This is a genomic window from Bradyrhizobium sp. DOA9 (assembly GCF_000617845.2).
Lineage (GTDB): Bacteria > Pseudomonadota > Alphaproteobacteria > Rhizobiales > Xanthobacteraceae > Bradyrhizobium.
Genome location: NZ_DF820425.1, coordinates 1301240 through 1357086, shown reverse-complemented (window position 1 = coordinate 1357086; position 55847 = coordinate 1301240). Strand labels below are relative to the sequence as shown.

General features: G+C 64.5%; 54 protein-coding genes and 1 tRNA gene (1 of these 55 cut by a window edge). 28 read left to right on the top strand and 27 right to left on the bottom strand.

Annotated elements, in window-relative coordinates; translation table 11 throughout:
• Positions 1 to 209: 209 nt before the first annotated feature.
• The gene (locus tag BDOA9_RS06290; RefSeq protein WP_025033094.1) at positions 210 to 1196 is read right to left on the bottom strand and encodes an NAD-dependent epimerase/dehydratase family protein; all 987 of its coding nucleotides are present in this window, start codon (positions 1194 to 1196) and stop codon (positions 210 to 212) included.
• Between the two features lie 73 nt (positions 1197 to 1269).
• Positions 1270 to 1344 (bottom strand) — tRNA-Gly (locus tag BDOA9_RS06285).
• 272 nt (positions 1345 to 1616) lie between these two features.
• On the opposite strand from BDOA9_RS06285, the gene trxA reads away from it, so the two are divergent.
• Together trxA and BDOA9_RS06275 are read left to right on the top strand one after the other, a co-directional pair.
• Positions 1617 to 2540 (top strand): thioredoxin, encoded by a 924-nt coding sequence (gene trxA, locus BDOA9_RS06280; protein ID WP_025033093.1) that lies wholly within the window; start codon positions 1617 to 1619, stop codon positions 2538 to 2540.
• Between the two features lie 34 nt (positions 2541 to 2574).
• A complete protein-coding gene (locus BDOA9_RS06275) occupies positions 2575 to 3252 on the top strand; it encodes an LON peptidase substrate-binding domain-containing protein (protein WP_025033092.1) in 678 nt (225 codons plus the stop codon).
• Between the two features lie 14 nt (positions 3253 to 3266).
• Here BDOA9_RS06275 and BDOA9_RS06270 read toward each other — a convergent pair whose 3' ends face one another.
• The 4 genes from BDOA9_RS06270 to BDOA9_RS06255 form a co-directional block, all read right to left on the bottom strand.
• Positions 3267 to 5768: an EAL domain-containing protein gene (locus tag BDOA9_RS06270; RefSeq protein WP_025033091.1), complete on the bottom strand. Its 2502-nt coding sequence runs from the start codon at positions 5766 to 5768 to the stop codon at positions 3267 to 3269.
• A 203-nt stretch (positions 5769 to 5971) separates the two neighbouring features.
• The gene (locus BDOA9_RS06265) at positions 5972 to 6571 is read right to left on the bottom strand and encodes a cytochrome b/b6 domain-containing protein (RefSeq protein WP_042335550.1); all 600 of its coding nucleotides are present in this window, start codon (positions 6569 to 6571) and stop codon (positions 5972 to 5974) included.
• A gap of 51 nt (positions 6572 to 6622) precedes the next feature.
• Positions 6623 to 6901 carry a PepSY domain-containing protein gene (locus BDOA9_RS06260; protein ID WP_025033089.1) on the bottom strand — a complete coding sequence of 93 codons (279 nt, stop codon included), beginning with the start codon at positions 6899 to 6901 and terminating at the stop codon, positions 6623 to 6625.
• Between the two features lie 205 nt (positions 6902 to 7106).
• Positions 7107 to 7457 (bottom strand): hypothetical protein, encoded by a 351-nt coding sequence (locus BDOA9_RS06255; RefSeq protein WP_025033088.1) that lies wholly within the window; start codon positions 7455 to 7457, stop codon positions 7107 to 7109.
• 90 nt (positions 7458 to 7547) lie between these two features.
• On the opposite strand from BDOA9_RS06255, the gene BDOA9_RS06250 reads away from it, so the two are divergent.
• Positions 7548 to 8099, top strand: a complete 552-nt coding sequence (locus BDOA9_RS06250) for a TetR/AcrR family transcriptional regulator (protein WP_025033087.1) — start codon at positions 7548 to 7550, stop codon at positions 8097 to 8099.
• A gap of 136 nt (positions 8100 to 8235) precedes the next feature.
• The gene (locus BDOA9_RS06245; RefSeq protein WP_025033086.1) at positions 8236 to 8433 is read left to right on the top strand and encodes a Trm112 family protein; all 198 of its coding nucleotides are present in this window, start codon (positions 8236 to 8238) and stop codon (positions 8431 to 8433) included.
• A gap of 61 nt (positions 8434 to 8494) precedes the next feature.
• Here BDOA9_RS06245 and BDOA9_RS06240 read toward each other — a convergent pair whose 3' ends face one another.
• Positions 8495 to 9715: a ubiquinone biosynthesis hydroxylase gene (locus BDOA9_RS06240; protein ID WP_025033085.1), complete on the bottom strand. Its 1221-nt coding sequence runs from the start codon at positions 9713 to 9715 to the stop codon at positions 8495 to 8497.
• Positions 9716 to 9826: 111 nt separating this feature from the next.
• Here BDOA9_RS06240 and tesB point away from each other — a divergent pair, with 111 nt between their 5' ends.
• Positions 9827 to 10690 (top strand): acyl-CoA thioesterase II, encoded by an 864-nt coding sequence (tesB, locus tag BDOA9_RS06235; protein WP_025033084.1) that lies wholly within the window; start codon positions 9827 to 9829, stop codon positions 10688 to 10690.
• A gap of 66 nt (positions 10691 to 10756) precedes the next feature.
• Here tesB and BDOA9_RS06230 read toward each other — a convergent pair whose 3' ends face one another.
• Entirely contained in the window at positions 10757 to 11662 is a 906-nt protein-coding gene (locus BDOA9_RS06230) for a DUF4339 domain-containing protein (protein ID WP_025033083.1), read from the bottom strand.
• A gap of 259 nt (positions 11663 to 11921) precedes the next feature.
• Between BDOA9_RS06230 and BDOA9_RS06225 the strand changes: the two genes are divergently transcribed.
• The 5 genes from BDOA9_RS06225 to BDOA9_RS06205 all read left to right on the top strand — a co-directional run bounded on the left by BDOA9_RS06225 (position 11922) and on the right by BDOA9_RS06205 (position 16398).
• Complete coding sequence (locus BDOA9_RS06225; RefSeq protein WP_008142802.1) at positions 11922 to 12260, top strand: P-II family nitrogen regulator; 339 nt, start codon at positions 11922 to 11924, stop codon at positions 12258 to 12260.
• Positions 12261 to 12351: 91 nt separating this feature from the next.
• Positions 12352 to 13653: an ammonium transporter gene (locus BDOA9_RS06220; protein ID WP_025033082.1), complete on the top strand. Its 1302-nt coding sequence runs from the start codon at positions 12352 to 12354 to the stop codon at positions 13651 to 13653.
• A 310-nt stretch (positions 13654 to 13963) separates the two neighbouring features.
• A complete protein-coding gene (locus BDOA9_RS06215; protein WP_008142813.1) occupies positions 13964 to 14302 on the top strand; it encodes a P-II family nitrogen regulator in 339 nt (112 codons plus the stop codon).
• 37 nt (positions 14303 to 14339) lie between these two features.
• The gene (locus tag BDOA9_RS06210; RefSeq protein ID WP_025033081.1) at positions 14340 to 15788 is read left to right on the top strand and encodes an ammonium transporter; all 1449 of its coding nucleotides are present in this window, start codon (positions 14340 to 14342) and stop codon (positions 15786 to 15788) included.
• 205 nt (positions 15789 to 15993) lie between these two features.
• Positions 15994 to 16398, top strand: a complete 405-nt coding sequence (locus BDOA9_RS06205; protein WP_025033080.1) for a GFA family protein — start codon at positions 15994 to 15996, stop codon at positions 16396 to 16398.
• Between the two features lie 361 nt (positions 16399 to 16759).
• Here BDOA9_RS06205 and BDOA9_RS06200 read toward each other — a convergent pair whose 3' ends face one another.
• Together BDOA9_RS06200 and BDOA9_RS37705 are read right to left on the bottom strand one after the other, a co-directional pair.
• Positions 16760 to 17488, bottom strand: a complete 729-nt coding sequence (locus tag BDOA9_RS06200) for a DUF3800 domain-containing protein (protein ID WP_025033079.1) — start codon at positions 17486 to 17488, stop codon at positions 16760 to 16762.
• 184 nt (positions 17489 to 17672) lie between these two features.
• Positions 17673 to 17855, bottom strand: coding sequence for a hypothetical protein (locus BDOA9_RS37705; protein ID WP_152033152.1), 183 nt, complete (start codon positions 17853 to 17855; stop codon positions 17673 to 17675).
• A 780-nt stretch (positions 17856 to 18635) separates the two neighbouring features.
• On the opposite strand from BDOA9_RS37705, the gene BDOA9_RS06195 reads away from it, so the two are divergent.
• The 4 genes from BDOA9_RS06195 (at position 18636) to xth (ending at position 24200) form a co-directional block, all read left to right on the top strand.
• Positions 18636 to 19850 carry an aminotransferase class I/II-fold pyridoxal phosphate-dependent enzyme gene (locus tag BDOA9_RS06195; protein ID WP_025033078.1) on the top strand — a complete coding sequence of 405 codons (1215 nt, stop codon included), beginning with the start codon at positions 18636 to 18638 and terminating at the stop codon, positions 19848 to 19850.
• Between the two features lie 10 nt (positions 19851 to 19860).
• A complete protein-coding gene (locus BDOA9_RS06190) occupies positions 19861 to 22341 on the top strand; it encodes a DNA translocase FtsK (protein WP_025033077.1) in 2481 nt (826 codons plus the stop codon).
• Between the two features lie 151 nt (positions 22342 to 22492).
• The gene (locus tag BDOA9_RS06185; protein ID WP_025033076.1) at positions 22493 to 23251 is read left to right on the top strand and encodes an outer membrane lipoprotein carrier protein LolA; all 759 of its coding nucleotides are present in this window, start codon (positions 22493 to 22495) and stop codon (positions 23249 to 23251) included.
• 133 nt (positions 23252 to 23384) lie between these two features.
• Positions 23385 to 24200 (top strand): exodeoxyribonuclease III, encoded by an 816-nt coding sequence (gene xth, locus BDOA9_RS06180; RefSeq protein ID WP_025033075.1) that lies wholly within the window; start codon positions 23385 to 23387, stop codon positions 24198 to 24200.
• A gap of 6 nt (positions 24201 to 24206) precedes the next feature.
• Here xth and BDOA9_RS06175 read toward each other — a convergent pair whose 3' ends face one another.
• Positions 24207 to 24650 carry a Crp/Fnr family transcriptional regulator gene (locus tag BDOA9_RS06175; protein ID WP_025033074.1) on the bottom strand — a complete coding sequence of 148 codons (444 nt, stop codon included), beginning with the start codon at positions 24648 to 24650 and terminating at the stop codon, positions 24207 to 24209.
• Between the two features lie 58 nt (positions 24651 to 24708).
• Positions 24709 to 25395, bottom strand: coding sequence for a response regulator transcription factor (locus BDOA9_RS06170; RefSeq protein ID WP_008142830.1), 687 nt, complete (start codon positions 25393 to 25395; stop codon positions 24709 to 24711).
• A 201-nt stretch (positions 25396 to 25596) separates the two neighbouring features.
• On the opposite strand from BDOA9_RS06170, the gene BDOA9_RS06165 reads away from it, so the two are divergent.
• Together BDOA9_RS06165 and BDOA9_RS06160 are read left to right on the top strand one after the other, a co-directional pair.
• On the top strand, positions 25597 to 26166 hold the full coding sequence (locus BDOA9_RS06165) for a L,D-transpeptidase family protein (RefSeq protein ID WP_025033073.1): 570 nt from the start codon (positions 25597 to 25599) through the stop codon (positions 26164 to 26166).
• A gap of 5 nt (positions 26167 to 26171) precedes the next feature.
• The gene (locus tag BDOA9_RS06160) at positions 26172 to 26957 is read left to right on the top strand and encodes a 2-keto-4-pentenoate hydratase (RefSeq protein ID WP_025033072.1); all 786 of its coding nucleotides are present in this window, start codon (positions 26172 to 26174) and stop codon (positions 26955 to 26957) included.
• A 162-nt stretch (positions 26958 to 27119) separates the two neighbouring features.
• On the opposite strand, the gene BDOA9_RS06155 is transcribed toward BDOA9_RS06160, so the two are convergent.
• Complete coding sequence (locus BDOA9_RS06155) at positions 27120 to 27809, bottom strand: YggS family pyridoxal phosphate-dependent enzyme (protein ID WP_025033071.1); 690 nt, start codon at positions 27807 to 27809, stop codon at positions 27120 to 27122.
• A gap of 109 nt (positions 27810 to 27918) precedes the next feature.
• Between BDOA9_RS06155 and BDOA9_RS06150 the strand changes: the two genes are divergently transcribed.
• On the top strand, positions 27919 to 29622 hold the full coding sequence (locus BDOA9_RS06150; protein WP_025033070.1) for a diguanylate cyclase domain-containing protein: 1704 nt from the start codon (positions 27919 to 27921) through the stop codon (positions 29620 to 29622).
• On the opposite strand, the gene BDOA9_RS06145 is transcribed toward BDOA9_RS06150, so the two are convergent.
• A complete protein-coding gene (locus BDOA9_RS06145) occupies positions 29619 to 30665 on the bottom strand; it encodes a GGDEF domain-containing protein (protein WP_192859543.1) in 1047 nt (348 codons plus the stop codon). The genes BDOA9_RS06150 and BDOA9_RS06145 overlap by 4 nt on opposite strands.
• A gap of 190 nt (positions 30666 to 30855) precedes the next feature.
• On the opposite strand from BDOA9_RS06145, the gene leuS reads away from it, so the two are divergent.
• The 3 genes from leuS (at position 30856) to holA (ending at position 35164) form a co-directional block, all read left to right on the top strand.
• Positions 30856 to 33492 carry a leucine--tRNA ligase gene (leuS, locus tag BDOA9_RS06140; protein ID WP_025033068.1) on the top strand — a complete coding sequence of 879 codons (2637 nt, stop codon included), beginning with the start codon at positions 30856 to 30858 and terminating at the stop codon, positions 33490 to 33492.
• Positions 33479 to 34030 carry an LPS assembly lipoprotein LptE gene (gene lptE, locus BDOA9_RS06135; RefSeq protein ID WP_025033067.1) on the top strand — a complete coding sequence of 184 codons (552 nt, stop codon included), beginning with the start codon at positions 33479 to 33481 and terminating at the stop codon, positions 34028 to 34030. Before leuS ends, lptE begins: the two co-directional genes overlap by 14 nt.
• Before the next feature lie 105 nt (positions 34031 to 34135).
• Positions 34136 to 35164: a DNA polymerase III subunit delta gene (gene holA, locus BDOA9_RS06130; protein ID WP_025033066.1), complete on the top strand. Its 1029-nt coding sequence runs from the start codon at positions 34136 to 34138 to the stop codon at positions 35162 to 35164.
• Positions 35165 to 35279: 115 nt separating this feature from the next.
• Here holA and BDOA9_RS06125 read toward each other — a convergent pair whose 3' ends face one another.
• From BDOA9_RS06125 to hemJ, 7 genes are all read right to left on the bottom strand, one after another.
• Positions 35280 to 36167 (bottom strand): ParB/RepB/Spo0J family partition protein, encoded by an 888-nt coding sequence (locus tag BDOA9_RS06125; RefSeq protein ID WP_025033065.1) that lies wholly within the window; start codon positions 36165 to 36167, stop codon positions 35280 to 35282.
• Positions 36168 to 36326: 159 nt separating this feature from the next.
• On the bottom strand, positions 36327 to 37193 hold the full coding sequence (locus BDOA9_RS06120) for a ParA family protein (RefSeq protein ID WP_025033064.1): 867 nt from the start codon (positions 37191 to 37193) through the stop codon (positions 36327 to 36329).
• Positions 37194 to 37221: 28 nt separating this feature from the next.
• The gene (rsmG, locus tag BDOA9_RS06115; protein WP_192859646.1) at positions 37222 to 37899 is read right to left on the bottom strand and encodes a 16S rRNA (guanine(527)-N(7))-methyltransferase RsmG; all 678 of its coding nucleotides are present in this window, start codon (positions 37897 to 37899) and stop codon (positions 37222 to 37224) included.
• Positions 37900 to 38018: 119 nt separating this feature from the next.
• Positions 38019 to 39899 carry a tRNA uridine-5-carboxymethylaminomethyl(34) synthesis enzyme MnmG gene (gene mnmG, locus BDOA9_RS06110; protein WP_025033062.1) on the bottom strand — a complete coding sequence of 627 codons (1881 nt, stop codon included), beginning with the start codon at positions 39897 to 39899 and terminating at the stop codon, positions 38019 to 38021.
• A gap of 415 nt (positions 39900 to 40314) precedes the next feature.
• Positions 40315 to 41673: a tRNA uridine-5-carboxymethylaminomethyl(34) synthesis GTPase MnmE gene (gene mnmE / locus BDOA9_RS06105; RefSeq protein WP_025033061.1), complete on the bottom strand. Its 1359-nt coding sequence runs from the start codon at positions 41671 to 41673 to the stop codon at positions 40315 to 40317.
• Positions 41674 to 41985: 312 nt separating this feature from the next.
• Positions 41986 to 43251: a transcription termination factor Rho gene (gene rho / locus BDOA9_RS06100; protein WP_011083462.1), complete on the bottom strand. Its 1266-nt coding sequence runs from the start codon at positions 43249 to 43251 to the stop codon at positions 41986 to 41988.
• Positions 43252 to 43507: 256 nt separating this feature from the next.
• The gene (gene hemJ, locus BDOA9_RS06095; protein WP_025033060.1) at positions 43508 to 43942 is read right to left on the bottom strand and encodes a protoporphyrinogen oxidase HemJ; all 435 of its coding nucleotides are present in this window, start codon (positions 43940 to 43942) and stop codon (positions 43508 to 43510) included.
• A 460-nt stretch (positions 43943 to 44402) separates the two neighbouring features.
• On the opposite strand from hemJ, the gene BDOA9_RS06090 reads away from it, so the two are divergent.
• From BDOA9_RS06090 to dnaQ, 4 genes are read left to right on the top strand one after another with little or no spacing between them, the layout of a single operon-like run.
• A complete protein-coding gene (locus tag BDOA9_RS06090; protein WP_025033059.1) occupies positions 44403 to 45248 on the top strand; it encodes a pyruvate, water dikinase regulatory protein in 846 nt (281 codons plus the stop codon).
• 9 nt (positions 45249 to 45257) lie between these two features.
• Positions 45258 to 45866: a Maf family protein gene (locus tag BDOA9_RS06085; RefSeq protein ID WP_025033058.1), complete on the top strand. Its 609-nt coding sequence runs from the start codon at positions 45258 to 45260 to the stop codon at positions 45864 to 45866.
• 24 nt (positions 45867 to 45890) lie between these two features.
• The gene (gene coaE / locus BDOA9_RS06080; RefSeq protein WP_025033057.1) at positions 45891 to 46484 is read left to right on the top strand and encodes a dephospho-CoA kinase; all 594 of its coding nucleotides are present in this window, start codon (positions 45891 to 45893) and stop codon (positions 46482 to 46484) included.
• Between the two features lie 29 nt (positions 46485 to 46513).
• Positions 46514 to 47236, top strand: coding sequence for a DNA polymerase III subunit epsilon (gene dnaQ / locus BDOA9_RS06075; protein ID WP_025033056.1), 723 nt, complete (start codon positions 46514 to 46516; stop codon positions 47234 to 47236).
• On the opposite strand, the gene secB is transcribed toward dnaQ, so the two are convergent.
• A complete protein-coding gene (secB, locus tag BDOA9_RS06070; protein ID WP_025033055.1) occupies positions 47227 to 47712 on the bottom strand; it encodes a protein-export chaperone SecB in 486 nt (161 codons plus the stop codon). The two genes, dnaQ and secB, sit on opposite strands and share 10 nt — an antisense overlap.
• A gap of 398 nt (positions 47713 to 48110) precedes the next feature.
• Here secB and BDOA9_RS06065 point away from each other — a divergent pair, with 398 nt between their 5' ends.
• The 3 genes from BDOA9_RS06065 to BDOA9_RS06055 are packed head-to-tail and all read left to right on the top strand — an operon-like array spanning position 48111 to position 50918.
• A complete protein-coding gene (locus BDOA9_RS06065) occupies positions 48111 to 48818 on the top strand; it encodes a Tim44/TimA family putative adaptor protein (protein WP_025033054.1) in 708 nt (235 codons plus the stop codon).
• Positions 48796 to 50331 (top strand): murein transglycosylase A, encoded by a 1536-nt coding sequence (gene mltA / locus BDOA9_RS06060; protein ID WP_025033053.1) that lies wholly within the window; start codon positions 48796 to 48798, stop codon positions 50329 to 50331. Before BDOA9_RS06065 ends, mltA begins: the two co-directional genes overlap by 23 nt.
• Positions 50328 to 50918, top strand: a complete 591-nt coding sequence (locus BDOA9_RS06055) for a Smr/MutS family protein (RefSeq protein ID WP_025033052.1) — start codon at positions 50328 to 50330, stop codon at positions 50916 to 50918. Before mltA ends, BDOA9_RS06055 begins: the two co-directional genes overlap by 4 nt.
• 25 nt (positions 50919 to 50943) lie before the next feature.
• On the opposite strand, the gene BDOA9_RS06050 is transcribed toward BDOA9_RS06055, so the two are convergent.
• The 5 genes from BDOA9_RS06050 to hslV are packed head-to-tail and all read right to left on the bottom strand — an operon-like array spanning position 50944 to position 55108.
• A complete protein-coding gene (locus tag BDOA9_RS06050) occupies positions 50944 to 52068 on the bottom strand; it encodes a hypothetical protein (RefSeq protein ID WP_025033051.1) in 1125 nt (374 codons plus the stop codon).
• A 28-nt stretch (positions 52069 to 52096) separates the two neighbouring features.
• The gene (hslU, locus tag BDOA9_RS06045) at positions 52097 to 53401 is read right to left on the bottom strand and encodes an ATP-dependent protease ATPase subunit HslU (RefSeq protein ID WP_025033050.1); all 1305 of its coding nucleotides are present in this window, start codon (positions 53399 to 53401) and stop codon (positions 52097 to 52099) included.
• 49 nt (positions 53402 to 53450) lie between these two features.
• Positions 53451 to 54065 (bottom strand): DUF2585 domain-containing protein, encoded by a 615-nt coding sequence (locus tag BDOA9_RS06040; RefSeq protein ID WP_025033049.1) that lies wholly within the window; start codon positions 54063 to 54065, stop codon positions 53451 to 53453.
• Entirely contained in the window at positions 54062 to 54544 is a 483-nt protein-coding gene (locus BDOA9_RS06035) for a GNAT family N-acetyltransferase (protein WP_025033048.1), read from the bottom strand. Before BDOA9_RS06035 ends, BDOA9_RS06040 begins: the two co-directional genes overlap by 4 nt.
• Positions 54545 to 54547: 3 nt before the next feature.
• A complete protein-coding gene (gene hslV / locus BDOA9_RS06030) occupies positions 54548 to 55108 on the bottom strand; it encodes an ATP-dependent protease subunit HslV (protein WP_025033047.1) in 561 nt (186 codons plus the stop codon).
• A gap of 204 nt (positions 55109 to 55312) precedes the next feature.
• Here hslV and hisB point away from each other — a divergent pair, with 204 nt between their 5' ends.
• Positions 55313 to 55847 carry the 5' portion of an imidazoleglycerol-phosphate dehydratase HisB gene (gene hisB / locus BDOA9_RS06025; RefSeq protein WP_025033046.1) on the top strand. The gene runs 59 nt beyond the window's last position, so the window shows 535 of its 594 coding nt (coding positions 1-535); it begins with the start codon at positions 55313 to 55315; its stop codon lies off the right edge, out of view.

Here is a 55847-nt window from a genome sequence, read left to right as displayed (position 1 = left end):
GTGAATGAACGGATGAACGCTGCGACGACCGCGCCTCGCGCTGCAACGCGGAATCAAGAGCAAAGGCGCCTCGGTGTCGAGGCCGCACGAGGGGTTGGACATACAAAAGTGCGAAAACAACCCCATGCACAGTAGACCGGCGCAAGTTGAGCCGCTCGCGGTGACGCCGGACAGTCAATTGAAGTATCGACTAAATCAGCGACAGCCGCTCACGGGGCGACGGGGTAGGGTCCGTCGTCGAACAGCGTGTCATGATAGCCTTTCGATCCGACCTCGCGCGCCAGCGTGCTGCGGAAATCGCGGCCATCGCGCAAGGAGCGCAGCACATGCGCGAAGTCGAATTCGGGCCGCCAGCCGAGCTCCCGCCGCGCGCGCTCGTTGACATAGACGCGATCGATCGCGGGGAAGAGCCGCCAACCGCGCGCCGCATAGAGCTGCGCGCACTCCGGATAGAGCTCGCGCACGACAGCGGCGGCATCGCGCGCCAACGCTCCGAGATGACGTTGCTCGAACGGGCTCGTCGCCGAGACGATGTAGCGCGCGAACCCGATGCCGGGCGCGCGCTCGACGGCGGCCAGATGCGCGCTCACCGCGTCCGCGATATCCAGCCGGCGATAGAGCAGCTCGTTGGCCTGCGCGTTCTCCAGCGTGTAGGCCGACCGCACAGCCGGATCGTCGTCGTCCTCCGGAAAGAAGCGCGAGGTCCGTAAGGCAACAATCGGCAGGGCGCGCTCGCGAAAGAACAGCTCGCAGAGGTTTTCAGCCATCAGCTTGGTCGTGCCGTAGATGTTCTTCGGCACCGACGGCAGCTCCTCGGTGACCCACACCGCCGCCTGTCCCGCCTCGGGCCGCAGCTGCGAGCCGAACGCGCTGGTGGTGCTGGTGAAGACAAAACTCTTCACGCCGGCGGCCGAGGCCGCCTCGAGCAGGTTGAGCGTGCCGGTGATGTTGGTGTCGACAAAATCCTGCTTGGAATGGGTCGCCACATGCGGCTTGTGCAGCGTCGCGGTGTGGATCACGGCGGAGACGCCGTCGATCTGGCGCCGCACGAAGCCGGGATCGACGATGGAGCCGACGGAATCGGTGAAGGGGGAGGGCTTGAGATCGAGCCCGCGGGCAGGCAAGCCGCGCCCGCGCAACGTCCGGAGAATGGCTTCACCGAGGTGGCCCGCGCTACCCGTAACCAGGATTGTCATGAGAGACTCCACCCAGCCAGCGGCGCGAAAAACCGCGGCCCGATCCGGTTTGGCTGGATGCTCTGGAGAAAACTGGAGCGGGCGAAGGGGCTCGAACCCTCGACCCCGACCTTGGCAAGGTCGTGCTCTACCACTGAGCTACACCCGCATCCTGTGTCGGTCGCGTGACGCGCCGGCAACGGCTGTCGTATGCCAAAAGCGGGAGGGGAATGCAACAGCTACGGGCGGCATCAATTCGCAATTCGGGCCCCATATGGAGCTCGAAGCTGGCCCAAATCGACCGGAAACGTCCCGGAACCGGCGAATCGGCGGGCCTGGATTGAAATTCGGCCCATTCGGCCCAATTTAGGAGCCGACCACAAGCATATGACGCGGCGGCGTGCTAAAGAGCCGCCATTCCAGACATGACGAGGGAATCCCGTGACGATCATCGACCAGGGTAACGGAGCGGCGGGTCCGGCTGCGGCCGACCTGATCAAGGACACCACCACCCAGACCTTCGTGAAGGACGTCATCGAGGAATCGAAGCGCCAGCCCGTGCTGATCGATTTCTGGGCGGAATGGTGCGGCCCCTGCAAGCAGCTCACCCCCGTGCTGGAGAAGGCGGTGAAGGCGGCCAAGGGCAAGGTCAAGCTGGTCAAGATGAACATCGACCATCATCCGGCGATCCCCGGCCAGATGGGCATCCAGTCGATCCCGGCCGTGATCGCCTTCGTCAACGGCCAGCCGGCCGACGGCTTCATGGGCGCGGTGCCGGAGAGCCAGGTCAACGCCTTCATCGAGCGGCTGACCAAGGGCGTCACCGCGCCGGGCGAGGTCAACGTCGCCGAGATCGTGCAGGAGGCCGATGCAGTGCTGGCCGAGGGCGACGCGGCGGCGGCCGCGCAGATCTATGCCGAGGCGCTGCAGCATGATTCGACCAACATCGCGGCGCTTGCGGGCCTCGCCAAGTGCTACGCCGTGTCCGGCGCGATGGAGCAGGCCAAGCAGACGCTGGCCATGGTGCCGGAATCCAAGCGCAACGACCCGGCCGTGAAGGCCGTGCAGACCGCGATCGATCTCGCCGAGCAGGCGAAATCGCTCGGGCCGGTTGCCGAGCTGGAACAGAAAGTCGCCGCAAACCCGCTCGATCATCAAGCTAGATTCGACCTCGCCACCGCGCTCAACGCCCAGGGCAATCGCGCGGCGGCGACCGAGCAGCTGCTCGAGATCATCAAGCGTGACCGCAAATGGAACGACGACGGCGCCCGCAAGCAGCTGGTGCAGTTCTTCGAGGCCTGGGGCGGCACGGATGATGCAACCGTCGAGGGACGCAAGCGTTTGTCGACGATCCTGTTTTCGTAGAGACGCGCTGGCGAGGCCAGGGGGGACCGGGCAGATGCCGATCAACATCGAATATCGCGGGCCCGCCGACCTCCCGGAGATCATCCCGGTGTTTCCGCTGCCGGGCGCGCTGCTGCTGCCCCGCGGCCAGATGCCGCTCAACATCTTCGAGCCGCGCTACCTTGCGATGGTCGACGATTCCTTCCGCGACGGGCATCGCCTGATCGGCATGATCCAGCCCGACGGCGCGCATTCACGGAAGGATTCCGACAAGCCGGCGCTGTTCCGCGTCGGCTGCGTCGGCCGCATCACACAGCTCGCCGAATCCGGCGACGGCCGCTACATCCTCGAGCTCACCGGCGTTTCGCGCTTCAAGGTGGTCGAGGAGCTCGAGGTGCTCACCGCCTATCGGCAGTGCAAGGTGGACTTCTTCGCCTACGCCAACGACTTCACCGCGCGCATGGGCGAGGAGGAGGTCGACCGCGAGGCGCTGCTGGCGGTGCTGGCGGACTTCCTGAAGGCCAACAATCTCAAGGTCGACTGGGAAGGCGTCGAGAGCGCGCCCAACGAGGCGCTGGTCAATGCGTTGGCGATGATGTCGCCCTATGGCCCTGCGGAGAAGCAGGCGATGCTGGAGGCGCCCGACCTGAAGACCCGCGCCGAGATCCTGATCGCCGTCACGGAGATGGACCTCGCCAAGAAGCGCACCAGCGGCGATCCGCCGCTGCAGTGATCGTCGCGCGCGAGCTATGCGGCATACTCGCCGGCCTCGGCCTTTCGGTCCACCAGCCGTGCGATCATCGAGGCCCGCATCGGCCGGCTGAGGTGGAAGCCCTGCGCCTCGACGCAGCCCTCCTGGCGCAGGATGTCCAGCTGCTCGGCGGTTTCGACGCCTTCGGCGGTGGACGTCTTGCCAAGGCTCGTTGCGAATTGAACCACGGCCCGCGCGATCCGACGGGACTCCTCCATCGGACTGGACAGCTCGCTGACGAAGCTGCGGTCGATCTTGACCTTGTCGAACGGAAACCTCTGCAAGAAGCTGAGCGACGAATAGCCAGTGCCGAAATCGTCGAGGGCAATCCGCACCCCGAGCTCGCGCAGCTGGCTGAGTGCCGCGAATACGGTCCCGCTGTCGTGCATGATGACGGTTTCGGTGACCTCGAGCTCGAGCCGGTCTGACGCAATCCCCGAAGCCGCCAATGCGCCCACGATCGTCGACACCAGCTCCCTGCTCCTGAATTGCGCCGGAGACAAGTTGACCGCGATCTTCAGGTCGGAACGCCATTTGGCCGCTTCGGCACAGGCGGTTCTCAAGACCCATTCCCCCAGCGGCAGGATCAAGCCGGTTTCCTCTGCGACCGGAATGAATTCGCCGGGCGAGACGAGACCCCGCTCGGGATGATGCCAGCGCAGCAACGCCTCGAGACCGCAGGTCTCGCCGCTCTTCAAGTCGACGAATGGCTGGTAGTGGAGCTCGAATTCGCTTCTCGCAAGCGCCTTTCGCAGATCCCGCTCCAGGTTGCGGCGCGACCGCAGGAGCTGGTCCAGCTCCGGCTCGAAGAAGCGGAATGCGCCGCGTCCGGCGCTCTTCGCCGAGTAGAGGGCAAGATCCGCGCTCCTGAGGATCGTGTCGGAATCGGCGCCGTCCTGGGGCGCAACGGCGATCCCGATGCTGGTGCCCACGATGATCTGATGATCGCCGAGATCGAACGGCTCGCTGAGCGCGGCATGGATCGCCTCGGCGAGAGAGGCCGCGTCCGCAACCGGATCGGTCACGTAATCGACGACGGCGAATTCGTCGCCGCCCAGCCGGGCGACGAACGTCGTCTCCCTGACGCAACCCAGCAGGCGCGCGGCGACCGAACGCAGCAGCAGGTCGCCCGCCGGATGTCCGAGCGTGTCGTTGACCTCCTTGAAGCGGTCGAGATCGAGCAGCAGAACCGCCAGATGGAGCTTTCCGCCGTGTGTATCGGCAAGAGCGGGCTCCAGCCGCGCTTTGAGCAGCACGCGGTTCGGCAGCTCCGTCAACGCATCGTGTTGCGCCATGTAGGTGATCTTGGCTTCGGACCGGCGTTGCTCGGTGACATCCAGGTGCGTGGCCACCCAGCCGCCGCCGGCCATCGGCTGCCGCGTCACGCAGATCAGCCGCCCATCGGCGAACGCGTCGATGCGGCTCGAAACGGCATGGATCGGCAGCGCCTCGAGCTTGGCGATCTGCCGTTCGGCGGCGAAATCGCTGGCCTCGCCTTCGAGTACGCCGCTCGTGACGCGATGTCTGATGATGTCGGCGTGCGGAGTTCCGGCGCGCAGCAGTTCCGGCGGCAGCCGGTACAACCGGGCGTAACGCTCGTTGCAGATGACGAGCCGCTTCTCGGCGTCGAACATGCAAAGGCCCTCGACCATGTGGTTGATGGCCGTGTCCAGCCTCAGCTTCTGTTCCTTGAGCTCGTTCTGCGACCCTTCGAGCTGCTGCCGGGCGACCGAAAGCTGGCTGATGATCTCTTCGAATTTGGCGGTTCTGGTTGCCAGACGACGATCGGCGAGCACGCCGATCAGGCTCATTCCCAGCACGGACAATGCCACACCGGCGATAACGAGCGCGAGGAAGGTCGAGGACAGCGAGAGGGTATCGGTGGCGAGCGTGGGATCTGGTGTGATCTGCACGGCACCCATGGCCGTGAAGTGATGCGACACGATGGCCAGCGTCAGCAGAACTGCCGCTGCGAGCGTGCCCCGATAGCCCTGATGGGTGAGCGCGACTGCCAGCGCGGCATAGCCGAGACACATGCCAAAGATGATCGAGACGATCACGAGGTCCATGGACCAGGAGACTCGCCCCGGCACTTCAAGCGCCCACATCCCCAGATAGTGCATGCTGGCAATGCCGCCGCCGATGATGATGCCCCCTGCCGCCGCGCGCCACCGTCCGGAGGTGGCGACCGCGACGCCGAAGCCGACCGAGGTCAGGAGCATTGCCGCGGCAAGAGAAGACGCCGTCAGCACGATGCCATAGCCCGTCGTAACGCCAGGCTCGTAGGCGAGCATCGCGACGAAATGTGTCGCCCAGATTCCGTATCCGATCGCCGCGCCGGCAATGGCGATCCAGATCCACCGCGTTCTCGCGCGCGTCGCGATCGCACGATGAAAGATGCTGACGGCAACAATGCTGGCAACGAGGCAGACCAGGCCAGCGAGCACCACGAGCCGCCAATCGTGCTCGACCGCAAGGCATGAGAAAACGCGGAACATCCAATATCGCTCCATCGTCAATACCGTCGATGGTGGATGGGCTAAACGTGCTTCGCGTTAATTTTGTGCAACGCCTGATTGCATGCTTACCAGCGGGTAAACGTCGGCCGCACATTCCGACCTGTCGCGCATTTTCGCGCCAAGCCGCGTGATCGCGTCCGACCTTGAGGAACACGCAAGGCGCGTCCCGACCGGCGACGAACTTAGAGGTGACCGCGGATGCGCTTGCGTCCGGTGATCATGGCGCGGATCAGGTTCTCGCGCTGCAGGATTCCCATCAGCACCACCCCAGCGACGTGGAGCACGACCAGGACGATGACGGCATCCGATGAATAATGGTGGGCGTCTTCGACCCACCACACGCCGAAGAACGTGACCGTGACCGACATCGCTCCGGTGATGGTCGAAACGGCGAGCGAGACCAGCAGTGCGACCAGCATCAGCGTGCCGGCGGGATTGAGCCCGATATAGCGGCCGCTGATGCCGCGGCGCAGGTTCCAGAGATAGCGGGGCGAGGCGCGCAGCCGGACGCCGACCATGCGGAAGCGCGAATAGCGGCTTCCCCGGAAGCCCCAGACCAGGCGAAACGCGAGAAGCCCCAGCACGGTATAGCCGAGCACGCGGTGAAGGCCGTCATAGACGCTCGGCGTGAACCACGCAGCCAGAACGCCGGCCGCGAGAGCCCAGTGCCAGAGGCGCAGCGGGAGGTCCCAGACCGCGATCGTTCGCGGGACAGTTCGCTCGGCGGGCGTCCGGTCGGGCGCCCCGCGCGCGTCTGGCGCTTGTTCGATCAACAAGACCATGCTTCAAGCCCTGCCTTGCGCAGATCGCGTCGCAGCCGACCTACTTGCGATCTACTTGGCGATCGTGTGCTTCAGGCTGAGGTCTTCGGGGCTGTAGAACAACTCGTAGAGCTTGCCTTCCTTGACGCCGTAGACTTCGTAGCAGGAGCCTTCGACCTTGGAGCGCCGCACCTCGTAGCCCAGCGCCTTGGCCTTGGCTTCGGCTTCGCTGGCCGGCTTCCACGACGCCTTGTCGAGCTTGGTGCAATTCTTGAAGCCGTCGGCCATAGCCGTCGATCCTGCGCCGATCCCGATCGTCAGTGCAATGGCAACAACACGAATGACCTTCACGAACTTCTCCTCATCTGGCGTATGCGCTGCGCGGGGCCGCGGAGCCCACCGAAGGAAGCAAACAGCGGGATGAAGTCAATCGGTGACGAGCTTGGTCCGCTTTAGATAAGTTCTATTGTTGAGTTTAGACTCGTTCTAATACGAGCGAGAACGCTAGCGCTCTCTGCCGAGAATGCAGATTTGCGCCTCACAGGCGGAAACGCAGCTAGTACCCGGCAACCGACATCACGACGACCGCACTGAGCGCCATCCAGCCGAAGTGCCGGCCGCGCGTCACCCATGCGTTGGCAAGCGCGGAGCAGCCGAACACGCAGGCCATGGTGGCGACGATCCAGTGGCGAGCCGGCTCCGACTGCATCCACGGCACCGCGATCAGCAGCACGCCACCGCCGATCCAGGCTACGGTTGAGGCCTGCCACACCAGCCGGATCAAGGAGCGGAGCCGTTCCGGCTCGATGCGCGCGCGGGCGAATACCTTGGCCTCGCCGAGGTAGCCGTGAGTGAGGGCGACGGCGATCGTCAGGATACCCGCACACTGGAGCAGCAGATCACGCATCAACACCTCCATACACTTATGTATGGTTCGATAGCGTCTGGCAAAGCGCATGTCAATACACTAGTGTATGGTACGCTTCCTGGAAACGACATGAATCAGCAGCTCTCCGCCGACGACTGGACCAGCCAGGGCCTCAAGGCACTGGCGAAGGGCGGCTTCACGGCGCTGAAGGCCGATCCGCTCGCCAAGGCCATGGGCGTGTCGCGCGGCAGCTTCTACTGGCATTTCGCGGATCTGGCCGCGTTTCACGCCGCGGTGCTGGCGCGCTGGCGCGAGATCGCGGCCGAGCAGATCATCGCCGACGTCGAAGCGGCCAGCGACGAGCCGCTCAGGATGCTGCTGCGGAGATCCTTCGGCGCGCGGCTCGACCTCGAGCGCGCCGTGCGCAATTGGGCGGCGTTCGATGCGAGCGCGCAAGCGGCGGTGCGCGCAATCGACCGCCGCAGGCTCGACTATATCGAGGAGCTGCTGCAAAAGCGTGGGCAGGCCCCGGCAACGGCGCAGGTCCGCGCACAGATCCTGTACTGGACATTTCTCGGATTTGCCCTGTCAGGCCCGTCAATCCCGGCCGCGCGGCTGCAGGCCATGCTCGACGAGCTGCTGGCGATGGTCTCGGCCTCAAGCGCGATGCGATCAGGATGAAACGTCATCGCGCTTCAGGTTTTTGTTTGAGCCTGATCTTTTCGGAAAACCGCTTCGCACTTTTCCGGATCATGCTCCAGCCGTGATGGCGGGTGCGAATTTCTATGGTAAAGGCAGGCGATTGCCGGAGACTCCCATGAACGTGCCCACCGAACGTCCCGAACCCAGCGTCGATCCGAAATTGCTGGAGATCCTGGTCTGCCCGCTGACCAAAGGCCCGCTGGAATTCGATTCCGCGCGGCAGGAGCTGATCTCGCGCAGCGCCAAGCTCGCTTATCCCATCCGCGACGGCATCCCGATCATGCTGCCGGAAGAGGCGCGCAAGATCGATTGAGGATAGCGAATGGGGAATGGCGAGTAGCGAATGGATCCGCTCGCTATTCACCATTCGTCCCTCACAACGCCTCGCCCTTCAACAGCCGCGGCACCTCGCCGGTGAGGCCTGCGGCCTGGCGGATGAAGAGGTTCTTCAGCGGCGGGGCGCGGTCGACGAGGCCGAGGCCGATGTCGCGCACCGTGCGCAACAGCGTCGACTGGTTGGAGAACAGGAAGTTCAGCGAGTTGGTGGCGACGCCCATCGCCATCGTGTCGAAGCGGCGCCAGCGCTGGTAGCGCTCGAGCACGTCCGCCCCGCCGATATCCATGCCGAGCCGCGCGGCATCGACCACCACTTCGGCCAGCGCAGCGACGTCCTTCAGGCCCATGTTGAGGCCCTGGCCTGCGATGGGGTGAATGACATGGGCGGCATCGCCGACCAGCGCGAGGCGCTCGGCGATGAAGGACCGCGCGACGAAATAGGACAGCGGAAACGCCCGCGGCTTGTCGAGCGCCTTGACCTCGCCGAGATGCAGGCCGAAGCGCCGCTCGAGCTCGGCGTGGAATTCCTCGTCGCCGAGGGCGACGATGCGCGCGGCCTCCGTGCGGCGCTCGGTCCACACCAGCGAGGAGCGTTTTCCGGTCAGCGGCAGGATCGCGAAGGGGCCGGCCGGCAGGAAGTGCTCTTCGGCGCGCCCATCATGATCGCGCTCGTGGCCGACGGTGACGACGATGCCGGACTGGTCGTACTCCCAGCCATGGGTGACGATGCCGGCGCGCTCGCGCAGCTTCGACCGCGCGCCATCGGCGGCGACCAGAAGGCTCGCGGCGATCACGCTGCCGTCGCCGAGCGTCACATCGATGCCTTCGGAGCGCGCATCGTAGGACGCGACCGGAGTCGCGCGGAGATCGATGCCCTCGGCCTCCGCACGCACCACCAGCGCGTCGATCAGGCGGCGGTTCTCGACCATATGCGCGAAGGGCTCGCCGGGGGCGACGTCGCCGGCGAAGTTGAGGAACACCGGGCGGGTGGCGTCCTCCAGCCTGGAATCGGTGACGACCATGTCGAGGATCGGCTGCGACTCGCCCCTGACGTCGTCCCAGGCGCCGATCGTCTCGAACAGGCGGCGGCAGGCGGCGACGATCGCGGTGGCGCGGGGGTCGCGGCTCGGCCGCGTGCCGAGCGCGGGATCGGCGACGACGACGGGGATCTCGGGCCCGAGCCCCTGGCGCAGCGCCAAGGCCAGCGCGAGGCCAGCGAACGCGCCGCCACCGATGACAATGCTACCCTGTACCGACATACCAAAGCTTCCCGGACAATTCTCGGTCTTGCTAGCAGACTTGAGCTGGGCGAAACAGTGCGGTGAAACGAGGGTGGCGGGCCCCTCGTTCCGTCATTCCGAGAGAAACTCATGTCCAAAGGCCTGATCGACCTCATCGCGATCCTCGACCTCGAGCAACTCGAGGTGAACCTGTTCCGCGGCAACAGCCCGAAGACGAGCTGGCAGCGGGTGTTCGGCGGCCAGGTGATCGGGCAGGCGATGGTCGCGGCCTGCCGCACCGTCGAGGGCCGGCTGCCGCATTCGCTGCATTGTTATTTCGTCCTGCCGGGCGATCCGCAGATCCCGATCATCTACCAGGTCGAGCGTCTGCGCGACGGCAAGAGCTATTCGACCCGCCGCGTCACCGCGATCCAGCACGGCAACGCGATCTTCTCGATCATGGTGTCGTTCCACGCCGAGGAGGAGACCGCGTTCGACCATCAGGACAAGATGCCCGACGTGCCGCCGCCGGAAAAGCTCACGGCGGAGGAGGTGGCGAAGCAGCCGATGTTCAAGGAGATGCCGGACTTCATCCGCCGCTATTACGAATCCGACCGGCCGATCGAGCTGCGCCCGGTCGAGCTCGGCCGTTACTTCGGCCAGAAGATCGACGACGGCCGCATCCACGTCTGGATCAAGACCGCCGCCAAGCTGCCCGACGATCCGGCGCTGCACATGTGCGCGCTCGCCTATGCCTCGGACTTCTCGCTGCTCGACGCGATCATGGCGCGCTACGGCCGCACGCTGTTCGACAAGCGGATGATGCCGGCGAGCCTCGACCACGCGATGTGGTTTCACCGCCCGTTCCGCGCCGACGAATGGCTGCTCTACGCGCAGGATTCGCCGAGCGCGCAATCGGGCCGGGGCCTGACCCGCGGCTCGATCTTCAAGCCGGACGGCACGCTGGTCGCCTCCGTCGCGCAGGAAGGCTCGGTGCGCGAGCGCAAGACCTAAGCGGAAGACCTGAGCGGAAGGCCTGAGCGCTTCAAGCGCGGCTCGTCGCGCTTGAAGCCTTTCAGATCATGCCCGGAGCGAGCCGCGCGGCGCGAGCTCGGTCTGCGAGGCGAACCAGTTCATGATCCAGCGATACACCCACGGGATCGGGATGATGAAGCAGATCAGGATGGTCGCCACGATGCCGCGCCAGAGGATATCGAGGCCGCTGCCCTTGAAGACGATCTCGCGCCGCGTGCCCTCGACGTTGCGGCAGAACCAGCGCATCTGCGCCGCGGCCACCCAGGCCCAGCCGATGATGGTGATGATGGAAATCGCGAACAGCAGATTCCAGCCGACATAGGCCCAGACCGAACCGGTGAAGCTCAGGCCCAGCGGCTGCCCGTTGGAGGCGAGGTTCGCGACCATCCATTTGATCAAGAGCCAGTAGAGCACGATCTGCACGATGAACAGCAGATTGCTCAATATCTCGCTGCCGACGAAGCTGAGCAAGACGGCGAGAACGATGAAGCCGAAATACCACGGCACGATGGTCATTGTATTGCCGGTGAAGCTGAGGTTCGGCCGCCCCGGCACCTTGACGCAGGACACGATCCATCTGGTGTACCAGACGAAGGCCCACGGCGCCGGGATGACGAAGATCATTCCGATCAGCAGCACGATGCTGCGCCAGGTGAATTCGAGGATGCCGAAATCGACCGAGAGCGATCCGCCGCTGGCGGTCGCAGCATAGCCGCCGGCGCCGCCATAGCCACTTCCGCCCATCATCGGGGGCCCGCCGCCCGGAATCGTCGGCGGCGCGCCGCCGCCGATCAGGCCGGGGATTTCGGCGGCCTTCTGCCAGCCGGCCATGCCCTCGGTCCACACCAGCGTATCCGGGCGCACGACGCCTTGGGCGACGAGGTCGCGGAAGTGCCCTTCCGGAAAGGGCCCCTGCTGCTTGCCCTCGGATGCGTAGAACCAACTCGCCATGGAACGTCCCCCTCGAACTTACGTATGTACGGGCCGGGACGCTTTGGTTCACGCCTGGGTTCACCGCATCCATGCCAAAAATGCATTGTGAAGGATGAACAGCTGCCCTGTACAGAGGCGGCCGTTCACAGGCCGGCCTTGGCCAAACGTTTTTCCGCTTCAATCTGCAACTTTTTTGTGCCATTTGCCCGGAAAGATGCCAGATTGACGCAGCGCCGGGCACATGCGGCGCGGCGCATCCCGGGGAATAGGCCTGACCATGAAACTCGTCGTCGCGATCATCAAACCCTTCAAGCTCGATGAGGTCCGCCAGGCCCTGACGGCGATCGGCGTGCATGGCATGACCGTGACCGAGGTGAAGGGCTATGGAAGGCAGAAGGGGCACACCGAGATCTATCGTGGTGCCGAATATGTCGTGAACTTCCTGCCGAAGCTGCGCATCGAGATCGCGGTCGCCTCCGACGTCGCCGACAAGGCGGTCGCCGTGATCACCGCGACGGCCCGCACCGGGCAGATCGGCGACGGCAAGATCTTCGTCACGCCGATCGACCACGCGCTGCGCATCCGCACCGGCGAGACCGACAGCGACGCGCTCTGAATTCCGTTCGACGCGTTTTCTCGATCCTTCTTCGATCGCACCGGGCAACGACGCCACAGCGTGCGACGCAATTGATGCCGGGGGGAATGACATGGCGGGATTTTTGCGCCGCGCAGCTGCTATGGCTGCGCCAATCGGATGTGTGCCCGTCCTGGCTTCGCCGGCGCACGCGGCGGCCAGCGAGATCAACACCGCCGACACCGCCTGGATGATCGTCGCCACCGCGCTGGTGCTGATGATGACGATCCCGGGGCTTGCGCTGTTCTATTCCGGAATGGTGCGCAAGAAGAACGTGCTCGCCACCATGGCGCAGAGCCTTGCGGCCGTGACGCTGATCTCCATTCTCTGGGTCGCGTTCGGCTATTCGCTCTGCTTCGTCGGCGACGGCCCCTGGATCGGTACGCTCGATCGCTGGTTTCTCGCCGGCATGACCATGGACAGCGTCAACCCCGCGGCGAAAACGATCCCGGAATCGCTGTTCATGCTGTACCAGATGACGTTTGCCATCATCACGGTGGCGCTGGTCGCGGGCTCGGTCGCCGACCGCATGCGGTTCTCGGCTTATCTGCTGTTTTCCGTCGCCTGGTTCATCTTCGTCTACATTCCGCTGGCGCATTGGGTATGGGGCGGCGGCTTCCTCAACAGCATGGGCGTGCTCGACTTCGCCGGCGGTCTCGTCGTGCATCTGTCGGCCGGCACCGGCGGCCTCGTTGCGGCCAAGGTGATGGGACGCCGTCACGGCTACGGCACCGAGAATCTCTCGCCATTCGATCTCTCGCTCGCGGTGATGGGCACCGGCCTGTTGTGGGTCGGCTGGTTCGGCTTCAACGGCGGCTCGGCCGGTGCGGCCAATTCCCGCGCGGTGATGGCGATCATCGCGACCCATCTTGCCGCCTGCGCCGGCGCGCTGACCTGGGGCGCGATCGAATGGTCGACGCGGCGCAAGCCCTCGGTGCTCGGCATGATCTCCGGCGCGGTCGCAGGTCTCGGCACCATCACGCCGGCCTCGGGCTTCGTCGCGCCATGGCACGGCATCGTCATCGGCATCATCGCCGGTGCGGTCTGCTACTGGGCCTGTACCTGGCTGAAGCACCGCTTCGACTACGACGATTCGCTCGATGTCTTCGGCGTCCACGGCATCGGCGGCCTGACCGGCACCCTGCTCGGCGGCGTGTTCGCCACCAGCGCCATCGGCGGCACCGCCGGCCTGCTGGAGGGCCATCCGCAGCAGCTCCTGATCCAGTTCTACGGGGTTGCGGTGACCTTGGTCTGGTCGGGGGGCGTCAGCTTCATCCTGCTCAAGCTGGTCGGCCTGTTCGTGCCCTTGCGCGTATCCCGTGAGCACGAGCTGGAGGGACTGGATATTTCGCAGCACGGTGAAGCCCTGCAATAGGCGCCGGTGCTACGTAAATACCGTCTTGCTGCCCGACGCGTGGGCAACATTGTGTCGGGAGCCTGTCTTGCCCTCGTTTTGAGCAGACGTGATCACGTTTTAAGCGCGACGTAATGGCGCACTGCAGTGCGACCCCTGCCGAAGGCGAAAACGCCCGTCTTCATAATCCGTTAGGCAATCCGCCTGATCTGGCACGGCATTTGATTCTAGGGGTCCCGGCTGTGCCCGCGTAGTGAAACTTCTCCCTCGTGGCGAACCAGTCGAGAACGCCCGGCCACGTCCGGACCGGGCCCAAGCGGGGATAGGACCCATGAAAATTGTTATGGCGATCATCAAGCCATTCAAGCTTGAAGAAGTCCGTGACGCCCTGACCGCCATCGGCGTTCACGGTCTCACGGTGACGGAAGTCAAGGGGTATGGCCGCCAGAAGGGCCATACGGAAATCTATCGCGGCGCCGAATATGCCGTGAGCTTTCTGCCCAAGATCAAGATCGAGGTCGCTGTCGCCTCCGACCAGGTCGACAAGACCATCGACGCCATCACGTCCGCCGCGAAAACCGGACAGATCGGCGACGGCAAGATCTTCGTCATCAACCTCGACCACGCGGTGCGCATCCGCACCGGCGAGGCCGATGCCGCGGCCCTCTGATTTCGCGCTCAACCTTATCCAAGCAGGAGTAAACAATATGACGTTCAAGCGTCCCCATGGCGCGGGATTGGCGGCTCTCGCAGTCGGCCTGTTCGCTGCGACCGCAGCCTACGCCGAGCCAACGGTCAACAAGGGAGACAACGCCTGGATGCTGACATCGACAGTGCTGGTGCTGTTGATGACGATCCCCGGCCTCGCGCTGTTCTACGGCGGTCTCGTCCGTTCCAAGAACATGCTCTCGGTCCTGATGCAGGTGTTCTACAGCGTCTGCGTCGTCACCGTGATCTGGGCCGTGTACGGCTACAGCCTCGCCTTCACCGGCGGCTCCGACTTCATCGGCGGCTTCTCCAAGGCCTTCATGATGGGCGTCACCACCGAGACGAAGGCCGCGACCTTCTCGGTCGACGCCAACATCACGGAGCTCATCTACGTGTGCTTCCAGATGACCTTCGCGGCGATCACGCCCGCCCTCATCGTCGGCGCCTTCGCCGAGCGCATGAAGTTCTCGGCCATCGCGCTCTTCATTCCGCTCTGGGTCACGCTGATCTACTTCCCGATCGCGCACATGGTCTGGTACTGGCAGGGTCCGGACTTGATCCAGGATGCGGCCAAGGCGCTCGCGGCGGCGGGTGACGCGGCGGCGAAGACCGCGGCGCAGGCCAAGCTCGACGAGCTCAACGCCGACGCCGGCTGGATCTTCAAGATGGGCGCCATCGACTTCGCGGGCGGCACCGTGGTGCACATCAACGCCGGCATCGCAGGCCTCGTCGGCGCCCTCCTGATCGGCAAGCGCGTCGGCTACGGCAAGGAGCTGATGGCTCCGCACTCGCTGACGATGTCGATGATCGGCGCTTCGCTGCTCTGGGTCGGCTGGTTCGGCTTCAACGCCGGCTCCAACCTCGAGGCCAGCGGCGGCGCCGCACTCGCGATGACCAACTCCTTCGTCGCCACCGCGGCCGCTGCTCTGTCGTGGATGTTCGCGGAGTGGATCATCAAGGGCCATCCCTCCGTGCTCGGCGTCATCTCCGGCGCGATCGCGGGCCTCGTGGCGGTCACGCCCGCGGCCGGCTTCGCCGGGGTCATGGGCGCGATCGTCCTCGGCCTCGTGGTCGGCGTGGTCTGCTTGTTCTTCTGCACCGTCGTGAAGAACGCGCTCGGCTACGACGACTCGCTCGACGTGTTCGGCGTGCACTGCATCGGCGGCATCGTCGGCGCCATCGGCACCGGCATTCTCGTCAACCCCGCGCTGGGCGGCGCCGGCATCATCGACTACACGGCGATCCCGCCGAAGGTCGCCGATTACGACTTCGCCACGCAGATGCTCGCCCAGATCAAGGCCGTCTGCACCACGCTGGTGTGGTCGGGCGTCGGTTCGGCGATCATCTTCAAGGTCGTCGATGTGATCGTTGGCCTCCGCGCCAATGTCGAGACCGAGCGTGAAGGCCTCGACATCACCGAGCACACCGAGCGCGCCTACAACATGTAACCCTCTCCTCCCGGACGCGGTCTCCTAGGAGACCGCGTCCACAACTACGGTTCGGGCACATACCCGGCAATGCCCTGACCGTTGAGGGGCTCCAGCGCAAGCTGGAGCCCCTTTCTTTTGGGTCCGGGCTCGCAAGAAAAGCGTTGCCATTCCGCGCGGCCGGCGCAGAAATATCGACCATAAGGATAACAATCGGGAGGTCGTCATGCGTTTGGAAGGCGGATGCTATTGCGGCGAGGTGCGCTACGTGGCCGAGGGCGATGCGATGATGCAGGCGCAGTGTCATTGCCGCGAATGCCAGTACATCTCGGGCGGCGCGCCCAACACCTTCATCGCGATGCCGGCGGGCGGCTTCAGCTACATCACCGGTCAACCCAGGCAGTTCACGCGCAAGGACCTCGAACGCCCCGTCACGCGCGAGTTCTGCGCCGAATGCGGCACGCACATCGTGACCAAGGTTCCGGGGCTGCCCGCCGCGATCCTGAAGGTCGGCACGCTCGATGAACCGGCGCAGTTCCAGCCGCAGATGGCGATCTATACCTGCGACATGCAGGAATTCCACACCATCCCCGCCGGCATGAAGACGTTCGCGAAGCTGCCGGGGCGCTAGGCGCCCGACACGGCATGATGCACAGCTGCGAGGAAGGTTCGCTACAGGATGCGGCGTAGGTAGAGGGAGCTTCGGTTGCCCTTGGAAAACTGTACCGGTGACGAACAGTTTCAGAACACGGAAATGGTCGGCGGGAACGACCATTTCGTAACCCTGCGCCAATTGGCGCAGGCTTACCCGGCCTAGAACTTTAAAAAAACTTAAGAATACAGGAGCTTAAAAAAAGATATCCCCACGATTCACAACGCGAATCTTAGGAACTATATTCGGGTCAACTCCCTAGCCTGACGCCACCGCCTAGGCGGTGGCACCCACCCAAAGGTGGGGGTCGGTTTCGATCTAGAGGCTAGGGACCACCCCTTCACTTTCGTAACTTGCGCGGCCAGACCGAGAATTTGGCCACCCTCGCCGTGCCGCGAGTTATGTCGGTAATGCCAGCGCGGGTCATGATGTATTGAGCTAGCTCCATCTTTGCGGGGTTTGCGTCGGGGGCCTTGTTGTGGCCGTTAAGTTGGTAGGCGATCGCGCCAATCAGAATGTCCGCAACCTGAAGGGGGATCGTCTTTTTTGAGTCGCGAAACTGGCAGCGCCGGACTGGCCAATCTCTGGTATCCCCACGCTTTCGAGCGCCATGGCACAAAATCTGACGCAGTTCCTCGGGCGAACTCTTGGTGTCTCGGTAGTCAGGATAGATGTGGAAGTAAGCCTTTGAGTAAAGCTGGCCGACCTTGTTTGCCAGTTGGTAAAGTTCTTTGTTGAAGCCGATCTCGCTGTCGCCGTCGTTAAACCTCTTGTGGTTCTGCTGCGTCGTATCGACAAAAAGCGAGTGAAAATGCCACCTATCCTGATTGTCAAAAACCACATCCACCATCCGCTTGTATGCGGCTAGCTTGGCTTTCGAGACTTTCGCCCATTTCGCTTCGCCTTGAGGTAACTCCGGCAAACGAGCCTTTTTGATAGCCTCAATCAAATCAGGGGTGCCAAGCATGCTGATCGTGATAGCGCCCAGAACCAAGTAGCGGTGTTTGTTCTGGCTGCTCTCGTCAGCGTAGACTTCGACAATCTCTTCCGGCTTAGCAGGGACACGCATAGCAACGCCCAAATGCAAGGCTCAGTTGTAGAAGTTCAAACAAGCCGCCCGCATTCTGGAGACGGACGACAACGACGAGCGGTTTGATGAGCGCTTTGGCAGAAGTGAAAGCCATCCAAAGAGAATCGAAGGGTGCGATTCCAAAAAAGGAAAAGCCCAGCGAATACGCCGGGCTTCCCTCTCGTTAGCGACGACTGCTCTTGTCGTTCGGATTCGTATCGACGACTTCGAGCCATTTACCGCCGGGCCGTTCAGTCGGAGGCGCGGTTTTGCCACGCACGAGCGTGGACCGTTCGCCCGAGGAACTATCGCGGTAGATGCCGGAATCCCGGATTTTTTCGCCGGGCCTCAACGTTTGTTTACTCATAGGTCAAATTTCCCACTTACGGGATTAGTGGGCTTGACCGGGTTGACTCTGCGGAGTCTACTCGACTCAACAGTTCTGTGCGCCGCCCCGTCTTGCACCTGCCCATATGGATGCAAGTCTGGATCGGACAGGGGCCATCGGGGGCGGGAATCCCCGATGGTCTTCTCTTTTCCAGATCAACTCGTGCGACCCTTGCGGGCCAAATCAGGTTCTCCTGTTCTTCTCGGACCCAGCATCAGGGCCAGGGTGGAAAAGTTTATTTAGACTGCTCCTACAAAGGTTAAAAACTTCATTAACCCTGATCGGCATACGTCGCGATTCGTCCGCTAGCCCACAGGCTGGCCGGGAATCCCTCCGCTTGGACCCTTTTGGGATTAGAACGACGACGGGACTTAGGACTCACTCGCGCCGAACGACTCGAAGGCTAAGACCCTCGGTTTCACCCGTCAACAATTGGTGCGAGTTCCTGGACCAAATACTAAATATTGTGAATTGTCAGTCGGGTGTATTAGGTTGTACTCCCCTAACGCCCTGCAATCACTTGAAAATCAGGTTTGCGCCACACGCAGCTCGAGGACCGTGAAGGGGCACGACAAGCCGGGCCACGAGATCTCCCGCCGCCATCCGTTGTTTATCCGGCCCGATTATTCCCGCTCTGGACGGGGCGGCGGCCGATGGTTAATCGCGTCTTAACCTCGCCCTATCTATGGTGAACTGAACCGCTTCCCGCCGGCGCCTTTGGTAGCGACCGGCCGTTCCAAGAGTACTGGCGCCCAACGAATGGCTCTGACCGCTTCATCCCGTGCGCCGCAGGGCGGTAATGGCTCCGATTCCGAACGCTCGCCCTTCGTCCGGTTGAACGAGCTCCTGGCCCCGCATCAGCCGGGCAAGCCCTTGATTTCGCTTGCGGTCGGCGAGCCCCAGCATCCCGTGCCCGACTTCGTCGGCCCGGTGCTGGCCAGGCACATCGCCGATTTCGGCCGCTACCCGATGAACCAGGGCACCGAGCCGTTCCGCAACGCCGCCGGCGCCTGGCTGTCGTCGCGCTTCAAGCTGCCGCGGTCGCTCGACCCCAAAACCGAGATTCTCGTCCTCAATGGCAGCCGCGAGGGGCTGTTCCTCGCCGCGATCGCGGCCGCCCGCTATGTCGGCCCGCGTCCGGGCAAGCCTGCGATCCTGATGCCGAACCCGTTCTATCCGGTCTATGGCGCGGGCGCTCTTGCGGCCGCTTGCGAGCCGGTCCATCTGCCGACCACGGTCGAGAACGGCTTCCTGCCCGATCTCGACGCCATCAATGAGGCGACGCTGGCGCGCACGGTGGCGTTCTACCTGGCTTCACCCGCCAATCCGCAGGGCTCGGTCGCGAAGCCCGGCTATTTCGAGCGCCTGAAGCAGCTCGCCGACCGCTATGGCTTCGTGATCCTCAGCGACGAATGTTATTCCGAGATCTACACGCGCGAGGCTCCCGGCAGCGCGCTGGAATGCGCCGGCCCCGACTTCACGCGCGTGGTCGCGTTCCAGTCGCTGTCGAAGCGCTCCAACCTCCCTGGCCTGCGCGTCGGCTTCGCCGCCGGCGACAAGAAATTCATCGGCATGTTCCTCGAGCTGCGCAACATCGCCGCGCCCCAGGTGCCGGTGCCGTTGCAGCATGTCGCGACGGTCGCCTACGGCGACGAGGCGCATGTCGAGGAGAATCGCCGGCTGTACCGGATCAAGTTCGACCTCGCCGACCAGATCATCGGCAATCGTTACGGCTATCGCCGGCCCGATGGCGGCTTCTGCGTCTGGCTCAACACCTCCGAGGTCGGCGACGACGTGTCGGTGACGCTCAAGCTGTTCAGGGAAGCCGGCGTGCGCGTGGTGCCCGGCAGCTTCCTGGCGCGACGGCAGCCTGACGGATTCAATCCCGGCGCAGGCTACATCCGCCTCGCGCTGGTGCAGGACGGCGAGACCACGGCGCAGGCGCTGCACCGGCTGGTCGAGACTCTGGGTTAGGCGGGGCGCCGTGAGCATGTCGGCAATCGAGCGTGTCATTCCTCTGGTCGGCCATCTGCCGCCCTCGATCCGCGAGGGGCTGGCGCGGCGCATGCGCGAGCTCACCGGCCTCGGCCTGATCGCGCTGGCGGGCGTCGCCTCCGCGGCGCTGATGACGTGGTCGGTGCAGGATCCAAGCCTCAGCCACGCGACCTCGCGGCCGATCCGCAACATCCTCGGCTACGCCGGCGCGATCGGCGCCGATCTCGCGATGCAGATCCTGGGGCTCGGCGCGATCATGCTGGTCCTGACCGTTGCGGTCTGGGGCTGGCGCATGATGACACATCGTCCGTTCGATCGCGAGGCGCTGCGGCTCGGCTCCTGGATTCTCTGCACGGTGATCGCGGCGGGCTTCGTCAGCTGCTTTCAGCACGGTGGGGCCTGGCCGCTGCCGACCGGCCTCGGCGGCGTGGTCGGCGATGCCCTGGTGCGCGCGCCCGCGGTGATCTTCGGACCGGCGGGCACGATCTATCGCATCGTGCTGGGCACGATCCTGTTCGCCGCGATGGCAGCGACCTTCCTGATCGCCTGCGGTCTCGGCGCTCGCGAGCCTGACGACGAACTCGCCGAGATCGAGGAAGACGACAAGCCGCTCGACGAAGACGAGGAGAGCGATCGCGGCTCAGTATCGCTGGGCTGGCTGTTCCATGCGCTGATGAGCACCAAGGCGCGGCTGATCTGGCTGCTTGGCGCTGCCTATCGTTCGCTGGTCTCGAGCGGTCCGAAGACCAAGGCGGTCGCGTTCAGCCGTCAGGAGCCGAATCTCGGCAGCGGCCGCTCAGCGCCGTCGATCTCGCCGCAGTCTCGCGACGAGGACGACGAGGACGGGCACGAAGAGGACTTGGAAGACGAGGAGGAGGAAGAGGAGGAGCCCGCAGCGCGCGCCCCGAAGAAGAAGGCTGCGCCGAAGGCCGCTTCCAAGAAGTCCTCCGACAAGTTCGATCTTCCCTCCGTCTCCATGCTGGCCGCGCCGAAGGCCGGCGATCGCCAGCCGCTCAGCAAGGCCGAGCTGGAGAGCAATTCCCGCTCGCTCGAAGGCGTGCTGCAGGATTTCGGCGTGCGCGGCGAGATCGTGAAGGCCAATCCCGGTCCCGTGGTCACGCTGTACGAGCTGGAGCCGGCGCCCGGCATCAAGTCCTCGCGCGTGATCGGCCTTGCCGACGACATCGCCCGCTCGATGAGCGCGCTGTCGGCGCGCGTCGCGGTCGTGCCCGGCCGCAACGCCATCGGCATCGAATTGCCGAACGCGCATCGCGAAAAGGTTTACCTGCGCGAACTGCTGGTGGCGAAGGAAGCGACCGACACGGTCGCGAAGCTGCCGCTCTGCCTCGGCAAGACCATCGGCGGCGACCCCGTCATCATCGACCTCGCCCGCACGCCGCATATGCTGATCGCGGGTACCACCGGCTCGGGCAAGTCGGTCGCGATCAACACCATGATCCTCAGCCTGGTCTACCGGCTGCGCCCCGACCAGTGCCGCCTGATCATGGTCGATCCGAAGATGCTCGAGCTCTCGGTGTATGACGGCATTCCCCATCTGCTCACGCCTGTGGTGACCGACCCGAAGAAGGCGGTGGTCGCGCTGAAATGGGCCGTGCGCGAGATGGAGGAGCGCTACAAGAACATGGCCAAGCTCGGTGTGCGCAACATCGACGGCTACAATACGCGCCTGCTCGAACTGAAGGCCAAGGGCGAGGAGCCGACGCGCACGGTGCATACCGGCTTCGACAAGGAAACCGGCAAGGCGATCTACGAGGAAGAGAAGCTCTCGCTGGATCCGCTGCCCTACATCGTCATCATCGTCGACGAAATGGCCGACCTGATGATGGTCGCCGGCAAGGACATCGAAGGCGCGGTGCAGCGTCTGGCGCAGATGGCGCGCGCCGCCGGCCTGCACGTGATCCTGGCGACGCAGCGTCCGTCGGTCGACGTCATCACCGGCACCATCAAGGCGAACTTCCCGACCCGCATCGCCTTCCAGGTCACCTCCAAGATCGACAGCCGCACCATTCTGGGCGAGATGGGCGCCGAGCAGCTGCTCGGCCAGGGCGACATGCTCTACATGGCGGGCGGCGGACGCATCAGCCGCGTGCACGGACCTTTCGCCTCCGACGAGGAGGTCGAGAAGGTGGTGCGTCACCTCAAGACGCAGGGACAGCCGGAATATCTCGAAGCCGTCACCGCCGAAGAGCCGACCGAGGACGAGGACGGTGCCGTGTTCGACGCCACCGGCATGGGCGGCGATGGCGGGGGCGATCTGTTCCAGCAGGCGGTTGCGGTCGTCAAGCGCGACCGCAAGGCCTCGACCAGCTACATCCAGCGCCGTCTGCAGATCGGTTATAACCGCGCCGCATCGCTGATGGAGCGCATGGAACTGGAGGGCATCGTCGGTCCCGCCAACCATGCCGGCAAGCGGGAGATTCTGGTCGAGGAAGAGAACAGCCATATGTGAGGCAAGAGCCTCTGAACAACATTTCACGCAAATTCGATATCTGCTTTTGCCCGAAATCACGCTAAAAAGGCGCCCACTCATACAGGACGACGCGTTGATCAGACATCCGGACATTCGATTCACTGCCACCATCGCCGCGCGAGGCGCGCGCGTGGCCGGCGTGCTTCTCGTCACCGCCGCGATGGTGGCCACTGCGTCGTTCGCCCAGACCGTGCCGGTGCCGAAGCCGGCGCCGAAGGGGCGTGACGGCGGCGCGTCCGCCGGCGGGCCGGCCGTCACCGGCGCGATGCAGGCGCCGCCCAATCCGGTGATCCCGGATCCGCGGCGCAACGTGCCGAGCAGCATCTTCCAGACATTCGATGCCAACCAGAAGGCGCAGGCGGCCAAGGTCAGCGCCTATCTGTCGTCGCTGCAGACGTTGGTCGGCAATTTCGTCCAGGTCGGCCCCGACGGCAGCAAGACGCAGGGCGATTTCTACATCCAGAAGCCCGGCAAGGTGCGCTTCGAATACGACGCGCCGAGCCCGATCGACATCGTCGCCGACGGATCGTCGCTCGTGGTGCGCGACCGCAAGCTCGCCACCCAGGACGTCTATCCGTTGTCGCAGACGCCACTGCGTTTCCTGCTGTCCGATCGCATCGACCTGATGAAGGACACCAATGTCGTTGGCGTCTCCGCCGACGACGTCTTCATCAGCGTCACCATCGAGGAGAAGCAGGCGCTGGTCGGCACCAGCCGTCTCCTGCTGATGTTCGGCGCGAAGGACGGCCAGCTCAAGCAGTGGACCGTCACCGACCCGCAGGGCTACGACACCACGATCGCGGTGTACAATCTGGATTCGAGCAAGAAGCTCGACCCCAACATGTTCAAGATCGATTTCACCAATTACGGCACGCCGTCGCCGGGTTGAGACTTTGGTGGCCGCTCGGATGACCGTCATGCCCGGGCTTGTCCCGGGCATCCACGTTTCGTGGTCGGACAAAAAGACGTGGATGGCCGGGTCAAGCCCGGCCATGACGAATTGAGTTTGTTAGACCGCTCCCATGCGTCTTTCCCTGACAACCTGGAACATCAATTCGGTGCGGCTGCGCATCGACCTGGTCGCGAAGTTTCTCAAGAGCGCGCGGCCGGAGGTGCTGTGCCTGCAGGAGACCAAGTGCATCGACGATGCCTTTCCGCTGAAGCGCTTCAAGCGGCTCGGCTACGAGCACGTCGCGCTGAACGGGCAGAAGGGCTATCACGGCGTCGCCATCGTTTCGAAGATTCCGTTCGAATCGAAGGACATCCGCACCTTCTGCGACAAGGTGGATTCGCGCCACATCTCGGTCTCGTTCGGCGAGAGAGCGGGCATCGCAAGACCGCTGGTGCTGCATAATTTCTACGTACCCGCGGGCGGCGACATTCCCGATCCCCTCGTGAACGAGAAGTTCGACCACAAGCTCCGTTTCCTCGACGAGATGAAGGCGTGCGAGCCGCTGCATCCGCGCGGTGAGGATCGCCACATCCTGGTCGGCGATCTCAACGTCGCTCCGCACGAGAATGACGTGTGGTCGCACAAGCAGCTTCTGAAAGTCGTCTCGCACACGCCCGTCGAAACCGAGAAGCTGAAGGCGGCGCTCGAAGCCGGCGAATGGGTCGACGTCGCGCGCGACCGCATTCCGATGTCGGAGAAGGTCTATACGTGGTGGAGCTACCGCTCGGCCGACTGGACGGTCGGCGATCGCGGCCGCAGGCTCGACCACATCTGGGTCTCGCGCGCGCTGAAGGACGCGGTCAGCGATTTCAAGATTTTGCGCGATGCCCGCAGCTGGGAGCGGCCGTCGGACCATGTGCCGGTGACGGTGACGCTGGAGGTTTAGCCCCGCTTACGACGTCAGCTTCGCACCCGCCATCAGGATATCGCTGGCGATCTGGCTGGAGCGCACCGCGAATTCATCGCGCAGGCGCACGGCGGCGGCGGGGTCGCTTTCGAGCACGCGCTGGAACAGGCTGCGTGCGACGCGGATGACGGAGGAATGCTCCAGCGCGACCGCACTCGAGGGCCGCTTCATCGGCACCACCAGCGCGAGCTCGCCGATCAGCGCGCCGGGGCCGGCGATCATTTCGGCGCCGGCGCCGTCCTCGACCCGGAAGGCGCCGCGCTGGACCACGAAGCCGGCATCGGCGTCGTCGCCGAGATTGAACAGCACGTCGCCGCGGACGAAGTCACGCTGCTCGGAACCGATCGCCAGCATGCGCAACGAGGCGTCTCCCAACAGGCGCAATGTCGGGACACGCTCGAGAAGCGCTACATCATCGTCGATTGACATTCAGGTCCGAGGCTCGAAGGCGTGCGATCTAAAACGATTCGCACGCCATCGAAGCGTATCACGGCACCAGCTTGTAGCCACCGGCTTCCGTTACCAGGATCTCCGGGTTGGCGGCGTCCTTCTCGATCTTCTGGCGGAGGCGATAGATGTGGGTTTCCAGCGTGTGGGTGGTGACGCCGGAATTGTAGCCCCAGACCTCCTGGAGCAGGGTCTCGCGCGACACCGGCATCTGGCCGGCCCGGTAGAGGAAGCGGAGAATCGCGGTTTCCTTCTCGGTGAGGCGCACCTTGCGGGCATTGGCCGCGGTCAGCATCTTCGAGCCGGGGCGGAAGGAGTAGGGCCCGACCGAGAACACCGCGTCCTCGCTGGCCTCGTGCTGGCGGAGCTGGGCGCGGATGCGGGCCAGCAGCACCGCGAAGCGGAAGGGCTTTGCCACATAGTCGTTGGCGCCGGATTCCAGGCCCAGGATCGTGTCGGAATCGGTGTCGTGCCCGGTCAGCATGATGATCGGGGCCTTGAAGCCGCCCTTGCGCAGCGAGCGGACGACCTCGCGGCCGTCGGTATCGGGCAGGCCGACATCCATCAGGACCAGATCGGGGGAATTGGCCTTCGCGGCGCTGGCGCCCTTCGCGCCGGTATCGACAGCGGAAGCTTCGAATTCTTCGTGTAGCGATAATTGCTCCACCAACGTATCGCGCAGATCGGTATCGTCATCCACGATCAGGATCTTGCGGGCATTGGCCATGGGGGGTCATCCTTTTAGGGTCCGGCTTGGCGCGCATCCATGCCGCACCCAGCCGCGAGGGAAGTTTAGGGTCGCCGTTATTATTGTTGTTCGTGTTGAAGTAGTGGGCTGTTACCGATTCACAAGCCAGAAGCACTCTAACCCAGAATAGCAGGCCGTTTTGATGAATGTCCTGTAATGAATTCGACATTGCACGTTCACATGAAAAACAAAGCAGGTTCAGTCGGTTACACCAGGAATCGAAACGCCGGGCCGGTCTCGGCGATCCGCGTTAAGCCTGCTGCCGGAAACCCGCGGCGGGGCTGGCTGACGATGGGAGCGCTGACCATCCCGGTTGCGCTGGGGCGGGGCGGCATTCTCGCCAACAAGCGGGAGGGCGATGGCGGCACCCCCAGAGGCAGCTTCCGGCCCAGGCAATTATGGTGGCGGGGCGACCGGCACAGCCGTCCCCGAACGTTTCTGCCGGCCCGGATGATCACCGGCGTGGACGCCTGGTGCGAGGATCCGCGGGACCGCCGTTACAACCAGAGCATCCGGCTAGGTGAGGGGCAGGGCGGCGACCGCCTCAAGCGGGCCGACCATCTCTACGACTTCATCATCGAGATCGACCACAACACGCGACCCCGCATCGCCGGCCGCGGCAGCGCGGTGTTCCTGCACCTCGCCCGCGACAATTTCGGCCCGACCGCCGGCTGCGTCTCCATGACGAAATCCGCGATGCTGCAATTGCTGCGGCGCCTCGGCCCGCGAACACGAATCATCATCGGGTGAGGGGCATGCTCGACACGGATCAGATCGCCGCCGCTTCCCAGGTCCTGGCCAGGCACTGGCGCGACGGCACCAAGCTTGACGCACTGGACCCATGGTCGCGGCCAAAGAGCCGCGCCGACGGCTACGCCATCCAGGCCGCGCTCGAACGACAATCGAGCGGGACATTGTTCGGGTGGAAGATCGCGGCCACGAGCGAGGCCGGGCAGAAACACATCAATGTCGCGGGCCCCATGGCCGGTCGCATCATGAGCGACACCGTGATCGCCGATGGCGGCATCGCGCCGATGAAGGGCAACGAGATGCGCGTCGGCGAGCCGGAATTCGCCTTCCGGATGGGGCGCGATCTGCCGCCCCGAGCGACGTCGTACACGGTCGACGAGGTGCTCGCCGCCGTCGAGACCCTGCATCCCGCGATCGAGATTCCCGACTCGCGCTTTGTCGATTTCGCGAGCGCCGGCGAAGCGCAGCTCATCGCCGACAATGCCTGCGCCCATCTGTTCGTGCTCGGCGCGGCAACTTCGGCAGACTGGCGCGCGATCGATCTCGTCGAGGAACGGCCGCAGATCACGCTGCGCGGCGAGCGCTATATCGGCCGCGGCAAGAACGTGCTTGGCGATCCCCGCATTGCGCTCGCCTGGCTTGCGAACGAGCTGCGGGAGCTCGGCATTACCTTGCGGGCAGGGCAGGTGGTGACGACGGGCACGTGTCATCCGCCGCTGCCGATCAAGGCGGACGACGAATTTGCGGCGGACTTTGGCGCATTGGGGAAGGTGTCGGTGCGGTTCGCGTAACCACGCTCCATTGTGAGCGCAGCGCTTCGTTGCTCGTGCCCCGGACGCAGCGCTGCGCTTCTTCAGCGATGCGCTGCAGAGCCGGGACACGAAGGGTGAGCGTCGATCGTGCGCCTTGCGCCGTCAATGGCGGTTGCCAGGCACGCTCTCCGCTGACGGCTTCTACCGGTGCCCGAAGATCGCGCTGCCCACGCGGACATGGGTGGCACCCAGCATGATCGCGGTGGGGAAATCGGCACTCATGCCCATCGAGAGATTCGCCAGGCCATTGCGCGCGGCGATCTTGGCGGTGAGCGCAAAGTGCGCGGCGGGCGGTTCGTCGACCGGCGGGATGCACATCAATCCGGAGATCGTCAGCCCATAAGTGTCGCGGCAGCTCGCAAGGAAGGCATCGGCCTCGCCAGGCGCAACGCCGGCCTTCTGCGGCTCCTCGCCGGTGTTGATCTGGACGAACAGCTGCGGGTGCTTGTTTTGGGATTCGATTTCCTTGGCTAACGCTTGGCAAATGCTCGGACGGTCGACCGAATGGATGGCGTCGAACAGCGCGACCGCCTCTTTTGCCTTGTTGGATTGCAGCGGGCCGATCAGATGCAGCGCAATACCGGGGTAAGCAGACGTTAATGCCGGCCACTTGCCTTTGGCCTCCTGCACCCGATTCTCGCCAAATACGCGCTGTCCGGCGGCGATGACCGGGATAATTGCATCCGCCGCGAAAGTCTTGGACACCGCGATCAGCGTGACCGAGGCGCGGTCACGCCGCGCGTCGCTGCAGGCGCGTGCAATTTCGGCTTCGACCGCGGCGAGCGCGTTTGGTGAATGGCCGGTTACCGGCGCGTCGTTGGCTTCTGTCATGACGTCTCTTGGCTGTGACCCGAACCCGAGTTAGGTCCAATTTTACCGAGTTCAAGAAACAGTTTTTGAACCCTTCGCTTTACCTTAGCCCGCGGGGTGGGTAGCGAAAATGGCAAGCGTCAGTCTCAATCGCAAGCGCGCGAAACTCAAGCAGGTTCTCGGAATCCGGGCGCGGCTCGCGTTGCTCGCGGTGATTCTCGTGGCGCCCTTGATGGTCGAGCGCATCCGTTCCCTCGAAGACACGCGCGCGCGGCAAATCGCGCAGGCCGCGGCTGAATTCACCATTGTGGCAAGGCACAGCGCCGATGCGCAGCGCCAGGTGATCTCGTCGGTCGAGACCATCCTGAAATCGGAGGCCTTCATCCGCGCCTCCGCCGGCGGCATCAGCAAGAGCTGCGACGTGCTGCGCGCGAGCCTGCCGTCGAGCCTGCCCTGGATCCGCACGCTTCTGATCGCCGGCCAGGACGGCCGCATCCAATGCGCCACGAACTACATGTATGTCGGCCTCGATCTCAGTGACCGGCCGTACTTCCAGCAGGCCCAAGAAACCGGCCGCTTCGTGCTGAGCGACTTCATCATGTCGCGGCCGGTACCCACGCCGACGGTGATGGCGGTCTATCCGGTGTCCGCCTTCAGCGGCGTGGCCGATGCCGTCGTGCTCGCCACCGTCAATCTCGACTGGATGTCGAAGGTCATGAACAATCTGGGCGGCCGCGCCGGTATCACCGCGGTGCTGGTCGACAGCGCGGGCACCGTGCTGGCGGCACCGGCCGATCAGCACAGCGCGGTCGGCCGTCCGCTCGACAACATGCCGCTGATGTCCGCGATCGCCGACAAGGCGCTGCGCTCCGATCAGGATGAGGGTGCGCTGTCCTTCCTCGCCGCCGACGGCTCCCGCCGCGCGGTCAGCTATATCCGCATCGCCGGCACCAATGCCCGCCTGATCGCCAGCATCGACGAGGACAAGGTATCCGCGGCGGTCAGCCGCGACATCCGCACCGCCTATCTGCAGCTCGCCTTCGTGCTCATGTTCGTCCTGCTCGGCGCGCTGATCGCCGCCGAAAAACTCGTGATCAAGCCGATCGAGATGCTCGCCGACATGGCCAAGCGACTCGGCGAAGGCGACCTCTCGGCCCGCGCCGCGCGCAATCGCCTGCCCGCCGAGTTCGTGCCGCTCGCCCGCGCGTTCAACGCGATGGCCGCGCAGCTGAGCCAGCGCGAGCGCGAGCTGATCGCAAGCAACGATCGCCTCACGGTGATGGCTTCGATCGACATGCTGTCCGGTCTCGCCAATCGCCGCGGCTTCCAGAGCCGGCTGGATTTCGAATGGATGCGCGCGCAGCAATATGGCAGCGAGCTCGCGCTTCTGATGATCGACGTCGACCATTTCAAGCTGTTCAACGACACCTACGGCCATCTCGAAGGCGATTCCTGCCTGACGCGGCTCGGCGAATCCTTGTCCGGCATCGCCGCCGACACGATGGGCTTCGCGGCCCGCTACGGCGGCGAGGAGTTCTGCCTGCTGCTACCGAACACCGACGTGACGCGCGCCGTCGAGATCGGCGAGCAGGTGCGTTCGGCGGTGCTGAGGCTCTGCCTGCCGCACATCACCTCGCACCACATGATCGTCACCGTCTCGATCGGCGTCGCTGCGACCAAGCCGAACGAGACCCTGCGCCCGGGCGACCTGATCGAAGCCGCCGACGCCGCGCTCTACGCCGCCAAGCACCGCGGCCGCAACAACGTCGTCGAGCACCGCGTGCAGGCGATCGAGACCGGCACGGCGGAGATGATGATGGCGGCGAGCGCCTAGCCCGCAGCTCCCGCGCGATCGAGCTCGATCTCCGTCACCACGCGATTGCGGCCACCGCCCTTGGCGAGATAGAGCGCGCGGTCGGAGCGCTCGATGAGATCGGTGACCGCTTCACCCTGCCGATATTGCGCCACGCCGATTGACACGCTGATGCCGGGTAGGGTCTCGCCGGTCGAGCGGCGGGTGATCCTTGCGTCGGCGATTGCACGCCTGATCCGCTCGGCGATGTCGGCGGCGGTGGCAAGGTCGGCATCCGGCAGCACCGCGATCAGCTCCTCGCCGCCATAGCGGGCCGGCAGGTCCTGCGCGCGAACCTTCTCGCGCAACACTTTCGCCATCAACCGTAACACCTGGTCGCCGACCCCGTGGCCGAAATTGTCGTTGAAGGACTTGAAGTGGTCGATGTCGAGCATCAGCACGCTGAGCGGCTCACCCCATTCCGCAGTGGTTTGCGCCTTGCGCAGGAATTCGTCGAGTGCTCGCCGGTTTGCAAGGCCGGTCAGCGTGTCGGTCCGGGCGCGCTGCTCGGATCGCGACAGCGAATCGCGGATCACGTCGAGCTCGCGGGTCTTTTCAGCAAAGCCTGCCTCCAGCCGCGTCGCCCGCGTGGCTGCCCGCGCCAGCTCGTTCATGAGCTGGGCGACCAGCAGCTTTGGATCGACACCGGCCTTGCCCTGGTCGGCCACCTGGCTGATGACCTGCATCTGCGAATGATTGTCGGCAATCGCAGTCGCCAGAAACTCCTTCGCCGTCCCCATGAGCGCCTGCAGCCGCTCGGACGTGTCGACCACGACCGCACTCACCTGGGGCGCGACGTAGGTCTCGAACAGAGCCTGATTGGTTCGGGCATCGAACGGACGATTGTGGTCGATCAGGAGATCAATCGCGTTACGTAGATCGTCGTGGCTGCCCGCGAAATATTGGTACCAGACGGCAAAATTCGCGGGGGCCGGCGCAATCCGCTGTTCGGCCATGCTCCGCATCGCCCGCCCGGCGACGGACGCGGCATAGTCGTAATCGGGATCGTCGAAGCTGGAATTCATTTGCGGTAACGCGGCCTTGCCCGGCCGCAAATTGGCATTGACCCCTTAATCCCACCCCAACGCAGGCCCTCGTAGTTATGCGGAGGCGACCTCAAAGTTCCAAAACGCGGCAACCCATTGACCCCCCGAGGTCTTCTATGGCCTAGTCCGCCGTCTTGACGGCCGAACCCACGAAAAACCCAACGATTCCATGACCTCCGAACGCTACAACGCCCGCGACGCCGAACCGCGATGGCAACGCCTCTGGGACGAGCAGGCGATCTTCGTCTCCAAGAACGACGATCCGCGGCCGAAATACTATGTGCTCGAGATGTTCCCCTACCCGTCCGGGCGCATCCATATCGGCCATGTCCGGAATTACACGCTCGGCGACGTGCTGGCCCGCTTCATGCGCGCCAAGGGGTTCAACGTGCTGCATCCGATGGGCTGGGACGCCTTTGGGCTGCCGGCCGAGAACGCCGCGATCGAGCGCAAGGTGGCGCCGAAGGCCTGGACCTACGACAACATCGCCGCGATGAAGAAGCAGCTCCGCTCGATCGGGCTGTCGCTGGATTGGTCGAGGGAGATCGCGACCTGCGATCCCTCCTATTACAAGCACCAGCAGAAGATGTTCCTGGACTTCCTCCGCGCCGGCCTCGCCGAGCGCGAGAAGCGCAGGGTCAACTGGGACCCCGTCGACATGACCGTGCTCGCCAACGAGCAGGTGATCGACGGCCGCGGCTGGCGTTCCGGCGCCGTGGTCGAGCAGCGCGAGATGAACCAGTGGGTCTTCAAGATCACGAAGTACTCGCAGGAGCTGCTGTCGGCGCTCGACGGGCTGGACCGCTGGCCCGACAAGGTGCGGCTGATGCAGCGCAACTGGATCGGCCGCTCGGAAGGTCTCTTGATCCGCTTCGCGCTGGATGCGGCGACGACGCCGGCGGGCGAGAGCGAATTGAAGATCTTCACGACGCGCCCGGACACGCTGTTCGGCGCCAAGTTCATGGCGATCTCGGCGGATCATCCGCTGGCGCAAGCGGCAGCGGCGAAGAACCCGAAGCTTGCCGAGTTCATCGCCGAGATCAAAAAGATCGGCACTGCGCAGGAGATCATCGACACCGCGGAAAAGCAGGGTTTCGACACCGGCATCCGCGCGGTGCACCCGTTCGATCCCTCATGGAAGCTGCCGGTCTATGTCGCCAATTTCGTGCTGATGGAATACGGCACCGGCGCCATCTTCGGCTGCCCCGCACACGACCAGCGCGACCTCGACTTCGTCAACAAGTACAATCTCGGCAACACGCCCGTCGTATGCCCGGAAGGCCAGGACCCGAAGAGCTTCGTCATCACCGACACCGCCTATGACGGTGACGGCCGCATGATCAATTCGCGCTTCCTCGACGGCATGACCATCGAGCAGGCCAAGGAAGAGGTGGCGAAGCGGCTCGAGATGGAGCTGCGCGGCAACGCGCCGGTCGGCGAGCGCCAGGTCAATTTCCGCCTGCGCGACTGGGGCATTTCGCGCCAGCGCTATTGGGGCTGCCCGATTCCCATCATTCACTGTCCGAAGTGCGACGTGGTGCCGGTGCCGGATGCCGACCTGCCGGTGAAGCTGCCCGACGATGCGACCTTCGACAGACCGGGCAACGCGCTCGATCATCATCCGACATGGAAGCACGTCACCTGCCCGCAATGCGGCGGCAAGGCGCAGCGCGAAACCGATACCATGGACACCTTCGTGGACTCGTCCTGGTACTTTGCGCGCTTCACCGATCCCTGGAACGAGGCGTCGCCGACGACGCCTGATGTCGCCAACCGGATGCTGCCGGTCGACCAGTATATCGGCGGCGTCGAGCACGCGATCCTGCATCTGCTCTACAGCCGATTCTTCACCCGCGCCATGAAGGCGACGGGGCACCTCGCGCTGGACGAGCCGTTCGCCGGCATGTTCACGCAAGGCATGGTGGTGCACGAGACCTACCAGAAGGCCGACGGCACCTATGTGCAGCCGGCCGAGGTGAAGGTCGAGGTCGGCGGCAACGGACGGCGTGCCACGCTGCTGACGACGGGCGAAGACATCGCGATCGGCCCGATCGAGAAGATGTCGAAGTCGAAGAAGAACACGGTCGACCCCGACGACATCATCGAGACCTATGGCGCCGACGTCGCCCGCTGGTTCATGCTGTCGGACTCCCCGCCCGACCGCGACGTGATCTGGAGCGACGAGCGCGTCCAGGGCGCCTCGCGCTTCGTACAGCGGCTGTGGCGGCTGGTGAACGATGCCGTCGAGGTCGGCAAGGCTGCGCCGGCGGCGCGGCCGGCCAGCTTCGGCCCGGACGCCACCGCTTTGCGCAAGGCCGCCCACGGCGCACTGGACAAGGTCACATCAGGCATCGAGCGGCTGCACTTCAACGTTTGCCTCGCCCATATCCGCGAATTCACCAATGCGTTCTCGGAGGTGCTTCAGCGGCCCGGCCAGCCCGCCCCGGATCTCGCTCCCGATTTGGCTTGGGCGATCCAGGAGGCCAGCCAGATCCTGGTCCAGCTGTTCTCGCCGATGATGCCGCATCTGGCCGAGGAGTGCTGGCAGGTTCTGGGTCAGTCCGGGTTGGTTTCGGAGGCCGATTGGCCGCAAATCGAACGCGATCTGCTGGTTGAAGACAGCGTGACCCTGGTGGTCCAGGTCAACGGCAAGAAGCGGGGTGAGGTCACAGTTGCAACAGCGGCCCAAAATCCGGAAATCGAGGCTGCCGTTTTGGCGCTCGATGCGGTAAAGCTGGCCCTGGACGGCAAGCCCGTCCGCAAGGTGATCATCGTCCCCAAGAGGATCGTGAATGTTGTCGGCTAGGATCCGTATCGCAGCCCGCTTGCTGGCAGTCGCCGCGCTGGCGGCGCTGACGGCCGGCTGCTTCCAGCCGATGTATGCCGAGCGCACCGACGGCACCCCCGGCCTGCGCGAGAAGCTGATGGGGGTCGAGCTGCCCCCGATCAGCAAGGCCAATGCCTCCCGCGAGGCCCGTGTCGGCGTCGAGATCCGCAACGCGCTGGCTTTCAAGCTTTACGGCACGGCTACGGGCATGCCGCCGACCCACCGGCTCGACATCCGCTTCACCACCAGCCGCTCCTCCCTGATCGTCAGCTCCACGACGGGACTGCCGACCAGCGAAAATCTCGGCATCGACGCCCAGTACAATCTGATCGAGGTCGCGACCGGCCGGTCCGTGATGACCGGCTCGACGTTCTCGCGCGTGTCCTATGACATGCCGGGCTCCTATCAGCGCTTCTCGCGCACCCGCGCCGTGCGCGACGCCGAGGATCGCGCCGCCAACGAGATCGCCGAGAACATCACGACCCGGCTTGCCTCGTTCTTCACCGCGGGCACCTAGTTTCATTTCCGTCATTCCGGGGCGCCCGAAGGGCGAGCCCGGAATCCAGAGATTGTTGATCGGGATTTCGCGCTTCGCGCGTCCCGGAAATGACAATTGGGCCCGATGGTCGCACTGCGTGGAAAAGAGATCGACGCCTTCCTCGCCCGCCCCGATGCGGGCCGTCCGATCATCCTGCTCTACGGTCCTGACGCGGGCCTCGTGCGCGAGCGCGCCGACGCGCTGATCGCCTCCGCCGTCGACGATCCGAACGACCCGTTCTCCCTGGTCAAGCTCGACGGCGACGAGCTCTCCGCCGAGCCGTCGCGCCTCGTCGACGAAGCCATGACCGTGCCGCTGTTCGGCGGCCGCCGCGCCATCCGCGTTCGCGCCGGCTCGCGCAGCTTTGCCAGCGGCATCGAGACCCTGGCCGAGATGAACGTGAGGGATTGCCGCATCGTCATCGAGGCCGGCGAGCTCCGCCCGGAATCGCCGCTGCGCAAGACCTGCGAGAAGGCCAAGACGGCGGTCGCGATCGGCTGCTATCCCGACACCGAGCGCGATCTTGCCAAGCTGATGGACGACGAGCTGCGCATCGCGAATTTGCGGATCGCGCAGGATGCCCGCGCGGCGCTGATGTCGTTCCTCGGCGGCGACCGCCAGGCCTCGCGCAACGAGCTGCGCAAGCTGACGCTCTACGCCCACGGCAAGGGCGAGGTCACGCTGGACGACGTCATGGCCGTGGTCGCCGATGCCTCGGAGCTGAAGCTGGATCCGATCGTCGATGGCGCCTTCGCCGGACGGCCGGACATCGTCGAGACCGAGTTTGCAAAAGCGATGATCGCGGGGACCTATCCCGGCGTGATCATCTCGGCCGCACAGCGCCAGGCGGCGTGGCTGCACAAATCCGCCCTGGCGATTGCCGACGGCACCCCCGCCTCCGCCGTGCTCGAGGGCGGCTATCCGCGCCTGCATTTTTCGCGAAAGCCTGCGGTCGAAACCGCGCTGCGCAATTTCAGCCCGGCGCGGCTCGCCGCTGTGATCGAGCAGCTCGCGACCGCCGCGCTCGACACGCGCAAGCAATCCACCCTCGCCGCCGCCATCGCCCAGCGCGCGCTGATGGCGATCGCCGCGAATGCGAAGCGGCGGGGATAGGCCTCCGCTCTCTCCACGTCATTGCGAGCGCGACGAAGCAATCCAGAGTCTCTCCGCGGAAAGATTCTGGATTGCTTCGCTGCGCTCGCAATGACGGATTAGAGAGCCGGCGCGGCTACAGCACGCCCTTGGCCAGACGCTTCATCACCTCGTCGAGCTGATCGAGGTTGCGGTAGTTGATCTGCACGGAGCCGCCGGGATCGCGATGGTTGACGGTGACCCTGAGGCCGAGCGCGTCGCTGACGCGCTTTTCGAGATCGATCGTATCCGGATCCTTTTCCTTGCCCCCGCTGGCGCGCGCCTTCTGCGGCTTGCGCTCCGGCACGCCCTCTTCGTGCGCGAGCGCCTCGGCCTGGCGGACGTTGAGACCTTCCTCGACGATGCGCTTGGCCGCTGCGAGCGGATCGGGCACGCCGATCAGCGCGCGGGCATGACCTGCGGTCAGCTCGCCGGTGGCGATGAAGGCCTGCACCTCCGCCGGCAGCTTGGTCAGCCGCATCATGTTGGCGACGTGGCTGCGGCTCTTGCCGACGACCTTGGCGATGTCCTCCTGGCTGCGCTTGAACTCGTTGGCGAGCGCGTGATAGCCCTGCGCCTCTTCCATCGGGTTGAGGTCCTCGCGCTGCACGTTCTCGACGATCGCGAACTCCAGCGCATCGCTGTCGCTGATATCGACGGGCACGATCGGCACCTCGTGCAGGCCGGCCATCTGCGAGGCGCGCCAGCGGCGTTCGCCGGCGATGATCTCGTAGCGATCCTGCGCGCCCTTCACCGGACGCACCACGATCGGCTGGATCACGCCATGCTGCTTGATGGAGTCGGAGAGCTCCTTCAGCTCGGCGTCCGAAAACGTGCGGCGCGGATTGCGCGGATTGGCCTTGATGAATTCGATCGGCACCTTGCGCTGCGCGCGCGGACGATCGACATGCTGGGCCTCGCCGCCGACGTCACCGATCAGACTTGCAAGACCCCGGCCCAGTCGCGAACGCGCTTCGTCGGCCATCGCCAGCTCCCTTGGATTCACGGTGCAGCACTCCAGAACTGAATTATCGAAACTCGTAGAATCGTAGGGTGGGTTAGCGCAGCGTAACCCACCTCTTTTGTTTCCGTGGAGGCAGACAGTGATGGGTTACGCCTTCGGCTAACCCACCCTACGGCAACCTCAATGCGTCGTGCGCAGCTCGCGCTCGCGCTGGATCACTTCGGTGGCGAGCCGCAAATAGGCTTCGCTGCCGACGCATTTGAGATCGTAGACCAGCACCGGCTTGCCATAGGACGGCGCTTCCGAGATGCGCACGTTGCGCGGGATCATGGTCTTGTAGACCTTCTCGCCCATGAACTGGCGGACGTCGGCGACGACCTGGTTCGACAGGTTGTTGCGCGAGTCGAACATCGTCAGGACGATGCCGTGGATCGACAGGTTTGGATTGAGCGTCGAGCGCACCTGCTCGACCGTCTGCAAGAGCTGCGACAGACCTTCGAGCGCGAAGAACTCGCATTGCAGCGGCACCAGGATCGCATCGGAGGCGGCCATCGCGTTGACCGTGAGCAGGTTGAGCGAGGGCGGGCAGTCGATCAGCACATAGGTGTAGTCGGCATCCGGCGAGACGTTGTTGTTGAGCGCACCGATCGCGTCGCGCAGCTTGAAGGCGCGGCCGGGCGTGGTGCCGAGCTCGAGCTCGAGGCCGGAGAGATCCATGGTCGAGGGCGCGATGTGCAGCCGCGGCACCGCGGTCGAGACCACCGCCTCTCGCAAGGCGGCTTCGCCGATCAGCACGTCATAGGTCGAGCAGGAGCGGTTGCGGCGATCGATGCCGAGGCCGGTCGAGGCGTTGCCCTGGGGATCGAGATCGACGATCAGGACGCGCTCGCCGATCGCAGCGAGCGCCGTGCCGAGGTTGATCGCTGTGGTTGTTTTGCCCACGCCGCCCTTTTGATTCGCCAGCGCAAGGATGCGCGGATGGCCATGGGGCACCTCGTCGGTCTTTTGGGCCGTCTGCTCTTGCTGTGGTTCGTCAATCACGCTCATCGCAATTCCCCACTCACCCCTCAACGCCTCAGCTGCGCCGTTCGGCGGCATTGAGCTCCACGATCCAACCGTCGCCCGTTCGGCTTTGGTGGAGCTGCGGCTGAATATTCCAATATTTAGCGGCTTCGGTCAATTCAGCCTCTACATCTTGACCCTTGAGAAATAGCGCCTTTGCGCCCTGGCGCATCAGCGGCTCCGCAAAGCCGATGAGTTGATGTAGCGGAGCTAGCGCACGCGCGGTGACGCAATCGACAGGGCCGGTGATTCTATCCACATTATCCCCGATCTCAGCGAGATGTACGACTCCCGGAGATGTGGTGACGCGGATCGCTTCGCGCAAAAAGGCGGCCTTCTTGGCGATTCGTTCGACGAGATGGACGCTCGCGCCGGGGGTGCCGGCCATGGCGCAGGCGAGCACGACGCCGGGAAATCCGCCACCGCTACCAAGATCGGCCCAGCGTTTCGCAGCCGGCGCCAGATCGACCAGCTGGATCGAATCGGCGATGTGCCGGGTCCAGAGCTGCGGCATTGTCGATGGCGCGATGAGATTGGTCTTGGCCTGCCACTCCCGGAGCAGCGCGATGTAGCGATCAAGCCGCGCCTCGGTTTCACGTGAAACGGGCGCAAGCTTGAGCGCGGCGGTCTTGTCGGCGGCGATGATGGAATCGAGCGCCTTGTCGTTGGCCGCGGCCTTGCTGATCCTCATGCTGGCCGCTCCAGGTTCAGTTCGCCGGCCAGCGCCCTCACCCGCTCCGGGTCGTCGCGATGGCGGTCGATCCCCGCCGGGTCCGCGCTGTTTCACGTGAAACGCCTTTTGCGATTGGCTTATGCGATTGCTTTGGAGGTCTTCCGTGCCTCGCGGCGGAGGTAGGCCGCGAGAATGCCGAGCGCCGCCGGGGTCATCCCGTCAATCCGGCCGGCCTGGCCGACGGTGAACGGTCGCGACTTCTCCAGCTTGGCGCGCACTTCATTGGAGAGACCGGGAACGAGTTGGTAATCGACATCCGCCAGCACCATGCCCTCGTCACGCCGGAAGGCTTCGACGTCGGCGCTCTGGCGCTCCAGATAGACGTCGTACTTGGCGTCGATCTCGAGATGGGTGGCAATAGCGGGATCGATGGCCGACAGCTCCGGCCAGATCGCGCGGACCTGGCTCCAGCCGATCTCCGGATAGGCCATCAGCTCGAAGGCCGAGCGGCGCTGGCCGTCCCGGTTCAGCGACAGCCCGTGCTTGATCGCCTCGTTCGGGGTGATAGTCAGGGACTTCGACAGCGTCCGGGCGGCGTTCAAGGCGTCCATCTTGGCGCGATGATGCCTGATACGGGCGCCGCCGACGCATCCCAGGGCGATCCCTTTCTCCGTCAGGCGCTGGTCCGCATTGTCGGCCCGCAGCGTCAGCCGATATTCGGCCCTGGAGGTGAACATCCGATAGGGCTCGCTGATCCCGCGGGTGACGAGGTCATCGATCATCACGCCGAGATAGCCGTCTGCCCGGTCGAACACGGTTAGAGCGGCGCCACTGGCGGCAAGCGCAGCGTTCAGGCCGGCGACGATGCCCTGCCCGGCGGCTTCCTCGTATCCCGTGGTGCCGTTGATCTGCCCGGCCAGGAAGAGACCGCGCAGACGCTTGGTCTGCAGGGTCGGATCGAGTTCGCGGGGATCGATGTGGTCGTACTCGATGGCGTAGCCCGGGCGGACCATCTTGACCCGTTCCAGACCGGGGATGCTGGCGAGGATGGCGAGCTGGACGTCCTCGGGGAGCGAGGTGGAGATCCCATTGGGATAGACGGTCGTATCGTCCAGGCCTTCCGGCTCCAGGAAGATCTGGTGACCATCGCGGTCGCCGAAGCGGACGATCTTGTCCTCGATCGAGGGGCAATAGCGCGGTCCGGAGCTCTTGATCTGGCCGGAGTACATCGGGGAACGATGGACATTGGCCCGGATCACCTCATGCGTCGCGGCCGTGGTCCGGGTGATCCCGCACTGGATCTGCGGCGTCGTGATCCGCTCGGTCATCACCGAGAACGGCTCCGGCGGCTCGTCGCCGGGCTGCATCTCGACCGCGGACCAGTCGATCGTGGTGCCGTCCAGACGCGGCGGGGTCCCGGTCTTGAGGCGTCCGAGAGTGAAGCCAGCCCGCTCGAAGGAGCTGGAAAGGCCCATCGCCGGGGCTTCGCCGACCCGGCCGGCGGGCCAGTTCTTCTCACCGAGATGGATCAGGCCGCGCAAGAAGGTGCCGGTGGTGACGACAACGGCCCCTGCCCGAAGCTCCCGGCCGTCGGCCAGGCGGAGCCCGGTCACCCGTCCCTCGACCACGACCAGCTCGTCGGCTTCGCCGTCGATGACGGAGAGGCCGTCGGTCTGGCGGATGGCGCTCTGCATCGCCGCCGCATAGAGCTTGCGATCGGCCTGGGCTCGGGGACCGCGGACGGCAGGACCTTTCCGGCGATTGAGGACGCGAAACTGGATGCCGCCGGCATCGCCCACACGGCCCATCAGGCCGTCGAGCGCATCGACCTCACGGACCAGATGGCCTTTGCCGAGCCCGCCAATAGCGGGATTGCAGGACATGGCGCCAATCGTCGAGAAACGGTGTGTCACCAGAGCGGTTGCCGCACCCATCCGGGCAGCCACCGCTGCGGCCTCACAGCCGGCGTGGCCACCGCCGATGACGATGACGTCAAAACTCTCTCGCTCTGATCGCATGGGCGGACTTCTAGCTCAGAGCCGGGAAAGCCGGAAGTGGAAACTCGGGGCCTCGTGTTTCACGTGAAACAAGCGGGGCCCAAGTCAAAATGGCATTTCGAGAAAACAACCCCATGCACAGTAGGAAGGGGGCATCGATCCGCCCGCTGTTTCACGTGAAACGAATCGGCGCGCTCGGCCGCGAGGTCAACACCCCCTCGTGTGCCCTTGTGCTTGATCGCGGAGCCGCATTGCGAGCGAAGCGAAGCAATCCAGAGTCCCGCGACGGAGGCAGTCTGGATTGCTTCGTCGCAATGGCTCCTCGCAATGACGTTGAGAGAGCGGTGTTTCACGTGAAACAAGCGGAGGCCCGCTCGTGTTTCACGTGAAGCAGAAGAAATGGAACAAGCGCTAGTTCTACAATGAAGAACTAGCGCTACTTTCCGATACAGAATTTCTGAAAGATGGCGCCGAGGACGTCCTCGACGTCCACGCGGCCCAAGAGCCGGCCCAAGGCGTAGGCCGCGGCGCGCAGCTCTTCGGCCGCGAGCTCCTCGCCGTCTTCTACAAGGTCCAGGCTCCGGCGCAAACTGTCTGAGGCCCGGCTCAACAACTCCCGCTGGCGGGCCCGGGTGACCAGGGCCCCCTCAGTCGTCCCGAAGAACTCCGAAGCGAATTTCACCAGCGCCTCGACCAGCTCGGGGATGCCGTCGCCCCGGCTTGCCGAGATCCCGAACTCATCGCGCGGCCTAGCTCCTGCGACCCCGCCGAGATCGATCTTGTTCCGGACGATCCAGACCGAGCCGCCGGACGAAGCAACACCGTTCACCGATGTCCAGCGCGAGCGCATTATATCGGGATCGACGGCCTGCCCGCCCTCCACCAACCACAGCACCAGATCGGCGTCCCCGGCTCGCGCGCGGGCGCGGCGTACGCCTTCCTGCTCGACGGGATCGTCAGTCTCGCGGATGCCGGCGGTGTCGATCACCGTGACCGGGTAGCCGTCGAGATCGAGCTGCACCTCGATCACGTCACGCGTGGTGCCGGCGTGCGGCGAGACGATCGCGACCTCGCGGCGCGCCAGCTGGTTGATGAGCGTCGACTTGCCGACATTCGGCTCGCCAGCGATCGCAACCACGAGGCCGTCGCGCAGCCGTTCAGAATGTCCCTGTGCCGCAAGGACTTCTGCGATCTCGTCATGAAGCGCCTTGATCGCTTTCACGGCCGGCGCCCGCAGTTCCGCCGGCACGTCGCCTTCATCGGAAAAATCGATGCCGGCCTCGATCAGCGCGGAGGCTTCGATGATGCGCTCGCGCCAGTCGCGCGCGCGGTCGCCGAGCAGGCCCTGCAACTGGCGCAGCGCCTGCCGGCGCTGGCGGTCGGTGTCGGCGTGAATGAGGTCGTCGAGGCCCTCGGCCTCGGTGAGGTCGAGCTTGCCGTTCTCGAAGGCGCGCCGGGTGAACTCGCCGGGCTCCGCCGCGCGCGTATTCGATATATCCGAAATTTCTCTGAGCAGCGCCGCCAGTACCGCGCGGCCGCCATGGACGTGAAATTCGGCGATGTCCTCCCCCGTCGCGCTGCCCGGTCCCGGAAGCCAGAGCACGACCGCATCGTCGATCGGCCGGCCCGCCCCGTCCCGGAGCAGCCGGCGGCTCGCCTTTCGCGGCACCGGCAGCCGGCCGGCAAGCGTCGTCAACACGAGGCCGGCTTGCGAGCCGGAGACGCGGACCACGGCGATCGCGCTCGGTCCCCGGCCGGATGACAGCGCAAAAATGGTCTGGTCTCGCGGATGCATGGGCCTATTTGTGCGGCTGTCGCCGAAAACGCAAACGTCCGGTTTTCGCGATCGAGCCAACGGTGCTTTGCTGCGCCAGATTCCGCAGTAGATCTAATATTGCCCCGCAATATATCTGCAGCATTTGCTGCAGATCGCCTGATCTGCTGATAGAGAGGTGGACCAAGGCTATAGGATTATTTCGTCAGATCAATGACTTACGGAGGAGTTGAGACCGGCCTACGGCTTACCGTCCATGCTGCATCTTCGCTGCAGCAGAACCGCAGCAAAAAGGGCGCCCGAAGGCGCCCCGAACTTTTTGCTGCAGTGCACTCAGGTATTCATGGAGTCGAAGAACTCCGAATTGCTCTTGGTCGAGCGCAGCTTGTCGAGCAGGAAGTCGATCGCGTCCATCGTGCCCATCGGATTGAGGATACGGCGGAGCACGTACATCTTCTTGAGCACCTGCGGATCGGTGATGAGCTCCTCCTTGCGGGTGCCGGACCGCGAGATGTCGATCGCCGGGAAGGTGCGCTTGTCCGAGACCTTGCGGTCCAGGATCAGCTCGGAGTTACCGGTGCCCTTGAACTCCTCGAAGATGACTTCGTCCATGCGGCTGCCGGTATCGACCAGCGCGGTCGCGATGATGGTCAGCGAGCCGCCCTCCTCGATGTTGCGGGCCGCGCCGAAGAAGCGCTTCGGGCGTTGCAGCGCGTTGGCGTCGACACCGCCGGTCAGCACCTTGCCGGATGACGGCACGACGGTGTTGTAGGCGCGCCCCAAGCGCGTGATCGAATCCAGCAGGATCACGACATCGCGGCCATGCTCGACCAGGCGTTTCGCTTTTTCGATCACCATTTCGGCAACCTGGACGTGGCGCACCGCCGGCTCGTCGAAGGTCGAGGACACGACCTCGCCCTTCACCGAGCGCTGCATGTCAGTGACTTCTTCCGGACGCTCGTCGATCAGGAGCACGATCAGATAGCATTCGGGGTGATTGTGCGTGATCGAGTGCGCGATGTTCTGCATCAGCACGGTCTTGCCGGTGCGCGGCGGCGCCACGATCAGCGCGCGCTGGCCCTTGCCGATCGGCGCAACGATGTCGATCACGCGTGCGGACAGGTCTTTCCGCGTCGGATCGTCGATCTCCATGCGGAAACGCTGATTCGGAAACAGCGGCGTGAGGTTGTCGAAATTGACCTTGTGCTTGGCCTTTTCCGGGTCCTCGAAATTGAGCGTGTTGACCTTCAGCAGCGCGAAGTAGCGCTCGCCCTCTTTCGGGCTGCGGATGTGGCCTTCGATGGTGTCGCCGGTGCGCAGGCCGAAACGGCGGATCTGCGAGGGCGAAACGTAGATGTCGTCCGGACCCGGCAGATAATTCGCATCGGGTGAGCGGAGAAAGCCGAAGCCGTCGGAGAGAACCTCGACGACACCCTCGCCGACGATATCTGTCTCGGCGAGCGAAAGCTGCTTGAGGATGGCGAACAGCAGCTCCTGCTTGCGCATGGTGCTGGCGTTCTCGACCCCGTTCTCTTCCGCGAACGAGACCAGCTCGGCCGGGGTTTTCGACTTGAGGTCCTGGAGTTTGATTTCCCGCATTGGGGTGGTCCTGTGGGGTAACCTGAAAAGAGGGGGGTGCGAGGAGGCTCTGAAATGCGGACGCGAGCAGGTGCAGGTAAGGTCCGCAGGTCTGGCAAGGAGAGTGCCGGAGAGGCTTCAAACCTGATGCGGTATCCAGCCTCTGGAAGGCTCGGACACAACCACATCCGCCTGCGTTGGGTGGGATGTCGACAATATAGAAAATCGCCTAGCGCTCCGCAAGCCGAAGCGCTGAGCTAATCGCCGCGCGTTTTGCCTAGAACGGCTTCACGATCACCATGATCACGATGACAATCATCAGGACGGTCGGCACCTCATTGATAATCCGATAGAATTTTTGGCTTCGCGGGCGCTTGTCAGCGGCGAAATCCTTGACCCAGCGGGAAAAAAAGCCGTGGACCGCCGAGAGCACCAGGACCAGTGCCAGTTTTACGTGCAGCCAGCCGAACGAGAACCAATGGCCGGACCAGGCGAGATAGAGCCCGGCGAGCCAGGTGACCGTCATCGCGGGGTTGATGATCGCCTTGAGCAGCCGGCGTTCCATGATTTTGAACGTCTCGGACTGCTTCGAGCCGATTTCGGCCTCGCAATGATAGACGAACAGCCGCGGCAGATAGAGCATGCCGGCCATCCAGGAGATGACGGCGATCACGTGGAGCGCCTTGATCCAGAGATAGACGTCTTCGAACATTTTCGGGGGTCCGGCTTGCTGCCCGCTCGGGGAACGCTGGGGATAGTAAGAACTCGTTAAGGTCTTACCCCGCACACATATCCCTCGGATGCGCCTTCCTCAAATCTAGAATCTTAGATTCTTAAGGTTTGAGTCTATGTGACCGTGGATTGGACTCACGCAATTCCGTCCGCGCGTTCGCGTGCGCTTGTTCACATCCATCCACATGTCCCGGACAGCCTTTATCGACTTCCGATAAATCAGTCGGCGTCAAAGGCTTGCGCGTTTGTATCGGCAGCTTATCAAGGGACTTGTCCGCGCAATCCCGCTTCCCTCCCGGCGGGGCGCCGGACTTGTCCTGACCGGCAGCGGTGTGAAGAAAATCGCTGCTTGTCCCGCCCCTGGTGTCGCGCATCCCTTTCCGAGGGGTTAAGCTCCACAGAAATCCACAAACCGCCCCAACGAAATTCAAAGGGTTTTTGTGCCGACCTCGAACAATTATTTCCATCTCCACCTGGTCTCGGACTCCACCGGTGAGACGCTCATCACCGTGGCGCGCGCGGTCGCGGCGCAATACGCCAACGTGACGCCGGTCGAGCACGTCTATCCGCTGGTGCGTAGCCAGAAACAGCTCGACCGCGTGCTCGACGAGATCGAGGAAGCGCCGGGAATCGTGCTGTTCACGCTGCTCGAGAAGGACCTGGTCGCCAGACTCGAGGACAAGTGCAAGCAGATCAATGTTCCGAGCCTGTCGATCATCGGGCCGGTGATGCAGCTGTTCGAAGCCTATCTGGGCGCAGCGACCACCGGCCGTGTCGGTGCCCAGCACGTGCTCAATGCGGAATATTTCAAACGCATCGACGCACTGAACTACACGATGATCCATGACGACGGTCAGCATGTCGAAGGTCTCGACGAGGCCGACGTGGTGCTGGTCGGGGTATCCCGCACTTCGAAGACGCCGACGTCGATCTATCTCGCCAATCGCGGCATCCGCACCGCCAACGTGCCGCTGGTGCCAGGCATTCCGGTGCCGCCGCAACTGGAGACATTGACGCGGCCGCTGGTGGTCAGCCTGCACGCGACGCCGGAACGCCTGATTCAGATCCGGCAGAATCGCCTGCTGTCCATGGGCGCCGAGTCCGGCAGCCGCAGCGACACCTACACCGACAGGCAGTCGGTCACCGAGGAGGTCGCGTTCGCGCGCAAGCTGAGCGCCAAGCATGACTGGCCACTGCTGGACGTGACGCGCCGCTCCATCGAGGAAACCGCGGCGGCGATCATGAAGCTGTACAGCGATCGCCAGCGCAACCGGCCGTCCGAGTAAGCTTCGGCCATGAATGCGTGGCGCGGCATATCCCCGCTGATCCTGGCCTCGCAAAGCAGCGCGCGCAAAATGCTGCTGGCCAATGCCGGGCTGGATTTCGAAGCCGTCACGGCTGACATCGACGAGCGCGGCATTCAGGCTGCGTCAAGACTTTCGGACCCGCGCGAGATCGCCCTGTTGCTGGCGCGCGAGAAGGCCAGGGCGGTCTCTTCCGGTCATCCCGGACACTTCGTGATTGGCGCCGACCAGACGCTGGCCCTCGGGAACCGTCTCTTCAACAAACCGGCTGGGCGCGCCCAGGCGCTGGCGCAATTGCGCGACCTCGCCGGTGAGACGCACGAGCTGAATTCAGCCATCGCCGTGGCGCGGGATGGCAGGATCGTCTTCGAGGATGTTTCCGTGGCGCGCATGACCATGCGGCCCGTGAGCGAAGCCGAGCTTTCGGCCTATCTCGACGCCGCCGGCGAGGCCGTGACCAGAAGCGTCGGCGCCTATCAGCTCGAGGGCCTCGGCATCCATCTGTTTGCGCACATCGAGGGCGATCATTTCACCATCCTCGGCCTGCCGCTGCTGCCGCTGCTTGCCTATCTGCGCAGCGAGCGGCTAATTGCGTTGTAGATGCGACAGAAGGCTGGGTGCTGAATGCGGATTCTCGGACTGACCGGCTCGATCGGGATGGGCAAGTCCACCACCGCGAAATTGTTCGCGGAGGCCGGCGTTCCCGTCTACGACGCCGATGCCGCCGTGCATCAGCTCTATGAGGGCGAGGCCGCCCCCGCGATCGAGGCCGCCTTCCCCGGCACCACCGCGAACGGCAAGGTCGACCGGCAAAAGCTGTCGGCGCGCGTCGTGCACGATCCTGCCGCGATCAAGCAGCTCGAGCAGATCGTTCACCCCATGCTCGGCGCTTCCCGGCAGAAATTCTTTGCCGAAGCCGCCAAGGCGCCCGTCGTGGTGCTGGACATCCCGCTGCTGTTCGAGACCGGCGGCGAGAAGCGGGTCGATGCGGTGGTCGTGGTCTCGACTTCGCCGGAGCTGCAGCGCCAGCGAGTGCTGGCGCGCGGCACGATGGACGAGGCCAAGCTAGAGGCCATCATCGCCAAGCAGATGCCGGATGCCGAGAAGCGCAAGCGGGCCGATTTCGTGGTGGATACCTCACATGGACTTGACCCGGTGCGAGCCCAAATCGCGCACATCCTGGCCGAGGTCGTTAAGATGCCGCAGCGGCGCGCCTGATTCGCCGCCTCACACGGCTATCAACAGACATGCGTGAAATCGTTCTCGATACTGAGACCACCGGCCTCGATCCGCTGCGCGGCGACCGGTTGGTCGAGATCGGCTGCGTCGAGATCTTCAACCGCATGCCGACCGGACAGACGTATCACGTCTACATCAACCCCGAGCGGGACATGCCGGCGGAGGCGTTTGCGGTGCACGGATTGTCGTCCGAATTCCTGGCGACCAAGCCGTTGTTCTACGAGGTCGCCGACGACTTTCTCGCGTTCATCGGCGACGCCCCGCTGGTGATCCACAACGCCTCGTTCGACATCGGCTTCATCAATGCCGAGCTCGACCGCATCAAGCGCGCTGCGATCCCGCGTGAGCGCCTGGTCGATACCCTGCTGCTGGCGCGTCGCAAGCATCCTGGCGTGTCCAACCGGCTCGACGATCTCTGCTCGCGCTATTCGATCGACAATTCACACCGCACCAAGCACGGCGCGCTGCTGGACGCCGAACTGCTGGCCGAGGTCTATGTCGATCTGGTCGGGGCGCGGCAGTCGCAGCTGCTGCTGGCCTCGAATGCCGAGGAGATCGGGGTCAGCGGCGCCGGCGATGCGCCGCGGCGGCAACGTCCGGTGCCGCTCGCGCCGCGGATTTCGGAAGCTGAGCGCGAGGCCCATCGGGCCTTCATCGCAACCATGGGCGACAAGGCGATCTGGAACGAGTACCTGCCCGGTCCAGCCGCGGCCGCGGTGGCTCAGGCCTGACCGGCTTGGCCCTGAGCGGCCATTTGCCGCTCCATGTTCTGCCGATAGAGGCCGACGAAGTCGACCGGATCCAGCATCAGCGGCGGGAACCCGCCGTCGCGCACTGCGGTTGCGATGATTTCGCGCGCGAACGGGAACAACAGGCGCGGGCACTCAATCATGACCAGCGGATGCAGGTTCTCCTTCGGCACGTTGACGATCCGGAACACGCCGGCATAGGCGAGCTCGAACGAGAACATCAGTTTACCTGCGGTCTCGGCCTTGCCCTCGACCGACAACGTCACCTCGAATTCCTGTTCGCTGAGATTGTTGGCGCTGACGTTGATTTGAATGTTGATCTGCGGCGGCTGGCTCTGCTGCTGGAGCGAGCCCGGCGCGTTGGGATTTTCGAACGAGAGGTCCTTGGTATATTGCGCCAGCACGTTGAGCTGGGGAGCCTGGGCCGCCTCGGGAGGGGTGCCGTTACCGTTGGTCATGAAAGTGTCTCCTTACCCGATTGGGGCTGAATTTCGCGGCGGTTGGCTAACATAGGGCCTACTCGTTCCACAAGGACGAACGGTCCCGGACCGGGAATTCAGGCTGAGCCCGCGCCTTGGACGTTCATCCTGCCTTTTTCGCGAAATTTCGCCTTAAACGATTGAAGATGCGCGATTTCCGGCCAGGATCGGGTTTCCCCTTAAGCATAAAACGCGCTACACTTGGCGCTGTGCCAAAAGGCGCCATTGGCCGGGCAAGATTTCGTGCCTACATCCCACGGGACCTGACGTGGACCGAAAATGGTGATGTAGACTTGCCGTTTCCGTTGGGAACGGTCTACTGGCCGGATTGATTTTCCCGGCAACGAGCCCTGACAAGACCAGAAAGCGAATACGACGTGGACATCTACACCATCATATTCCTGGCGCTGGCCGTCTTCATCTTCCTGCGGCTGCGGAGCGTGCTGGGGCAGCGCACGGGCAACGAGCGGCCGCCGTTCGATCGCACCGCCGCCCGCAATGCGCTGGGAGGTGCCCAGGACAACAACGTCGTGACCGTGCCGGGCAAGGTGATCGACCAGGCCCCGCTGGCGCCGACGGCCGAGCCGACCGCGCCGGCCGATCGCTGGAAAGGGCTGGCCGAACCGGGCACTGAGCTGGCGCAGGGTCTCGACGCCATCCTCGAGAAGGATTCCAGCTTCGACCCGCGCCATTTCCTCTCGGGCGCGCGCGGCGCCTACGAGATGATCGTGCTGGCCTTCGCCAATGGCGACCGCCGCGCGCTGCGCGATCTGTTGTCGTCGGACGTCTATGACAGCTTCGACGCCGCGATCAAGGAGCGCGAGAAGAACGAGCAGAAGACCGAGACGCGCTTCGTGTCGATCGACAAGGCCGAGCTCGTCGGCGCCGAGCTGCGCGATCGCAGTGCGCAGCTCACCGTACGCTTCGTTTCGCAGATGATCTCGGCCACCCGCGACAAGGCCGGCAACATCGTCGACGGCAGCGCCGACACGGTCGCCGACATCACCGATATCTGGACTTTCGCCCGCGATATCTCCTCTCGCGATCCGAACTGGAAGCTGGTTGGCACCGGAAGCGCGAATTAAGATTTTCCTGAAGAACAGCGCGACGGCGCTTTGCGCAGGCGCCGTCGTGCTGGCGTCGTTTTCGCTCGGTGCCGAAGCGGCGCGGCGTCATCACCGCAGTCACCACCATCATCTGCCGAGAACGCCTGCCGCTCCGCCGCGGGCCTTGCCCTATCCGCAGCTTTCCCTGCCGTTCGAAATTCCCGGTGCGCAATATCTGCCGCTGGCCTGGACGGACGTGAAGGGATGGGGCGACGACAATCATCTCGCCGCCTACAAGACCTTCCGTGCCAGCTGCAAACCGATCAATGCGCAGAACGGCGAAGCCAAGGCCGAGCCCAAGGCTTTGGGCAGCTCGCTCAGCGAGCCTTGCCGGGCTGCCAAGACGCTCGATCTCGCCGACGATGCCAAAGCGAAGACCTTCTTCGAGGAGAATTTCACGCCGCTGCGGATCTCGCGGCTCGGCGAGCCCGAAGGCTTCGTCACCGGCTATTACGAGCCGGTGCTGGAGGGATCGCGCACGCAGACCGATGTCTACAACGTGCCGGTCTATCGCCGTCCCTCGAACCTGTTCGTGCGCGGCTACAAGCAGGATTCGCTCAGCCTGCCCAACAAGGGCCCGGTCTATCGCAAGATCGGCCGCCGCAAGCTGGTGCCCTATTACGACCGCGGCGAGATCGAGGATGGCAAGATCGCAGGCCGCGGGCTCGAGATCGCCTGGCTGAAGGATCCGACCGATCTGTTGTTCGCGCAGATCCAGGGCTCGGCCCGCATCAAGTTCGAGGACGGCAGCTCGGTCCGACTCAATTACGACGCCTATAACGGCTATCCCTACACGGCGGTCGGTCGCATCCTGATCGAGCGCGGCATCATCCCGAGAGAGGAGATGTCGATGCAGAGGATCAGGGAGTGGATGGCGCAGAACCCCGACGGCGCCAAGGAGCTGCGGCGCGCGAACCGCGCCTACATCTTCTTCCGCGAGGTCAACCTCTCCGACAAGGAGGAGGCAGTCGGCGCGCAGGGCATTCCGCTGACCGCGGGGCGCTCGATCGCGGTCGACAAATCGCTGCATGTCTACGGCACGCCGTTCTTCATCGAGGGCGAGCTGCCGATCGAGTCAGAACGCACCAAGACGCCGTTTCGCCGGCTGATGATCGCGCAGGACACCGGCTCGGCCATCATCGGGCCTGCGCGTGCCGATCTGTTTTTCGGCGCCGGCGCGGAAGCCGGCCGCGTCTCGGGGCGGCTGCGCCATCCCATGCAATTCGTGATGCTGGTGCCGAAGAGCCTCGATCCGGCGCCGCGCGCCGCGAAGCTGCCGATCCCGGACCCAAGGCCCGCCGAGAAGATCGCAAAGCTGTTTCCGCAGACCGATCCGGCCAAGACCGGCACGCCTGTCGCCGCGGCGGCGCAAGGCAAGACCGAAACGATTGCCGTCGCCGGCCCGGTTCCGCTGCCGGTGCCGCGTCCCGCGATCGAGCCTGCCCCTGAGCCGCGCCGTCCGGCGAAGAATCGTCCTCATCGCCCGCAATGAAACGGCCGTCCCGTCCGCCCGTGCTGGAGCCCCGCCCCTCGCCGCGCCGTCGCGCGCTGAGCGAGGAAGAGCGCGAGCTGTGGGATCTCGTTGCAAAGCACGTCAAGCCGCTGCGGAAGTATCGCGCGGCCAAGGCGCATGCCGCCCCGCGCACCGAGGCGTCGCCCGCGACCGAGGTGACCAGGCCTTCGCCACCGCCTAGGCCGGTTACCGCTGCACCGGCGCCGCGCGCCGCAAAGCCGTCGATCCCGCCGCTTGCGCCGCTCGGCAAGCGCGAGCGGACGAAGCTGTCGCGCGGCCGCAGCGAGATCGAGGCGCGGCTCGATCTGCACGGCATGACCCAGATGCGCGCCCATCGCGCGCTGGCCGGCTTCCTGCACCGCGCCCATCAGGACGGCCTCACCTTCGTGCTCGTCATCACCGGCAAGGGACGCAGCGGCGGCGAAAGCGGCGTGCTCCGCCGCCAGGTGCCGGAATGGCTGAGCCTGCCCGAATTCCGCGCCTTCGTCGTCGGCTTCGAGGAAGCCGCGATCGGCCATGGCGGCGAGGGGGCGCTGTATGTGCGGATCAGGCGGGCGCGGGGGTAGCAGTCTCGGCGCATGCGAGCACCGCCTAAAATGGCCGGATGATTCCGACGCGTGGGATCAGCGTGATGATGAGGCCGAAAATGTTGGTCTTCCGATCCTCCGCCGGAATCGGGGCAGCTTCCTGCCTGGCCGGCAGCATCTTCACCGCATGCAGCATCAGGAACATGCAGACCGCCCAGTTCGAGATCCAGCGCGAATAGTCGAACACCATCGCGAACATCACGAGATAGGCGATGCTGATGCCGAGCAGGGCTGTCATGACGAGCCGCTTGTGCAGATCGCAGGCGAGCGCGCCGACCAGGCTGGCGAAGAAGCGCCACAGCGGCGTGTGCAGCCAGATCAATAGCGCGAACACGGGCAGGCCGAGGATGTTGTGCGGCAGGCGGCCCCAGGTGTCCGCAACCTCTTTCGCCAGCGGCTGGTACCAGATGTAGGCGAATTGCAAGAGGTCTGTGCGCGCAGGATCGACCATCCGGCTCTTCAGATAGGCGACGAAGTCCGCTTCGGGGATCGGCATCGTTCCCAGAAACTGCGCGGCGAAGAACAGCGCGGAGACGGCGGCGAGGGCGATCACACCGAAGACGACATTGCTGCGGCGGCAGCCGCAAGCGAGATAGTGCCGGATCACGACGATGGTGATGATCGTCGGCACGTACATCAGGAGATGAATGTGATGGATCAGCACGAGGATGACCGAGAACAGCGCAGCCGTCGCCACGAAGAGAAGCGAGCCGGCTGGCACGAGCAGCAGGATGATCGCCAGCGCGCAGCCATAGATGTCGAAATGGCCGAGCGTGTGCATGAAGTTCTTCAGGAAGAACGGCGAGCCCGCGGTGAAGACGAATAGCGGCAGCGTTTTCGCGGAGAAGCCGAACGTCGTCTGGAACAGCCTGGCATAGAGGCCCAGCGTTGCAAGCCACGTCGCCCCGCCGAGCGCGAACACCAGCCAAACCGGCACTTTCGCCGTGAACAGCGCGACGATGGCCCCGATCAGCGCGCGCTTGATGAAGCCGAAATGATAATCGACCAGGAGATGGATGTAGGGGACGTAAGGCGGCAGCTGGATCTTGTGGACGAAGACGCCGACGATGATCGCCGCGTTGATCGCGAGCAGGAGCCGCCAGGGATTTTGCAGGATGGGTACGGTCACGCCGCATCAATAGCGCGACCGCTCCGAATCACAAAATGAACCGGCTCAGATCCGCGTTCTTGGCGAGGTCGCCGATGTGCTTTTGCACGTAAGCCGCATCGAGACGGACGGTCTCGCCGTTGCGGTCGGGGGCGGTGAAGGAGATCTCGTCCAGCACCCGCTCCATCACGGTCTGCAGCCGCCTTGCGCCGATGTTCTCGACCGTCGAGTTGACGGCAACCGCAATGTCGGCCAGCGCGTCGATGGCATCGTCGGTGATGTCGAGGGTCACGCCCTCGGTCTGCATCAGGGCGACATATTGCTTGATCAGCGAGGCCTCGGGCTCGGTGAGGATGCGGCGCATGTCGTCGCGGGTCAGCGCCTGCAATTCGACGCGGATCGGCAGGCGGCCCTGCAATTCCGGCAACAGGTCGGACGGCTTGGCGACGTGGAAGGCGCCGGAGGCGATGAACAGGATGTGGTCGGTCTTGACCGCGCCGTGCTTGGTCGAGACCGTGGTGCCTTCGATCAGCGGCAGGAGATCGCGCTGCACGCCCTCGCGCGAGACGTCGCCGCCGACGCGGCCGTCGCGGGCGCAGATCTTGTCGATCTCGTCGAGGAACACGATGCCGTTGTTCTCGACCGCGCTGATCGCCTCCAGCGTCAGCTGCTCGGTGTCCAGCAGCTTGTCGGATTCCTCGTTGACGAGGATCTCGTGCGAGCTCTCCACCGTCAGCCGGCGCGTCTTGCTGCGGCCGCCGAGCTTGCCGAAAATATCGCCGATCGAGATCGCGCCCATCTGCGCGCCCGGCATGCCCGGGATTTCGAACATCGGCATGCCGCCGCCGGAGGACTGCGTCTCGATCTCGATTTCCTTGTCGTTCAATTCGCCGGCGCGCAGCTTCTTGCGGAAGGATTCCCGCGTCGCCGAGCCTGCATTGGCGCCGACCAGCGCATCGAGCACACGCTCCTCGGCGGCAAGCTGGGCGCGCGCCTGCACGTCCTTGCGCTTCCGCTCGCGCACCTGGGCGATCGCGACCTCGACGAGATCGCGGATGATCTGCTCGACGTCGCGGCCGACATAGCCGACCTCGGTGAACTTGGTCGCCTCCACCTTCAGGAACGGCGCATTCGCGAGTTTTGCCAATCGCCGCGCGATCTCGGTTTTGCCGACGCCGGTGGGGCCGATCATCAGGATGTTCTTCGGCAGCACCTCCTCGCGCAAGGAGCCGGTGAGCTGCTGCCGGCGCCAGCGGTTGCGCAGCGCGATCGAGACGGCGCGCTTGGCGTCGCCCTGGCCGACGATGAAACGGTCGAGTTCGGAAACGATTTCGCGGGGGGAGAAGTCTGTCATGTCTGCTTAGCTAGGGCGGCAGGCGGCCAAGGACAAGCCGCATTTTGGGTCAGATGATCGGCGGGCCGGATTGCCATTGCTTCACGGCCTCGACCGGATGGATCAGCATCAGGATGTTGAGCGTCAGATTGTCGCGAATGTGGAGCGCCAGCACGATCTCGAAGGCGATGCCGAGCAGCACGGTCGCGCTCACGGGCAGCGCGCGTGCGACCAGGAACCCGAGGATCATGGCCAGATTGTCCGAGACCGAATTGAGGATGCTGTCGCCGTAATAATCCAGCGAGATGGTGCCGGCGCGGTAGCGCTCGATGATGAAGGGCGAGTTCTCGACGATCTCCCAGGCGCCTTCGATCAGCATCGCGATGATCAGCCGTGCCGGCCAGGAGAGAGGGAACGGCAATCGTGCGAACAGCAGCCAGGTCAGGCCGTAGAACAGGAAGCCGTGCAGCACGTGCGAGAACGTGTACCAGTCGGCGATCTGCTGGGAATTCTCCGAGCTGTTGACCACGCCGTGCCACAGCTTGATGGTGCCGCAGGCGCAGATCGGCACCCGCCCCATCGCAAGCAGGATCGCCGCCTGCAGCGCCAACAGCGACAGCGCGATGCCGACCCAGGCGAGCGGCGGGAATGTGGCCTTGGCGGCGGGCGTTGCGGCGAGCGTCATGGGTCTCGGATCATCAGGAGTGCGGGACCGTCGGGCGTGACGATCTCGCGCTGCGGCACGAAACCAGCTTTCTCATAGGCACGAATGGCTCGGGCATTGGCAGGACTCGGGTCTATCACAATGCGCGGCACACCGCGCGCGAAGAGTTCGTCGATGAAGGCGCGGATGAAAGCCGATCCGTGCCCGCATCCGAGCATATCAGCCTCGCCGATGAACTGATCGAGGCCGCGAGTGCCGACGGGCTGCGGACCGAAGCTGACATGCCAATCGCCGAGCCGGTAGCACTGCAGGTAGGCCAAGGGCCGGTCATTGTGGTCAACGATGAACTGCGCCAGGTCGGGATGGTCGAGGTCGCCGCCGACGAATTCCAGCGTCTCGGGATCATGCCACCACTCGGCGACATGCGGGGCGTCCAGCCAGCGCCGGATCAGCGGCATGTCGGCCATGGTCATCGGGCGGAAGGTGTAGGCTGGCGCCATCACCTACCCCGTCGCGAGGCTCTCGATCGTCACATTCCGGTTGGTGTAGACGCAGATGTCCGCGGCGATGTCCAGCGACCGTCGGACGATGGTCTCGGCGTCCTTGTCGGTGTCGAGCAGGGCCCGGGCCGCCGCCAGCGCGTAATTGCCGCCGGAGCCGATCGCCATCACGCCGGCCTCGGGCTCGAGCACGTCGCCGGTGCCCGTCAGCACCAGGGAGACGTCCTTGTCGGCCACGATCATCATGGCCTCCAGCCGGCGCAGGTAACGGTCGGTGCGCCAGTCCTTGGCGAGCTCCACCGCGGCCCGGGTCAGCTGCCCCGGATATTGCTCGAGCTTGGATTCCAGCCGCTCGAACAGCGTAAAGGCGTCGGCAGTGGCGCCGGCAAAGCCGCCGATGACGTCGCCCTTGCCGAGCTTGCGGACCTTCTTGGCGTTGGACTTGATCACAGTCTGGCCGATCGAGACCTGGCCGTCGCCGCCGACCACCACCTTGCCGCCCTTGCGGACCGTCAAAATCGTGGTGCCGTGCCAGCCCGGCGAGCTCTTCTGGGAATCCTGCATGAATGATCCTCGTTGTCCGGCCTGATTTAGGCGGTCGGGGCAAAGGGGACAACCGGGGCACAACGGGCCGTTCCGGGCCGAATTTCGCTCACCATAGGCAGAAGTAGAGGCCCGGCCGGCCGTTCCCGCAGTAGCGAAGGTGTCATTTGGCTGTTAAGAGACTGGCGTTTTCGGCTCCCTAGCTAGGATGAAAGCCAGCTTTCAATGCGCACCGCGACGATCAAGCGCAAGACCAAGGAAACCGACATCGAGGTCTCCGTGAACCTCGATGGCACCGGCGTGGCCAATATCGCGACCGGCATCGGCTTTTTCGACCATATGCTCGATCTCCTCGCCCGCCATTCCCGCATCGACCTCACGGTCAAGGCGGTGGGCGACCTGCACATTGATTATCACCATACCACCGAAGACACCGGCATCGCGCTTGGCCAGGCGGTCAGGCAGGCGCTCGGCAACATGGCGGGCATCGCCCGCTATGCCGGCGTGCACATGCCCATGGACGAGACGCTGACGCGCGTCGTCATCGACATCTCGGGCCGCCCCTTCCTGGTGTTCAAGGCCGCCTTCCCGCGCGACAAGATCGGCGAGTTCGACACCGAGCTGGTGCGCGAGTGGTTCCAGGCCTTCGCCATCAACGCCGGCGTGACTCTCCACGTCGAGACCCTATATGGCGATAACAGCCATCATATCGCCGAGTCCTGCTTCAAGGGTCTGGCGCGGGCGCTGCGCACCGCCGTCG

Coding starts and splice junctions, on each gene's coding strand:
- BDOA9_RS06290 (WP_025033094.1), bottom strand. CDS start 1,196: ATGACAATCCTGGTTACGGGTAGCGCGGGCCACCTCGGTGAAGCCATT.
- BDOA9_RS06275 (WP_025033092.1), top strand. CDS start 2,575: ATGCCGATCAACATCGAATATCGCGGGCCCGCCGACCTCCCGGAGATC.
- BDOA9_RS06270 (WP_025033091.1), bottom strand. CDS start 5,768: ATGTTCCGCGTTTTCTCATGCCTTGCGGTCGAGCACGATTGGCGGCTC.
- BDOA9_RS06265 (WP_042335550.1), bottom strand. CDS start 6,571: ATGGTCTTGTTGATCGAACAAGCGCCAGACGCGCGCGGGGCGCCCGAC.
- BDOA9_RS06255 (WP_025033088.1), bottom strand. CDS start 7,457: ATGCGTGATCTGCTGCTCCAGTGTGCGGGTATCCTGACGATCGCCGTC.
- BDOA9_RS06250 (WP_025033087.1), top strand. CDS start 7,548: ATGAATCAGCAGCTCTCCGCCGACGACTGGACCAGCCAGGGCCTCAAG.
- BDOA9_RS06245 (WP_025033086.1), top strand. CDS start 8,236: ATGAACGTGCCCACCGAACGTCCCGAACCCAGCGTCGATCCGAAATTG.
- BDOA9_RS06240 (WP_025033085.1), bottom strand. CDS start 9,715: ATGTCGGTACAGGGTAGCATTGTCATCGGTGGCGGCGCGTTCGCTGGC.
- tesB (WP_025033084.1), top strand. CDS start 9,827: ATGTCCAAAGGCCTGATCGACCTCATCGCGATCCTCGACCTCGAGCAA.
- BDOA9_RS06230 (WP_025033083.1), bottom strand. CDS start 11,662: ATGGCGAGTTGGTTCTACGCATCCGAGGGCAAGCAGCAGGGGCCCTTT.
- BDOA9_RS06225 (WP_008142802.1), top strand. CDS start 11,922: ATGAAACTCGTCGTCGCGATCATCAAACCCTTCAAGCTCGATGAGGTC.
- BDOA9_RS06220 (WP_025033082.1), top strand. CDS start 12,352: ATGGCGGGATTTTTGCGCCGCGCAGCTGCTATGGCTGCGCCAATCGGA.
- BDOA9_RS06215 (WP_008142813.1), top strand. CDS start 13,964: ATGAAAATTGTTATGGCGATCATCAAGCCATTCAAGCTTGAAGAAGTC.
- BDOA9_RS06210 (WP_025033081.1), top strand. CDS start 14,340: ATGACGTTCAAGCGTCCCCATGGCGCGGGATTGGCGGCTCTCGCAGTC.
- BDOA9_RS06205 (WP_025033080.1), top strand. CDS start 15,994: ATGCGTTTGGAAGGCGGATGCTATTGCGGCGAGGTGCGCTACGTGGCC.
- BDOA9_RS06200 (WP_025033079.1), bottom strand. CDS start 17,488: ATGCGTGTCCCTGCTAAGCCGGAAGAGATTGTCGAAGTCTACGCTGAC.
- BDOA9_RS37705 (WP_152033152.1), bottom strand. CDS start 17,855: ATGAGTAAACAAACGTTGAGGCCCGGCGAAAAAATCCGGGATTCCGGC.
- BDOA9_RS06195 (WP_025033078.1), top strand. CDS start 18,636: ATGGCTCTGACCGCTTCATCCCGTGCGCCGCAGGGCGGTAATGGCTCC.
- xth (WP_025033075.1), top strand. CDS start 23,385: ATGCGTCTTTCCCTGACAACCTGGAACATCAATTCGGTGCGGCTGCGC.
- BDOA9_RS06175 (WP_025033074.1), bottom strand. CDS start 24,650: ATGTCAATCGACGATGATGTAGCGCTTCTCGAGCGTGTCCCGACATTG.
- BDOA9_RS06170 (WP_008142830.1), bottom strand. CDS start 25,395: ATGGCCAATGCCCGCAAGATCCTGATCGTGGATGACGATACCGATCTG.
- BDOA9_RS06165 (WP_025033073.1), top strand. CDS start 25,597: ATGAAAAACAAAGCAGGTTCAGTCGGTTACACCAGGAATCGAAACGCC.
- BDOA9_RS06160 (WP_025033072.1), top strand. CDS start 26,172: ATGCTCGACACGGATCAGATCGCCGCCGCTTCCCAGGTCCTGGCCAGG.
- BDOA9_RS06155 (WP_025033071.1), bottom strand. CDS start 27,809: ATGACAGAAGCCAACGACGCGCCGGTAACCGGCCATTCACCAAACGCG.
- BDOA9_RS06150 (WP_025033070.1), top strand. CDS start 27,919: ATGGCAAGCGTCAGTCTCAATCGCAAGCGCGCGAAACTCAAGCAGGTT.
- BDOA9_RS06145 (WP_192859543.1), bottom strand. CDS start 30,665: ATGAATTCCAGCTTCGACGATCCCGATTACGACTATGCCGCGTCCGTC.
- leuS (WP_025033068.1), top strand. CDS start 30,856: ATGACCTCCGAACGCTACAACGCCCGCGACGCCGAACCGCGATGGCAA.
- lptE (WP_025033067.1), top strand. CDS start 33,479: ATGTTGTCGGCTAGGATCCGTATCGCAGCCCGCTTGCTGGCAGTCGCC.
- holA (WP_025033066.1), top strand. CDS start 34,136: ATGGTCGCACTGCGTGGAAAAGAGATCGACGCCTTCCTCGCCCGCCCC.
- BDOA9_RS06125 (WP_025033065.1), bottom strand. CDS start 36,167: ATGGCCGACGAAGCGCGTTCGCGACTGGGCCGGGGTCTTGCAAGTCTG.
- BDOA9_RS06120 (WP_025033064.1), bottom strand. CDS start 37,193: ATGAGCGTGATTGACGAACCACAGCAAGAGCAGACGGCCCAAAAGACC.
- rsmG (WP_192859646.1), bottom strand. CDS start 37,899: ATGAGGATCAGCAAGGCCGCGGCCAACGACAAGGCGCTCGATTCCATC.
- mnmG (WP_025033062.1), bottom strand. CDS start 39,899: ATGCGATCAGAGCGAGAGAGTTTTGACGTCATCGTCATCGGCGGTGGC.
- mnmE (WP_025033061.1), bottom strand. CDS start 41,673: ATGCATCCGCGAGACCAGACCATTTTTGCGCTGTCATCCGGCCGGGGA.
- rho (WP_011083462.1), bottom strand. CDS start 43,251: ATGCGGGAAATCAAACTCCAGGACCTCAAGTCGAAAACCCCGGCCGAG.
- hemJ (WP_025033060.1), bottom strand. CDS start 43,942: ATGTTCGAAGACGTCTATCTCTGGATCAAGGCGCTCCACGTGATCGCC.
- BDOA9_RS06085 (WP_025033058.1), top strand. CDS start 45,258: ATGAATGCGTGGCGCGGCATATCCCCGCTGATCCTGGCCTCGCAAAGC.
- coaE (WP_025033057.1), top strand. CDS start 45,891: ATGCGGATTCTCGGACTGACCGGCTCGATCGGGATGGGCAAGTCCACC.
- dnaQ (WP_025033056.1), top strand. CDS start 46,514: ATGCGTGAAATCGTTCTCGATACTGAGACCACCGGCCTCGATCCGCTG.
- secB (WP_025033055.1), bottom strand. CDS start 47,712: ATGACCAACGGTAACGGCACCCCTCCCGAGGCGGCCCAGGCTCCCCAG.
- BDOA9_RS06055 (WP_025033052.1), top strand. CDS start 50,328: ATGAAACGGCCGTCCCGTCCGCCCGTGCTGGAGCCCCGCCCCTCGCCG.
- hslU (WP_025033050.1), bottom strand. CDS start 53,401: ATGACAGACTTCTCCCCCCGCGAAATCGTTTCCGAACTCGACCGTTTC.
- BDOA9_RS06040 (WP_025033049.1), bottom strand. CDS start 54,065: ATGACGCTCGCCGCAACGCCCGCCGCCAAGGCCACATTCCCGCCGCTC.
- BDOA9_RS06035 (WP_025033048.1), bottom strand. CDS start 54,544: ATGGCGCCAGCCTACACCTTCCGCCCGATGACCATGGCCGACATGCCG.
- hslV (WP_025033047.1), bottom strand. CDS start 55,108: ATGCAGGATTCCCAGAAGAGCTCGCCGGGCTGGCACGGCACCACGATT.